Genomic DNA, 55426 nt, shown 5'->3' with positions numbered 1-55426 from the left:
CATTGAAGAAGGAAATTTCAGCACTCGCTGTTTTGATGACACAGCTCGGACCAGGGGTATTTTTTGTTGGCATGATAGGTGAAGATTCATCAGTGATAGGATTTAGTGTCACGGGGACAATTGTTAGTTTGGTAATCGGCATAAGAAAGCATCTCCTTCATTTGATACGTCTATCGTACCGGAGGTGCTTGAATGATTATATGCGTTATTTGATTACGGGCTTACGTTTAGTTCAATAAAAAAATGTTATAATATGGATATTTATAAAGGGAGATCGTTAAAAGGAGATGTATTTGTGTGTTTACAATTATGATTATAGCTTATTGTATATTTGCGGCAATCAATCTTATACACAAAAACAGAGAATCAATAAAACAATTAACGGCTAAACAATTAATTCTCGCTTCTTTTGCCTATCTTTCCACGGTTTTTTTGGGGGTTATTTGCATTTATTATGGAGGTAATTGGATTGCTGGACAATTTTCAAGTCGTTTTCTGCAATCATTTGTTTTCATTTTGATAATTATCATCACAATATCTTTATGCCAATGGCCATTAAGAAAAATATTAAAAAGAGTTACATCAGGTATTTTTCCTAAGACTTGAAGTAATAAATCATCTATTAACATAAAAAAACAGTCGCTTCTTGTGCTAACGTTTTTCAAGGAATGTCAGTCGGCTATAATCAAATCAACTCTTAAGATAAAAGGAGAGATGAAAGATGAAATTTTCGATTACGCAAGAAATAAATAACAAGGATAAACAGAAAATTGAAGAGGCGCTTTATCAATTTAATTTAAAGCATTTTCCGGAAGATTTAAGCGGCAGATACGAAGAAATTAATTTATTTCTTAAAGATGACAAGGGCATTGTCCGTGGTGGCATACTTGCTGAAGTATGTTGGAACTGGTTGGAAATTCATACGTTTATGATTGATGAAGAATTACGAAAATCAGGATTGGGAACGACATTATTAGTAGAGCTTGAGAACATCGCTGTAGAAAAAGACTGTGATTTCATAAAGGTGGATACGTTAAGTTTTCAAGCGTTAGGTTTTTATGAAAAACATGGCTATAAAGTGTTTGGCAGTTTAGATAATGTCGGTAGAGTTTTTCAGCATTACTATTTAAAAAAAGATTTGAAGATTTTTTAATTTTATCGAGCTATAGGGGATGGAGAGATGAACAATTTATTTACAATAGACTGAGGTGAAATATTACTGAGAGAGTTTAGTATGGAAGATGTTGATGCTCTTTATGAACTGACTTCACAACCGGAAGTTTATGAATTTTTGCCGGACTGGCGTTCCACGAGAGCACAACGATTAGACTGGGTGACAAATTATGAGATACCTGAAAATAAAGAGTTTTTGTCAGCCGTCCCTCATATCAGTGGTCACAATTATTTGAGGTTGGGCATGATCTTAAAGGATACGGGCGAATTCATAGGCTTTTGCAACACAGGTATGAAAGAAGAGCTAAGGGAACCAAACCGGGAAATTGCCTATGCAATATCAAAACATTACAGAAATCGTGGCTACACCACAAGAGCAGTAAAAGGCTTGCTGTAATATTTGTTTGACCAGACAGATGTAGAACACCTTAATGCAGTGGTTGTGCCCCGCAATGTAAGTTCAAATAAAGTGATTGAAAAATGCGGCTTTCGTTTAAATGGAGAAATTGAAATTGACGACCAAACACATTATCATTACACGTTTCACAAAGGAGAGTGGAGAAGGAAAAATAGCTACTATTACAAGTGTTGGGCTGTACTGAGACGGTAAGGACCATCTCCTTTTGAAACTAGAAAATGATCGATAACAAGGTTTTTGGGCATATTTGTAGAATTTATCATGTATGAAATTGCCTTGTTAAGAAAGGGCTCGTATTTGGACAGAAAGGGAGTCGATGGAAATGGGATATGTTCGTGAAAAATTAATGATAACGACAGAAAGACTGGTCCTTAGATTGTTTCAAACATCTGATGCCGAAGCGGTTGCGGCGCTATGCAATAACTATCAAATTTACAAAAATACTTTGTATTTACCTTATCCATATAGTTTAAACGATGCTTTATTATGGATGGAGCATCATTATGATAATTTTATGGCAGATAAATCATATGAGTTTGCGGTAACAGACAAAGACAGTGGTGAAGTATTGGGCGCTATTGCGTTATCGAACAATCCACGCTTTAACCAAGGAGAACTAGCCTATTGGATCGGCGAACAATATTGGGGCAATGGCTATGCAACTGAGGCAGCGCAGTCAATATTACAATTTGCTTTTGAAGAAAAGAAGCTGCACAAAGTGTTTGCACGTTATTTTGCATCGAACCCTGCTTCAGGAAAAGTAATGGAGAAGATTGGCATGGAAAAGGAAGGGACTTTAAAAGACCATGTTATGAAAGATGGTAAATATGAGGATTTGGTGTATTACGGCATTGTTAAAGAACTGGCTTAACATGTCAATATGTCGGCGATTTGCTTCATTTCGCTGAAAGCGTATTCGAATACTTTTTTCGAATAGGCTTTTTTTATTGGGAGAAAATCGACAATCCAAAATCACATAAATCGGTGTAGATGCCGCTCATTGCAAGGACAAACAAAAGGGTTCTTGGGAATTATAGGATGATTTTTACGTTAAAGCGATTGAAATAGCGGGTTTTTACTATAAAAAAGCGACCGAATAAAAAATTATAGTAAAAATATATTGAATTTTCTTTCTTTTTTAAATATAATTTACCTAATTCTAAATGGAACAGTGTTCCTATAATCGGAACAGAAGGGGATGAGGATTTGAAAATAGCAACAGATATTGGTGGAACTTTTACCGATTTAGTATTCACAGATGAACAGGGGAATCTTCATTTTGATAAGGGGCATACAACGCCAGGCCATTTTGAGGATGGGATTTTACATGTCTTACGTCGACATGTAACGGAACAATCGTTGGTCGAGTCATTTATTCATGGTTCGACCGTTATTATTAACACGTTAACGGAAAGAAAAGGGGGAGTAGTTGGGTTAATTACGACAAAAGGTTTCCGTGATGTCTTAGAAATTGCTCGGGGGAATCGACCAGATTTGTACAATTTTAAATATAACAAGCCGGTACCTTTTGTAGAGCGCTATTTAAGACAAGAAATCGATGAAAGAATCGATTTTAAAGGAAATATCATGAAAGCGCTTAACATTGATGACGTAGCTCCGTTAGTCAATAAATTTAAAGCCTTGGGTGTCGAAGCCATTGCCATTTCATTCATTCACGGCTATAAAAACCCAACGCATGAAAGACAACTAAAAGAAGAAATTTTAAAGATTTGGCCAGAGGTCTATATAACACTTTCGAGTGAAACCATTAAAGAATATCGAGAATATGAAAGAACCAATACAACCGTCTTAAATTCATATGTAAAACCAATTGCTCATGCTTATTTAAAAAGTTTACAAGAAAAATTAGGGACAATTGGTATTACAGAACATTTAAAAATTATGCAATCCAATGGGGGGACGACCAGTTTTGATAAAGCAATGGAGTTGCCAATCAACCTCGTTGAATCTGGCCCTGTTGCAGGCATGTTCGGCGCTGCTAAATTAGGTCAGCTGCTCAATGAATCCAATATTATCGCTTTTGATGTTGGCGGAACGACGGCGAAATGTTCGCTGATTACCGATGGCAAAGTGAATGTCACAACAGATTACTATATCGAAAAAAACGACAAGTTTGCAGGATATCCCATTAAAACACCTGTTGTCGATATTGTGGAGATTGGCAATGGTGGGGGTTCCATTGCAAGAGTCGACCAATTTGGCTCATTAAAAGTAGGTCCAGATTCTGCTGGAGCTAATCCGGGCCCTGTAGCGTATGGCTTAGGCAATACGCAACCAACCATTACAGATGCGAATGTCTATTTGGGAAGATTATCATTAGCAAATTTTGATCATCCAGTAGCTATGAACAAAATTGAAGAGGCGCTTATGCAATCGATTGCCAAACCATTTAATGTTACGGCTGAAGAGGCGGCCCAAGGAATTTTAGATATAGCCAATTCGAATATGTTAAATGCACTTAAGTTAATCTCTATTCGTAAAGGTTATGACCCAGCGGAGTTTACAATGGTGGCCTTTGGTGGCGGTGGTCCCCTACATGCTATTCATTTAGCACAAGAATTAGGCATGAAAAAAGTCATTATTCCATATGGTTCATCCGTTTTTTCAGCTTTAGGTATGATGATGACCGAATACCGACAAGATTATATCCAAACCAATTTATTGAACTTCCATAAAGATCATTTAGCGGAAATTCAACGAAATATGGCAGAAGTGATGCAAAAAGCTTATGCTGAAGCGCCATTCGCACAAGAGCATTATCATGTTGAAATGAATTACGATTTACGTTATAAAGGCCAGGAGCACACTGTAAAGTTAAACTCATCCAATGATTGTCTCGATGAGGCGGAACTACAGTGCTTAACAACAGCCTTCCATATTAAACATCAACAAGAATTTTCTTTTGAGTTACCTCAAACACCGATTGAGCTCGTGAATCTTCATCTCACGATTTATGGTAAAGATGAAGCGATTCAATTTAAGGAATTAGATTTCTCGCACATTGATAGTACCACTTGCATGAAATCGACACGTCGATTATATGTAAAACATACAGGTTGGGTAGATGTAAATGTTTATGATCAGCAAAAGTTAGTGCCCGGCTATGTGATTCAAGGCCCAGCCATTGTCGAAAGTCCTAGCTCTACGGTAGTCATCTATGACAAGCAATCCATTGCAATGGATAAATACGGCAACCTAATTGTAGAGATGGAGGGGAAGTAAAGCATGAATAAAGATGTTTTTGCGTTAGAAATTATTCAGGATTCGTTGCTGGCCATCGGAGATGAAATGTTTGTCGCTTTAGCCCGTTCTTCAATGAGTCCTGTTATCTATGAGGTTTTAGATTATGCATGTGGCTTAACAGATGCAAAAGGTAATTTGATTAGCCAAGGAAACGGTGTGACCAGCTTTATCGGTATGTTAAGTCCAATGGTCCAGCATGTTATTGACAAGTTTAATGGCGGTGAGGATTTACACGAAGGTGATGTCATTATTATTAATGACCCCTATGTTGGGGGTGGCTCGCATTTATCCGATGTTGGCTTAGTACTACCTATCTTCTACAAGGGAGAAATAATCGCTTATTCGGCCAATAAAGCGCACTGGACAGAAGTTGGCGGAATGGACCCAGGTTCATTTACTAGCAATTCAAATGAAATCTATCAAGAAGGCTTACAGTTACCAGGGGTTAAGCTCTATCAAAAAGGTGAACTGAGTGCAGCGGTCTATGAAATCATTGCGACCAATGTGCGTTTACCAGAACTATCCATCGGCGATATGTTGGCACAAGTTGCCGCATTGAAAACAGGCGAAAAACGCATACGTGAACTTTGTCAGAAATTCGGTGCGGATGCTGTAAAATTGTCCACCCAAAAGTTATTGGATAAGGGTGAAAAAATAGCACAACTCGAACTGCAACATTTACCAAAGGGTGAGTTTTATGCCGAAGACTTTATTGAGGGTGATCCATTAAAAGGTGGACCATATCCTATAAAAGTAAAGGTGACCATTAGTGACCAACAATTTATTTGTGACTTCAGAGGGTCACATCCGGCGGTGCATGTACCTGTCAACTGTTCACAATTTGGATTAATGGCCAGTGTGAGGGTGATGTTTTTAGCGTTACTGGGTGATATTGATGTCATCAATGAAGGGGTATTTCATCGTTTGAAAATCATAACAGATGAAAATTCAATCGTCTCTGCCAAACGACCACATCCCGTTTCTATGAACTTTGAGGCGCGTATTGGCGCAGCCGATTTAATATGGAAAGCACTTGCGCAGCACCTGCCAGACAGACTTTCAGCAGGCCATTTACAGTCAGTTTGTACATTTATTTTAACGGGCAAAAACCCACACAATGACGATTCATTCCTAATTGTTGAGCCTTCTGTTGGTGGTTGGGGTGCTTCCAATGATGTCGATGGGCAAAGCGGGCAATATTGTATGGGGGATGGGGAAACCTATAACCTCCCTGTAGAGATAGCGGAGACAAAATATGGTATCCATATCGATGAATATAGCTTAAACTGTGATGGTGCAGGAGCAGGGAAATTTAGAGGTGGTTTAGGGGTGCGTCGAGTTTATAGCATAAATAATGATGGGCAAAAGGTTTCAGTCAACTTAGGTAGACATCAATTTTCACCTTTTGGCTTAAATGGCGGACATGAAGGCTCACATAACTATCTGATTATTCATAAACAAGATGGCACAAAGGTTGGGCCAATTGGTGTACTCGCAAATTATGAACTGCACAAAGGAGATCAACTAGAGCTTGTTACGGCAACAGGGGGCGGTTATGGCAGCCCCGAGGAGAGAAGCATAGACGCAATCGAAAAGGACTTGTTAAATGAATACATTTCTTTGGACATGGCACACAAGTTCTATCGCTATAAAAACACATAGAGAAGGAGCAGGTAATGACTGTCAAGACGTTAAAAAACTCATTGGCTATACTAGAATGTTTTGCATCAACAGAAAACGCATTAGGAGTGCGTGAAATTTCACGCATGACAAACATGCATACAAGCGTTGTACAAAGAACAATCAATACATTTACAGAAGCAGGGTACCTAATACAAGATGAAAGTACTAAAAAATATAAAATGGGCTACAAAATGTTTATATTTTATGACGTCCTTTCGCATTCAAGTGACCCGCATTCGGCCATTTATGAATTGATGCAAAATCTCGCGAGTGAAATCAATGAATCAGTATTTCTAACTTATATGGATAATGAATATGGTGTCACAACCAAAATAGCTGAAAGTAGTAAGAATATAAAATATGCGGTGTCATTAGGAACGAAAACACCGCTTTATATCGGTGCTTCCTGTAAAGTAATGTTTGCCTATTTAGAGGAAGAACAACAGCTTGAATTGTTAGCGTATTTTCATGAAAAACAGTCTGAAGAAGAACATAAACAGCTTCTTGCGCACTTGAAAAATGAGCTGCAAACCATTCGACAACATAATTGGTGTATGACAGTAGGTGAGTACAATGAACATGCTTTTGGTATAAGTGTTCCATTATTCAATAACAAGAAAGAGATTATGGCGTCTCTTACGATTTCTGGTTTGATATATGACATGGATGAACAGAGAGAGAAATATATGCTTGAACAGCTATTACAAGTTTCTCATCAAATTCAATCTCACATTACTAAACTATAAAACAAGATAGGAGCTGATTTCATGAATAATAAAGTACTACATCCTAGAGCCTTAGAACCTATGACTCTACTGATGATCGTGTTTACATCTGTTGTTGGTGCCATCATTGGGATGCAACTGATTACTTCTTTAGGGATTTCTGCAAATACGTCGATTGTCGGTGCTATCTTCGCCATGATTTTAGGAAGAATTCCGATTGGAAAATTCATAGCGTTCAAATCAGTGCATAGACAAAATATTATTCAAACGGCGATATCCGCGGCAACGTTTAGTGCAGCGAGTAGTTTAATGTTGCCTATTGGAATTCCTTATGTTTTAGGTTATGAATCTTTAGTTCTACCATTATTTATTGGTGTGATTTTAGCGATGTTTGTGGATGCTTTATTATTATATAAATTTTTTGATACGAAGATTTTCCCGGCGGCTGGTACTTGGCCACCGGGGATTGCCACTGCTGAAGCGATCAAAGCTGGAGATAAGGGCGGTAAGAATGCAAAAGTTTTAATCGGTGGTGTGTTAGTCGGTATTGTGGGCTCCGTACTAAAAATTCCAATGTCAGCTTTTGGTGTCGCGTTTATCGGCAATATTTGGGCGCTGACCATGTTTGGAATCGGTCTTTTACTTAGAGGCTATTCGGTTCAATTATTTAATGTAGATTTAAATCAATACTATATTCCGCATGGCATTATGATTGGTGCAGGGATTGTGGCGCTGTTCCAAGTAGCTTTTGCATTATTAACAAAGAAGTCTGCTAAAAAGACAGAAGAATGGCAATATTCAAAAGATGAAAAAGAAATCAGACAGGCCTTTGGTGCCGGATTTATCGCATATTTAATGATTTCATTATTAATCGCATTATTAGGTGGAATCATTTCTCACATGTCTTTTGGTATGTTAATAGCCTTTATCGTGTTCGCAACCATTGCGGCTTTTGTACATGAGCTTATTGTGGGGATTGCCGCCATGCATGCTGGTTGGTTCCCAGCATTTGCTGTTGCGTTTATTACACTGATTGTCGGCATTTTGATTGGTTTTCCGCCGCCAGCCCTTGCGTTATTAGCTGGCTATAGTGCAGCAACAGGTGTGGCATTTGCGGATATGGGCTATGATTTGAAAACGGGTTATATTTTACGTGGACATGGTAGTGATCCAGCATTAGAAAAAGAAGGACGCAAACAGCAAATGATCGCTGGGATAGTAGCCTTTTCTATTTCTGCCATTGTAGTTTTACTATCGTACAAATCTTATTTTGCACAAGATTTAGTAGCGCCAGTCAACCATGTTTATGCGGCAACTATTCAATCGGGTGTTACAGGCGACGTGGCGAAACAGTTAATGATTTGGGCCATTCCAGGCGCCTTGATTCAACTTCTTGGTGGGTCAAAGAGACAAATGGGTATCTTGTTTGCGACAGGTTTATTGCTTGTTAATCCCCTTGCCGGCTGGGCAGTATTAATCGGTATTTTACTGCGTATTATTTTCACGAAAGTCACGAAAGGAAAGAAAGAGTCTGAAATGACGGTGTTTGCAGCGGGTGTCATTGCTGGAGATGCTTTATATAGTTTCTTCTCTTCCATTTTCAAAATGGGGAAATAGCAAGGGGGTATCTTGATGGTAAAAGTGTTAACGTATGAAGATGGTATTGCAGCTGTCTATGGCGGTACGATTCTAGGAGGCGGTGGGGGTGGCCTACTTGAGGAAGGCTTAAAGCTTGTGGAGGAAATTTTCGCGGTGGGGGCACCTCAGTTAATGGATATATCCGAATTGAGCGAGGATGATTTAATCGCTTGTGTGGCCATGGTGGGTGCTCCGTCAGCAGCCAATCAATATATATCAAATGAACAGCTATGCTGGAGCTTTAGTAAAATGAATAGCTATATGGCTAATCGACTAAAAGGCATCATTACGAACGAAAACGGGGCGATTACGACAATTAATGGCTGGCTGCAATCGGTGTTATTACATGTACCAGTCGTGGATGCCCCTTGTAATGGGCGAGCACATCCAACAGGCATCATGGGTTCCTTGAATTTACACGAACAACCACATTATCAATCCGTGCAATTTTATGCTGGTGGAAAAAATAAATGGGCATTACAAGGTTTTGTAGAAGGGGATTTGCAAAATACGGCCAAAAGCGTTCGTCATGCTTCGGTGTTAGCTGGTGGTATGGTGGGGGTAACGCGAAACCCAGTAACCATTGGCTATTTAAAAGAACATGGCGCACCATATGCCATTTCTGATGCCATTGCGCTAGGCTATAGCTACCTTAAGGGACAAACAATGGATGAAAAATTGCAAAATGTCTTGCGTCACTTGCATGGCGTACACATTGTCTCTGGAAAAGTAACAAACTATTCTCTAACAAAGGAAAATGGCTTTGACGTAGGCAAGTTAATGGTGGAGGACTTCTCCTTAACATTCTGGAACGAGTATATGACATTAGCAAAAGCAGGAACTATCCAATCTAAATTTCCCGACTTACTCATGACATTCGATACGGAAAGCATGATGCCTGTCCCAAGTGCAAGCTTGAAGGAGGGCATGCATGTAGCCGTTATGCAAGTCGATCAAAGCTACTTGAAATTAAGCACAACGATGAAAAATGCGGCACTACTTGCGGAAATTGATGAAGTCATTGGTGCTGTTCGCTAGTCATTTGACAGTGCGCTGGTGTCGTTGGGTATGCAGGCGTAAAACGCTTAGGACCGGGTGCAAATTGGGGATATTGCGGCAACACGGATAGGCAAAATATAAAAGCTGCCAACATCTATTATCAAGATGGGCAGCTTTTATTGTTCCTTCAGCGGGAAGGTATTACATAACATCACTTTAGTTCCTACTTCCTTCAAGCTTAGTGCTTCGTTATTACTGATGGCTTAAATGTTCCGTACTTCGGAAAAATCGTTGCCTAAAACGATCATTCTATTTGTTGTTAACGCGACTCAGATGAACAGCATTTCACAAATTGTAAGCAGTTACGAGGTGATTCATTTCCCATTAAAGGGAGGAGTTACGTTCACACATATCCAACACTCTGAATAGAAGAAGGTAACATCAATTAATGAAAAAATCCATCACACTGCTGCTAGCAATGGGTGTACGCCTACTTGGCCGTGAAAACAAAACTAACTGTGGGTTCACTTATTTTGTATTGTACATTCACTATGCGGGTTAACAAAATCTAATTTCTAAGGGAAAGTGTTCACTTTTATTTGTTTCTCTCACATGCTTATGTCAAAAGATAATCGGTGACGCGATACGCCCGTTAATCTTTCGAAAATTTTGTTCAAACAATATCAATATTCAATTGTAAGCCCGCTGAAGTCGTTTAAGTTTGTAAAAAACATAGCGCCTGTACATTACGCAAATAGTGAGATACAGAACAATAGAGGTTGTTCTGTACAATCATTATATTATATTCTGAAAAGTTAGTCAATTGAAACCCTGTTCTTGTTCTTGTGGTTTATCCCAACAGTTTCCTCAATGTGACATGGATTGATATAGTTGAAGCCTTGATCCGAGTTGATAAATGTACCTGTCGTTCGTTTGATACCATTCTTCTTCAGATTCCTTATTGTATTCAGGGTGATATCCAGCGATAGGTGTAGGGGCTCTATTTTAGTTGAGTGATGAAGAAATGCAAAAATAGAAGGTTTTATGTTACGAAAATCAAAAAAATGAAAAAGTGGGTTTGAATTTAAGTATTTCGTCCGATAAAAGCTTAGGGTGAAATTTAAACGATAAAATAAGGGAAGATTGTAAGAGTAGGGGGCGGCATTCTTTAAAAAGAAACTAACAACACATTTTAAAAACTAAATGAAGACAAAAGGAGAGCTGTTTTTGAAAAAATTATTTGGAACCTTTAAGGGTAAACTGTACACATTATTTGCTCTTATCTTACTAATCCCAGTTATTTCTGTAGGAAGCTTATCGTATCTTTCAGCAAAAAATTCGATAAAAGAAGAAATACTTTTTAGTGCAGATGTAAGTGTGGAAATTTTAAATTCGTTAATTGATAAAACCATTAGCGAAAAAATAAACGAAATCACTATTTTTAGCAATGAAATAACGTCTTCTCAGTACGATCAGAAGGAATCGACAATACTAGAAAATTTTCAACAATATATGAAGCTGAGTCCAGATGTTTTAAGTATTTATGTTGGAACAAATGAGGGAGCATTTATTCAAGAACCAAAAATAAATAGTGCAGATTATAATCCGTTGGAAAGGGATTGGTATAAAAAGGCCAATGAATTAAAGGGCGAAACTTTAATTACAAATCCTTACATTGATGCAGGTACTGGAGATATGGTCGTTACAGTTGCTCGTCAGGTAAAGGATCAATCTGGGGTAGTGGCAATTGATATAAAATTGACAGACATTCAAAAAGTCTCGGACTCTATTAGTATCGGAAAAAATGGATATCCTTCTATTTTTGGTGATAATAATTTGGTCATTTCACATCCTACTTTAGAAGCAGGTAAGAAATTAAACGAGAACTTCCTTAATCAAATGTACGACAGCAAATCTGGCACGTATGATTATGTCTTTGACGGCGATGACCGAATTTTGTTCTTTACAACGAATGAACTGACAAATTGGAAAATTACTGGAACAATTTTTGCGGAGGAAATTGACCAATCAGCATCCTCTATTTTGTATAAAACGTTTCTCGTACTAATCGCTGCAATTGTAATCAGTGCGATTGTATTCTTCTTTGTCATGAAGGCGATTATAAAACCGATTAAATCGCTCAAGGATAGTGCAGTAACCATAAGTAAGGGTGATTTAACTGAGAAAGTGGCGGTAAAATCTCATGATGAGATTGGACAGCTAGGGCAAGCCTTTAACGATATGCAAGACAGTTTAAGAACTCTTATTCAAAAAATTGAACAAAATGCTGAAGAGGTAGCCTCGTCGGCAGAAGAGCTAACAGCCAATGCCAATCAAACAAGCATTGCTACAGAAAAGGTGGCTATATCGATTCAAGATGTCGCTTCGAGTGCAGACACACAAACAACGAGTGCCAATAAGAATGCAGAATCGTTACAGGAGCTTTCTAAGGCTATTCTTCATATCGCAGAGATATCTTCTATTGTGACGGACCTTTCACAGCATGCAACGCTACAGGCTGATGAGGGTGGAAAGGCAGTCCAAAATACAAAAGATCAAATGCATTCTATCCATTTATCAGTAACAGATTCTAACACGAAAATTCAAACATTACATGAACGCTCTCAACAAATTACGTCCATTTTAGATGTCATTACAAGCATCGCAGATCAAACTAACTTACTGGCTCTCAATGCAGCAATTGAGGCAGCAAGAGCAGGGGAGCATGGAAAAGGCTTTGCGGTTGTTGCTGATGAAGTAAGAAAGCTGGCGGAGCAATCACAGGAATCTGCACAACAAATTTTCGAGCTAATCCATGGCATTCAGTTAGAAACAGAACAATCCGTAAATATCATGGCAAAAGTTACAGAGGATGTTCAAAATGGACTACATGTATCGGATGAAGCAATCGCGAAATTCCAAGTGATTAAAACAAGCATGGTTAAAATTACTCCTAAAATGGAAGAGGTATCATCTGCGTCTGAACAGATGTCAGCAAGTGTACAAGAGGTGACGGCTATTACGGAGAATTTGGCATTCTCCGCAAAAGGAAATGCAGCTGCTTCAGAGGACGTTGCAGCGTCTACAGAGGAACAATTAGCTTCGATGGAAGAGATTAATGCTTCTGCACAAGCTCTTGCGCATATGGCAGACGTATTAAAACAGCTCATTAGCCAATTTAAATATTAACAGAATCAGATATAACATTCTTTTTTACATTTTCTAATGTTTCGTATATCAAAAAAAGTACCCAATAAGTAAACTTTTTAGTGTCTATCTTATGGGGTACTCTTAATCAAAAATCGTGGGTGACAAAATTAGCGACCTGTTTCCAAAACTAAACGAAGGTATTCTTTGGTATGACATTACGTTTTTGTAGTATATCATTTTGTCAGTGCTGGTCATTTTTCTAGTTGCTTTGTTACTGGTATTTTATCAATGGCGATTTCAACGATCGTGTCTAACACGATTGGACTTATTGGGGGCAAGTTGTGACTACTTTTATTATGATAGCCGGTGTGACAATATTTTTGAGTGGGGAAATGGTGAGTGTTTGGCATCCAATTTGGTTTGTTCCTTTAGGATATTCATTGTTTTTTCGGAGTAGTGATTTTTTTAATGTTAACAATACCACCTGTTGCTGGAGTTCTTGCAGGAATAACCTTTGGTTCAACAGAAATCGAGCCAGTGCCTGTCTCCACTGGTGATCGTTTGTTACTGGTATTTTATATTTCATCAGTAATAAATCCTCCTGCACTAAATTTCGCAATTGAAGGTACTGCAAGTGCAGGAATTAATATTGAATAAAAGAATTCCTTCTACTTTTAAGATAACCATTAATAAGTGGTTTTATATAGTACGTTCTTAGCTCAAATAAAGTAAGAGAATACTAAACGAAAAAAGGCCAGGTACTCACTTAAAAATGAGCGCCTGGTCGATTGCTTACTATCAAAGTGTTTGGAACTTCTTCAAAATATTAATGATAACTTCTTGTTTCTACTAATTCATGTTTTGATGGATTTGTAACATCTAAAATATCTACATCTATTTTACTACCCATTATACCTTCGACTTTACCAGTTCCTTGTGCTTTTATTTTAACTCCACCAGTATTTGGATAGTAAATGAATTCGATTCCATTTAAATCCTTTTTCTGAGCATCAGTTAGTTCCTTCCAAAAAAGAGCAGTATATTTATTCCAAGTGTATTCTTTCCAAGCACCCATACCATTTGGAGCCCAATATGTTGCAGTTCCCTTTATTGTAGTCATCGGATTAATTCCTTCACCGGTAAACGAAACATCACCCCAAAAATTTAATTGTTCAAATACAACGACTGCTCTATATTTTTTACCCGGTGGCACTTTTATATTTTGTGAAGGTAATGTTATTGTTTTTGTCTCGGACGTTGTTTGTGTTTTTGTAGTAGAAGAATTAAATTCTGCATTTATTTTTATATTATCTAAGAGTAGTGGAACTTTTAATAATAAGTCACCAGCCCCTCCAAATTTAAAACCATTTTGCGTCGCTGTCGATACTGTTTCTTGTACACTCTTGGTATAACTAGATGTTGTAAGCGTCTGTTCCATAGGAGTTTTTGTATTATCAAGTTCACCTATTGTTACGTAGTCGACCGTTGTAGTATCATAGTTCAATTTATTTAAAGTACCCGTAATACTAAAGTCAAGCTTTGTCTCAACACTATCTGGTTTTGCCTTAAAAGTCAGTGTAGGCCATGACTCGATTTTTGTACCTGCAATTTCGTTAGTATAATAGTATGTTCCAATTTTATTCAATTCGGATTGAACATCTGTAATACCAACAGCATTTTTATTAATACTAGTTGGAGTATTTTCTTCTATTAGTATACCACTAGGTACTCCAGAAGTATTAATTTGATCCGCACTAGCCAAACTTGGTGATGCTAAAGCAAATGTTGTCCCCATAGATGCAATAGCAGCTATCGTTAGAGTTTTTTGTACTAATTTCCCTCTAATTCTCATCCTATATTCCCCTTTGAGTAAATTTTGTTACACCAAAAAGAATAGTTTTTTTCACATAATTAAGCAAATATAGTATAAAATACGTATAATTCAGTAATGAATCAGTATTTTATTACCGTATAATCTAAATTTATACATAATTATATAGGTAATTTATGGGGGATTATACGATTATTTTTCCACCTAAGAGATTATGAGACATATTATTTGTCACAAAAAAGTTATAAAGAAATATAAACATATTGATAAATGAGGAAGAGTGACCCCTTTAACAAGAGCTTTCGTTCGTGTTTTAGTAAAAATTGAGGTGTACCGGGACTTCTCTATTAAGCGTGTTCGTTCAGAATAATACTATCTGCTTTTACGTTGCTAAATTGTAATATACAAACCAATCACACGATCAGTTGTCATTGTTCCATACTGTAACTCCTTCAAGTGTGGAGCCCGATCAGAGATTTCTCATTTTTTAAATAAAGAGCATAGAGATTTTTTCTTCAAAATTTCGGAAGAACTATTTTTTTATAAAGTTGAACGGTAATATAGTAGTATATTGTGTAAATAGCTACAAATATATTAATTGGCAGCCAAACACGGAAATAAGGTTCAGCTAAAATTGTTGAAAATAGGTTCATGCCAACCAATACATGTAAAATACCAACTATCGCAGGGAATAGAAAAACTAAGAATATTTCTTTATAAATAGACTTTGTTAACACTTCATATCGGACACCGATTTTGAACAGCATTTGATATCAAATAATATCCTTTGAAGCGCCCGTTAGGATTTTAAACATTAAACAACTAGCCATCATTGCTAGGAAGAATCCCATAAATATAGTCCCACTAAGATGATTTGTAAAAGGAAATAAAAATAGGTACGCCCAGCAGTTATGACAGCGTTTCAATTTTTTACATATAACATAACGCTGTTTTTATTGTCTAAATTAGAAGGGAATCATTTCCTTTTTATAGAATATTGGGATAGATGGACGGTGGGGTTAGTTTGTCTCTGTTTGACATAGATGTTCGAGACATATTTATGATCATTAATACCCGATAATCAACACTTGTTTTTATAGACTTTACAATATAGCTGATTATCTCTCATTGTCATCAAAGACTAGCAAATGAGTCAATATCGACACACCTTAAAAGAACTTGGACTACACAAGATATGTCTCGCAAAGGAAACAGGTTACGGTAATGTTGTAATCGAGAGTTTTTATGGGATTATGCTGAATTGCTTTTCTACAGCTTTACGAACTTCATCAATAATGATTAGGAGGAAAACAATGTGAAAAAATTGGGTTCGTTATTAATAATGGTCACAATTATACTTTTTTCTACTTCAGATGTTTTTGCCTCAAATCTGATTGAACCTTATGGATTGAAGCCACCAGGTGAAAGCTATACCCCTGGAGAGTGGTTTCTAGGAGAAACTCCATCTAATGTTGATCCGAATAAACCACCTATTGTTTTCGTTCAAGGGAAAAACGGTAACGCTACAAGTTGGTATAGTCAAACAGAATATCACGGTCTTAATGACATGTATACAAAAGCTTATGAAGCAGGGTATCAAACTGTATTTCTTCAATTATACGATGCGGCAGGTAAAGGTTCTTATAGTCAATACGATAATGGAAAATTATTAGCCTCTATGTTAAAAGAAATCAGTCAACATTTTAACGGAAAAAAATTAAATATCATTGCCCATAGCAAGGGTGGGCCCGATACCCAAGCAGCATTAGTTCTTAATGATGCTCATTCGTACGTTGGTAGGGTCTTTACTTTAGGTTCCCCTCATTATGGATCAGAGTTAGCTGATCTTGCCTATAGCTGGTGGGCAGGTTGGCTAGCTACATTACTCGGTGAAAAAGATGATGGCACTTATTCACTTCAAGTTGGGGAAATGGAACACTTTCGCTCATTAATAGACAATCACCCCAACGTAAGCAAGAACCACTATTATACAATTGCTGGTACTAATACAGGACCATTTCTATCTGCACTCTGGATGGGGGGGCTATATCTTTCCGATCCAAACGATGGATTAGTCAAAGAGACAAGCACTAAATTATCTTACGGAACGCATTTATTTACCGATACCTCACTTGACCATGACCGTATTCGCATGGGATCTGCAGTATTTTCTAGATTGGAACAGTATTTACAGTCTGCTTCTACTGCTCATATCGTTGAAAACAATGAATACTTTTCTCAATCTGATACGTTTCAAGAGTTGGATGCTTCTCATTATTTTTATGGAGGAAAGTTACAACCGTCAAATGATGTGACACATTCTTTTTATGTGGATGCTACATTCGGTAATGTTAAATTATGGACAGGATTAACTAGTGATAAGATAGAGTTGTTATCTCCTTTAGGAAAAAAATATACCAACCAGACAATCAAATCAATGGAAGAAGCCTCCTTCTTTAATGGCGGAGTACCCCATACGTTTACTGACGTTATTTCTGAGAAGGGGGAATGGAAGCTAAATATTAGCACGCAGGCAGGAGATAATGCGTATTTACTGGCAGTTCAACACGGGGGTCCATCTTTGATTAAGGTGAGTATTCCAACAGTAGCATTAGAAACGAATAATATCATCACAATGCAAGCTAACCACCAGTTACAAAAACTTACTTTCGATTTACGTGTATTAGATCCAACAGGTAAAGATATTGCTTCCTCTCTACAAATACAAAAGGTTAATGAACAAAACTTTATGGTAAATTTTCCAGCGAATAAAAAGTCTGGTGTCTATAATATAACTTTAAATATTGCTGGTGAAACGATACAAGGTGAGCCATATAAAAGGACCATTGTTCGTTCTAAGTATATAAAATAGAATATAATTTTTAAAATAGTTTATAAGTGTAAATGACACTTATAAACTATTTTTGTACTTGTAAGGGCGAATTCTCTCTATTTATCAAACCAATTTAAAGCTTCCACAATGTATAAACGGGCACGTTATATCCTTCGAAAGCTCAAGAAAGCCCTCTTCAGTGAATAGCTCCTTCACAGTTTGTTTAAGATTTAGAATTAGTACAATATTACATTTGTATTAAATATTTACAAATTTGTTATTTTAGTATAAAATGTAAGGTGAAATAAAATTTAGGGGGTAGTATATTGAAAAAATTAATTAGTATTTTATCTATCTTTTCTATTTTTTCTTTACTTGTGTTATTAATCCCAACGCAAGCTGATGCTGCATCAACTGGTACGGGACCATACAGAAAGGTATTATCAAATTCAGGTTATTCGTGGATGTCTACAAATGTTTACATACCTGGTGGGAATGACGTAAGTTATGGTAATTCAACGGATACAGGTTATATTTATTTAGGTGGACATAGTGGTTCGGTAGAAGTAGATGCGGGATTACAACATAGTCCAACACTAGATAATTGGGCACCTTTTATTTCTGTGAATGGGACTCGCCCTTCCAGTGGTACGTCAACAACTCGTTTTAAAAGTGGACAAACTGTTTTTATGAAGTTTTATGTAACCTCTGATAATACTGTGGAGCTTAGTGTAAGTGGGATTGCTACAGATGGGGTCAAGCGTACAGTTGTGGTAAATGCTACTGCAAATGGATGGAAAAAAAGTGGAACAGGCAATTCATTAAAACGTGTAACGTCAATTGCTCAAGTTGGTGGCGATAATTTTGCTTCTAAATCTTATCTGAAAAATGTGTATTGGTCAGACGCTACAATAGGAACAAGTTCTACTTCAAATGCAGTTTGGTCTGGAGAACATACGAATGCGTTCACTAGCTACCAAGCACCTTATGTATCAGTTCAATATGTAAATCAAAGTACAGAAACTGTAAACATAAATTTAAATTAGAAAATTATTAATCAGGCTAATGAAATGGGTATTCCACATCACATGTAGGGTAGATTGACATCGTTAGAACTTCCAATGCGGACGCAACGCTATCATTAAAGACTATTAAGGCGTTTCAATCGAAAGACTTACAAAGTTGGAACCGGAACAATTTATCAATGCTTAAACGTGTTGGAACAAAACGATCAATGAACGAATTAAACTTCGTTTGTTGGTCGTTGTTTTATGCGTTGAAAGTGCGTAACCCCAAAGCCTCTATTCTGATAAGTGCTTTCTGGTGTTCGGAATTTGCGCACAACTTTTTTGTGGGTTTGATTTTCTAAAAGATTGTTACTAGTCAACTAACGGTAGGTTAGTACGTAAGAAAGTTATTAAAAAGTGTGAGGTTTATATTGGAAGTATCGCTTGATTTTAACCGGAAAAGGAAATGATTACATTCTTATGATAGTTTCATGTGTGAAACTTTGCTATAATAGACACAAGAATAGGAAGGGAGGAAATAGGACATTGTACCTCAAGAAAATTAGTCTTATGTTATGCATCTTACTCATATCAGCTTCTATATTTACCATACATAATGCAAGTGCAAGTGGTGGTTTTGAAGATATTGCTTCCAACCATGAAGCTTATGAACAAATCAATTATTTAGTTAATTTAGGTGTTATTAAAGGATATACAGAAAAAGGGAAAATATATTACAAGCCTAATAATAACGTAACGCGTGGGCAAGTTGCCAAGATGGTCGTTGTTGCTTCAGAGAACAAACCACTAGTCGTCAAAAAATCAAGCTTTTCAGATGTAACAGTCGGTACTGAGCTTTCGGGCTATGTAGAACGTGCCATACAGCTTGGTTACTTTGCGACAAATACTAAGGGGAAGTTCTTGCCGAATATGCCTTTAACTCGTGATGAAATGAGTTATGTATTAACAAAAGCATTTAAGCTTGATTCAAGTGCATATGAAAAAGTAGATTCACCTTTTGTTGATGTAGATGTGACACATCCTTATATGCAATATGTCAATACGATTTACTACAACGGTATTACAAGGGGAAGCGGTCAAACTTATAAACCAAATGGCCAAGTGACACGTGCGCAGTTCGCGTTATTTGTAGCGCGTGCAAAAAGTGAAAAGTATCGTTTAGAGTTACCTGTAAAAGATGTGGATGTACCTGATGCATCACAGATTATTGGGTCAGTTCAAGTAACGACTGACGGATTAAATATTCGTAATACTAAAGATTCTTCATCTAAAGCTAACATTGTGGGTACAGTGAATAAAGGTGATAGACTATCAGTCTATGCAGTCGAAGGAGACTGGTTAAAAGTCTCGTCAAAAGATGCCTATACTTATATTTACAAAACGTATGCTCAGTTTTTAGATGCAGATGGTAATACTTTAGGGAATGTTCAAAAGCAAGTAACAACAACACAAACTATTAATGTTTACGTTAAAGCAAGCTCCTCTTCAAAGATTATTTCGACTGTGAATAGTAAAGTGAAATTACCCGTTTATAAGACGGTTAATGGCTACTATTTAACAGAAGTGGACGATGTACCAGGCTATATCGTAGCGAATAGTACAGAGGATGTTGCAGTAGAACAGCCTGCTGCTCCAGATCCAGCCCAAAAGCCAGACCCAGATCCAATCACGCCACCAGTTACAGGTGACTTACTTGGTCGAGTGACAGTTGACAATTTAAATATCCGTAAAGAGGCTAACTCTACGTCTACGGTTTTAGGTAAGCTTAGTAAGGGTGAATATGTTCAAGTGAACAGTATTTATGATTACTGGGCACAAGTTACTTTTGAAGATCAAACGGGCTACGTGCATAAGTCTTACTTAAAGCTATTAAATCAAAGTGGTAATCCGTTAAAAGATCGAATTATTATTATTGATCCAGGTCATGGTGGCAAGGATCCAGGAACCTCTTTCGAATCTTTTTCCGAAAAAAACATTACATTAAAAGTTGGTACTCTTGTTAAGAATAAATTGGAGGCTGCAGGTGCAAAGGTATTGATGCCTCGAACAGGGGATACATTTCCTACACCACAAGATCGTGTTGACTTTACACATGCTAATTACGGTGAAATCTTCGTAAGTATCCATGTTAACTCAGCAGCGAATACTGCTGCACAAGGTACCGAAACATATTACGCAAAAACACCAGGTGATATGTATGAAGAAGACATTGATCTTGCGACATTTGTAAACAATCAAATAGTAAATAACTTAAATATGAAAAATCGTAAGGTCCAAGAAGAAAAACACATTGTGAGCGCTAATACGAATATTCCAGCCATCTTAGTTGAGCTAGGCTTCCTAACAAATAGTGAAGACCGTGCTAAAATGACAGATGATCAATATGTTGAGCAATTTGCTGAATCCATCTATAAAGGGATTTTGCAATATTACGAAAAACAATAAAAAAAGAACTACATTGGTGTCAATTGAACTGAACCCCGCATAGTGGATACTTTAAAAAAGTGAACCTATTCGGGGTTTTTCTATACTCAATTACATTAAATCCCGTTATACTCAATTTTTAATTTTACGTTAGTCATCACGCGCTTATTACAGGACAGACATTTTAGTTATTTACGTATACTGAATGACATGAAGCTGATCTTCGTATTGGTTCAACTCTTCGTTTAAAAATGGCCGGAGGATCCATTTAGCTGTACACAAACGCCGCTATGCTTTAATCGCATAGAATGGATATCCAGTTAATGAAGAAAGAAGTTAAGGAGTGAAATGGATTGAAGAAATCACTTTTAGTGTTTTTGTTAGTATTTTTTTAACTGCATGTAATTCATCAGCGTTAAGTATTAGTGAAATTGAGATTGTTCCAAATAAAGTACAAGGGGTAATTGATGACAACAATACACTTCAAATAATCAATGAAGGGAAGAATATTTCTTATATCGTTTTTCGGTCAAAAGGAATAGTTACAACAGACCTTGAAACGCAAGGTGACACATTAATAATCAAGTTAGATGTTACCAATCAACACGATAATGCAGTAAAACAGCATGTCTATAAATTAACGTTAGAACCTAACCTTGATACGATTGATATTCGTATTAATGGCAAATCTACAGTTATTGATAGTGTAACAGGTATATGAGGAGTAATTAGCCTCTTTTCTGAAACAATAACCATAAGGCTTGTGTAAAAATTCCACACAAGTCCTTTTTTATGCTCATAGAAAGCTCCTGTAGTTTTATAAATTCTTTGTAGCTACGATTAGTTAAGGGTACTGGTACTGAATATTAGAACGACAAGCTGATATTAATGGGAATTAGGAATGGAGAGTAGATTGGGGGCGGTATAGCGGAGGAAGGGAAAATTGGAAGTAATGTAGAATGTAAGGAATACTCAGAGTCAACAGTTTTGCCCCTGCAGGTATTGGGACACAATATTGAGGATGTTTTATATTGATTGGCAGAGATGAGCCACTTTTCTTAGACAGCACATTAACGTGTTGCCCTGCATTTATCCATCACTCCTGTATATTTCCTTTCATTCAAATGTTATGAAGCTAAAAACTAGCACAAATGTTCTCGTTTGGTTATAATTGTTTTATCTTAAAACAAAAGGAGTCTTGCCTAATGAGTCAAAGAGTTGCCTACTACGATGTTGCACCTGACGCTATGAAAATCATGATGGATATGGAAGCATACACGAAGAAATCTACGATTAATCGAGCAACTAGGGAACTTATTAAAATTAGAGTCTCTCAAATGAATGGGTGTGCGTTCTGCATAGACATGCACACATCTGATGCTCGTAAGATGGGGGAAACTGAACAGCGTATTTATTGTTTAAATGCTTGGCATGAATGTACTTTTTATACTCTTGAAGAGAAAGTGGCGCTAGAACTAGCTGAGCATATTACTTTCATTCCTACAAAAAGAGTGCCAGATGACCTCTATAAGCGAGTACGTGCATACTATGACGAGCAACAATATGTTGATCTTGTTCTAATTATCAATCAAATCAACAGTTGGAATAGAATTTCGATTGCAATGGGGAATACAGCAAGTGAAAAATAATAACAGGACTTTGTTTATGATTATTTTACAACTGCGGAAGTGGAAGCCTCGACACTACAAGAGGTGAGGTAACATTTGTTGGAAGACTGACAAGTAAACAGCTTAAACTTGCCGATGTGCCGACTGTGCATTTTAGTGAGGTTATGCGCGACTTAGACCTAGTTGTGAGCGTTGCTCATGCTGGAGAAGTGGATCCAGAGGCTTCCCATTCTACAGTGGAAATGCGCGCAGTCATTATCCAGGAACTCGTTATCTTATTTGGCTTGAAAAATGTGCGTGTCAAGGCTCCGCATATATTTGTAGTTGGTAAGTTCGGACAATATAGTATTCATCTTGGTAGTGGGAACGTGCATCAACTGGGAGGTACGATGATTCCAGTGCTCGCGGTGCCATCGCAGCATCGAGGTCGAGTATTCTTGCCGTTTGTGGATGAAGATCCAAAAACGGCGGAAATTAGTTCGAAAGTATTATTATTTGCAGATGATGAAAATATTACGGACCCACAAATCAGGCTGTATATTATGACTTGAAGCGCTTGAGGTGCAATGGAAAAAATAATGCTGAATATTGTGAATGAATGTCAGTTAATTTCTCCTATGCATAAAACAAAATGGCGTAAATTGACAGAGGGAATCGCTTCATTGCCTTTGCCACCTGCGTTCCAGATGAAGCTTCTAACGGAACCGGAACCCTTTCCGCCATAGTTTTATGAACACATAACATAGCATGGCGATTGGCAGCATTTAGAGAATGAATCATATAGTTTTTCACATAACGAGTGGTTAAAAATTCGACCGTATGATTATAAAAAGCAAGGTCAATTACTGTCTGCTCAAAAACTCGACTGTCATTTTGCGCTAGAGGGGTTGTTAAAAAATTCCAAAAAGAAAAGGAAGATTATATTGTACTTGGCTATGTAACGACTACGGAAGGATTTTTAAAGGGTGGATAGCATTTTACATTTGACAGTCAACTAGATGTCAATATCCTATAGTAATTGTGAGCAAAAAAGCCAGCTATCTGACAAAAATTTCAGATAGCTGGCTATTCGTCGTGCGTATCGTAAAGGTCGCTCTTTTTTTATGTTATCCTACGATATAGAAAGTTATCAGACTGCTCTACAATCATAGTAATCTTTTTCTTTGGCTCATTGCGCACATAGCACCCGGCCTTCTAATCACATTGCTTCCCATAGCTTTTGGCGGTTTTCCAATAGCTCAAGTAGCTCAGTCAAAGTCGGAGCTAAATCTTTTCGCATAGTGGCGATATTTTGGAATAAGGGAATCGCCTCACGCATTTGATATTCACTGTAAACATAGTAGCTCATAAAAGCACATTCTTCGTAGCCGCGTGGTTCCTCTTCTTCCCATTCCTCCTCATCTTCCTCTTCAACTTCTGGCCAAAGCCTTTTTTCCTGCAGCAGTTCATCCATATGTTGCACGGGGCTAGATGTCAATTCATCCCAAGTAAAAGCGCAAGCAACCACAAGATATACCTGTATTTCTTCCTTCTTTACACTTGTTACAGGTCGATTCGGCAATGTCTGTAAAAGCTGTTGAATAGCCCATGGTGTAACTTGCCATAGCGTGCCTTGATGTTCAATTAATTGTGCAAGCTTATCATATTGCTCCATTTCGATTAATGCTGGAATTTTTGTACCTCTTCCATAGGCGGTTGTTAAACGATGCCAAGGTATCGTTAACATTTCTTGATAGGCAATTTGCATGCAAATACTCCTTATATAAGTTCGTTAATAATTGGCTCAAAGCGTGTACGATATGGTTCTGGAATGCGCATAAATGCTGAACTAGTAAAGTCATTTAAATGGATGATGCCAAAGCATGTATATAAAAGCTGCGCTACAGCCATATCCTTATATTGCTCCATTTCTTCGTGTTGTTCCAGAGGAATATATGGACAAAGCTCTAGTAGTGGTGTCGTCATAAATTTTTCAAACCATTGCAAGTTGTCATCGGTGCTCATAGCTTGTTCAAAGAAAGCATCATACGGAACTTCTTGTACAGATAGTACCGTACATACAAAGACGGGCAATGTTTCCGGTGTTAGCCCAAATGTTTCAACATAGGCTTTCGCAAAGTATTCAGGCATTGGTGAATGGTCACCATCGCATTCATACATATAGTCGATGACAAGCTTGCCGTAGCTTTTATCGTATAGACCAAGACCAAAAACGGCGAATGTACTTGGCATCGCAGCCTGTTCGTCATCGACATCTTGATAAAAATGATATTGTGCCATTGCTTTATAGCTATACTCGACTAGTGCAGCATGTAGATTAGGGTAGCTGACAGCTGTCGCGAAGAAGTGATGTGATGATGTAACAGGTAAATGCTCGATTGGTAGCACTAAGTTACTCTTGCCTTCATAATGAATGCTATAGCTTTTAGGAAAATCTTCTTCTAATAAAGCATTTAAGTAGGCTAATGCTTGGCGATAAGCCTCTTCGCTTTCCTCTTTAATTTGAATCGTAATCTTTGCCAGTATATCATTTGCTTGGCAAAAAATTAGGTCGGATTCCAGTTGTTGTTTATGTGCTGGCAACGTGCCAGAGCCTATTGTAAGCAATGAGTTGTAAGTTTCTATATCTAATTTTTTAATGGTTGCTAATAATTCTTGCACTGTTAAATATTCAAAACTTGCACCATACTTACTTAAATTTATTGCATAGTAGCTCAGCAAGGGTAAGTAGGCTAATGATTGGTGCTTGTTAGTGAAACGAGAAAGACAGTAGCGCTGTGTCTCAAAGTTAAGCTCTTGTCGAAATGCATCTAACAATGCAAGCTGTTGATAGTGACAGAGTACTTCATGTAGCGTGATGTCGTCTAGTGAAAACGAAGGGGTGATGAATTTAGCCGGATAGTCGTCTGTTTCGATTTTATATTGTTTAGAAAATAGTTCTTGCTCAAGTTGGAGCCATAATGTTTCATTTTTGGTAAATTGCTCAGTTTTCATGGTAGTGCCTCCCACTGTAAATGTGAATATATTAATGCCTGATGAAACATCACGAATGAATGAAAGCCATTGAAATCGTCACGTACAAATAGTCAATAGCACTGTAAAATCGTCCATGCTTTATCGAATTTTTTATTTTTGCAGTCTTCCTTGCGAATCCAGAAGTATAGTTTACCGCTATCGCCCCACATATAGCCGAGATCTTCTTCCGAATCAAGCTGTAATAGGAGATGCCAATCTTTTCCGTGTGCTTCAAGCTCCTTGCGTAACGGGTGATTATAGGCTGTTGCATCGCCGCAATATAAACCATTTGTGACAAGCTGACATTGTAAATACATATCCCCTTGAATCATATCAGGATGTCCATCTATACGATGTGTCGTTTGTTCTGTTGTCTCCTTATCGCCCCAATCATATAAAAAGTCATTGTAGGTATCCTGTTGCTCCGCTGTTAAAATGTCTTCTAAATTTTCTGCATAGGGAGACTCCCAGGAGGGGAGTGTCCATTCATTTCTAAAGTGTAACACCGCGCTATCAATATGGTCATCCAATGCTGCGGGTTGCTGCATTCGATGGTAACGGTCAGGTGTTTGTGTGAAATGGAAAATGTGAAAGCCATCACCATCATTTGGATCATAGCCCCAGGGTTGTCCCACAGCATCATAGAAAAAGGATAACAACCCCTCATGTGGCAATAAATTGTCTGAATCATATGGCTGTACTTCCGTTAAATTGAGCTGACATAGGAAGTATAATGGTTGGTCATTATTGGTAGTGGGCCATACAAAATCTGTCGGTACATCGGGCATACCGCCAATTTTAGATTGTCCGATTTGAATGGCATCATCTGCTGTTGGTGTTGTCGTAGCACGAATTGAATTTTTTGCGAACTGCAAAATTTGCTCTGCTACCTGTCCAAGCTTAACAGCATGCAATGCAGCACGTAGGTTTTCCATGTGTATTCCTCCTCGTTTTTGTCTAATTTTAATTTATGTCAGTACCTGTGAAACTTTTCGCACGATTAATAATGGATTCAGGTAGACCAAGTCTGCTTGAAATTTCGAAGGCATTCGAGCGACCCGGGCCCCCTATAAGCAAGCGATAAGTCGGGCTCAGTGTTTCAATATCGAACTCTACACTTGCATTGGCAGCCCCAGGACGATTTTAGCCGTACGCTTTTAATTCAGGATAATGCGACCTTACCCGAGCGGTTTTGTTGAATCAATGCTCGCGTCAACTCTCGCTCATAAACATCAAATCATCACTCAGGTTTCTAGGATGTCAGAGGGTAAGCTTTTGTCATGACCTACAGTGAAATAGTTAGCATGTAATATCTATCTATCATCACTCGGTATAATAAAGTATAAATAAGTAAGACAAAAATTGGAAGGACAAAGCAAAGTAAAGGATTTGTTGAATCTTTATTTAAGTGTGATAAATGAATAAAAATCTTGTATTATTGAGTAAGTCACATAGCGGCTGTGGAGATAGTTTTGGTATCCATTTATGTGGGATTTGCAAAGAGAAAGGATTGAGTAGACTTGATGAATAATTTAATGGACAAGGTGCGTAGCATTTATGAGCAATTTGATGCGAGCCACGATTTTCAACATATTGAGCGCGTTTATCACAATGCGTTAGCGATATTACATACAGAGCCTGAGGCAGATGCAGAGGTTGTAAAAATTGCAGTGCTTTTGCATGATGTTAGCGATAAAAAGTATACCGATAGTAAAGAACAGGAAGAGCAGCTCATTACCGAACTGCCAATGAGTGAGGAAAAAAAGCAACATATTCGAGATTGCATTGCACAAGTATCGTTTAATGGTGGCAATGAATTGGAGGCCACTTCGATTGAAGCGAAAATTGTGCGTGATGCGGATCGACTAGATGCAATTGGTGCAATAGGGATTGCCCGTACATTTGCCTACGGTGGCGCGAAGGGGCGGAAGCTGTACGATAAGGCAGAAGAAGCGCGCACAGCAATGTCTGAGGAAGAATATCGCAGTAAAAATACCTCATCCGTGACACATTTCTACGAGAAGCTTTTATCGTTAAAGGATTTAATGACAACGGATAAAGGCAAGCAAATGGCTAAAGAACGCCATCAATTTATGGAAAGCTTTTTACAGCAATTACAAAATGAAATAGGGAAATAAAAACAAACATTCCTAAAAAGATACTGTGAGTAGCAGGGGGGAGGTACTCCTACAGTCTAATCGCAGTAAGCAGAGAGGTGGTCTTTTTGAAGACTACCTCTCTTTTTAATACCCGCACCGTTGACGTAAATTCATAATCGTCCTTTCGAGTAATGCGGTTTTGCAAGAGCTTGTCGTATTGGCTGTCAGAAGTCTAGGCAATGATGATGTATTTGTCGATGAAACCAAGCTTAACAACAACAGATAACCAGGACTTATAAGTAATGAGCACCTGGCTTTTTTGTGTGAAAAACCAAGGGGTTAATGTATATAAAACAATACTTTTTTATTGTTTTGCGATAAAAAAGTATTGACTTGTAGTTATTATCTATATTATAAAAATAGTACATGCTAAAAAGAAATAGGATTTGCACAAGGAAGGAGTAGCTGTCCGATGGTGACCCGCTCATACGCAGATACCAATTTTCTTCAAGCGTGCATTAGCTAGCATACAATTTTTAGTAGACACATTGTCATTTCGGAGGAAGTTTACATGGTTACAAAACGAAGCAGGGGTTTGTCGAGGGACAAAACGAAGCATGCTGAGGCAGATATGAAAATGAAAAAAATCAAAGATTTATTTTATTTTGCTTACCATCAATCTCTATCGTGCATTTTTCCAGTGGTGATTTTTATAACACTGGCGCTGTCAAAAACTATTAATATACCTGGGTTAGCACGTTACGACTTTATTCTAGTTATTTGTCTAATCGCTCAATTTTTAATGTATAAATTCAAATTTGAAACAAAAGATGAGATGAAAGTTATATTATTATTTCATATTATTGGACTTGTGTTAGAAATATATAAAGTTAATTTTAATTCATGGTCCTATCCAGAAGAAGCCATGACTAAAGTTTTTGGCGTGCCATTATATAGCGGTTTTATGTATGCCAGTGTTGCTAGTTATATATGTCAAGCATGGCGACGTTTTAACTTAAAGATGTATTGTTGGCCAACAAGTTATTTTACCATCCCACTAGGGTTAATGATTTATGGCAATTTTTTCACCCATCATTTTATTTATGACTTTCGCTGGGTGTTAACGATATTACTTTTCATTGTATTTGCTCGCACATATGTAAAATTTACAGTGCGCAAAACGACATATAGGATGCCAATTATTTTCTCATTTTTCTTGATTGGCTTTTTTATATGGATTGCCGAAAATATTGCGACATTCTTTGGCGCATGGCACTATCCAAATCAAGCTGTGACTTGGCAACTTGTGCATGTTAGTAAAATCAGTTCTTGGTTTTTACTTGTCGTCATCAGCATCATGATTGTTGCACAACTCAAACAAATATATCGCAACACGTAAGGCTTTTTTAGAACTATTACAATGGCTTGAGCGATGTAGAAAATGTCAGGAACAGGGATTTAACATGATAAAACAACATGGGAGTAAAACATAAAGGAAGGATATAGGATGAATAAACGTCAAACAAAGAAACAAATAAAAAAGCGCAGACTGAATTGGCTGAACATGTTCAAACTACAGGGCAGAAGGCACATGGACAGCAGAGGGGAAAGGGGATTAATGGCAGTGAATAAGGGGTAATCAGCCGATAAGGGGGAGTTCGGTATTCTACCGGACTTTTTTATTTTGCCTTAATTCGTTTGGCTAGTCTTCTTTGAGATAACCGACTTTTCTCTATCTTAGAATACTGCCATTCTTGGGTGACAATAGAAAGACAAAAATTTATATAAGGGAGTAAATCCAATGAAGGAAAAAATATTGAAGTATATAGATAGCAATTTCCCGAACCTAACTAGTGAATTGCATTTAAGGTTTGAACTAGGTGAGCCATATGAAAATGGAACTGAAGATAGAATAAATCAAGTTGTTACAAGAGTTACTGCATTGTTTGAAGAAGTATTCAAACCCGATGATTCTATTTATATTTATCTAAAAGATGGGGAAGTTACAGAAGATATTATGTTTGGCAATACTACTCCACAATATCTGTATGATTTATTAAGTGATCAAAATATAGAAGAGGAAACTTTATTCGATATACATGAAGATGATGATAAGGTAACGGGTCAAACGATAGAAGTTAAAAATGAATACAAAGTGAAATTAGTATACTCACAATTAATGTCTGTTCCCTACCAGAAAATACTTGAAGGTATAGGGAATTATGAACAAGGAAGAGAACCTGCCATTGGACAATCTGTGTACTTTATTAGTACGGATAAGGACATAATATTTCAAATGTATGATGATAGAGATTGTTTAATACATGCTAAGGATGTTGAGAAATTGCTGCCTTTGTATCATAGCTACAATAATTGGCTTGTTGATTATTGGCGTGATTACTTTGATGGCATTTTCAAAAAGGTATAATCTCTTTTATTCGATAAACGAAGTGCGATTGTTTTCAATTAGAGCAATCACTTCTTCAAGTATTACATTCTCACAGGGGAAAGGATCCCAAACAATATAGTTAGTTTAATAGCAAGAAAGACATATCCATTTCATAAGAGGTGGTCTTTTTTTATTACTTAGGTAATTCTTTGTTGAGTACATTCACCAGCAGTGGGTTGTGCCGGTGGATATAGTGGATGGTAACGAAAGATAGTAATACATTCCTATTAGTAATGATTTTAATCGGTACAATTCAGTTAGTCGGTCTGGTGAAGATTGGCGACAACAAAATCCTACTAAAAATCAATTCCTCTCATTTTTACATTAATTTCACTTTTACTCAGCTTTTTTCATAAGAGATATGCTCATATTATTCATCATCAAAAATTCAAAAAAATATAAAATGTATTTCGAATAATTGAAATAGATATTAAATTACAAATTTTCAAAATTATCTTTATTTTCCCTTGTGTTTCCAGTAAACTGTAAGAAGTAAACCAAAAGGAGGAATAGAATGAAAAAAAATACTTTTAAGTTTTTCTTTATGTTTATCTTTTTATTAGTTCCAATGCATGTTTTTGCGGAAGGGTCTTTAGGGAATTTTTCTTTTGATGCTAGTCAAGTGTCCCATCCGTATGACATGATAAACTCAAAAGGTGAGGTAATTAAGTACGAAGAATACAGTAACGATAATGCACAATTTAACAATGAAATACCAAGTGTTGAAGGTACAGGAGAAATTTCACCCGTTCAGATTGATTCCCTCATAGAAAATCATTCCTATATCGATATTACACCGCCACCAGTTATTATTAATGACGACTCTATTGCGAGTGCCCCAATATTAATCACACCGCGTATTGTCATTGGTGACGATAGTAGAGAAAAAGTAGAGAATACGAAAGAATTTCCGTATAGTGCAATTACGTATATTGAATTAGAGTGGCCTGATGGGACAAGTGGTTCTTGTACGGGTACTTTAATTGGCAAAAATAAGGTTCTAACAAATGGACATTGTGTAATAGATTCAAAAACAAAAGACAGTATAACTAGTGCAAAGGTTTACCCTGGCGTAAATAATAGTGTTGGATTGTTTGGTTCTTATAATGTCAATGATTATGCTGTAGCTGCGAATTGGGCCACTACTGGTTCGAGTTCCGAAGACTTCGCTGTTCTTGTTTTAGACGTCTCAAAAGACAATAAACAGGCGGGAGATGTTGCAGGTACTCTTGGCATCAGACAAGTAAATACTCTTCTTAATCAAAATATCGATATTTTTGGTTATCCGGGAGATTTAATGCAGGCGAGTGGTGAAATTTCCCAATTCGGTATGGGGGGTTATATTACGCGAGAGGATGCATCTGTAGCCTTTTATACAATTGATACTGCACCAGGACAATCTGGTTCAGCATTGATAAACAGGGACAATCAAATTGTAGGTGTTCATAGAGGTTCATTCGTTATTAATGGTAACCCTATGAATGGTGGTCCTAAGATGAACACTTATATGTTTAATTTTGTTACCAAAGCTTTGGAGTAAAAGGTAGCATTAATTTTATCTAAACTTATCTTATAGACAAACTGAAACTTTCGGTTTGTCTATAAAATTTTGTTGAAAATACCTACTATAATTATTGCAACAAATGGACTTTTGTTAGCACATTTTTTTAAGGGAGACTTACACATGAAAATTAAAACACTAGTAATATTAATGACATTATTGTTAGCATTTACATTCAAATTTGATGTAGCTGACGCAAACACTTTCAAAGAAGTTAAAAATATAAATTCTTCTACTAAGGTATATGAAAAACCAGATTCTAATTCAAACGTGTTAGGTACTGTAGAGAAAGGTACATTCGTTACTTTAATTAGCGAGAATCAAAACGTTTCATTTGCTCGTATAACATATTTAAATAGCGGTGATAAAATCGTAGATGGTTATATCTCTAATTCTGTACTAGAAGATGCTCAATATTCTATTAAAATAGCTAGCTCTAAAAGTGGTTTAGTTGTAAAAGAAACTCCTTCATTAAAAGGGAAAACAGTGGCCACATTGCAACATAAGATGGTCGTAAAAGACTTTGGATCAGTAAGAGACGGATTGTCATTAGTACAGTATGGAAATGTGATTGGGTATGCAGCTACTAATTTTATGAGTAATTCGAAACCAACAACTAAATACGTTGTTTCGAGTAACCTTGTTGTGAGAAATATTGCAAGTCCTTCAGGAATTAATGTAGGAGAGCTTTATAAAAATGAAGAAGTAGCAGTTCACTCTACAATCGCTGGGTGGTCATACGTTACCACTTCTTCTTCTGAGGGTTATGTCGTAGATTCAAATTTAAGTTCAAAAAATCCGAATGCGACAACAAGTAGTAAACCAGGCAGCTCGAATACGTCAAACGGAAGTAAATCAACATATAAAAATTGCACAGAACTTCGTAAGGATTATCCAAATGGAGTAGATTCTTCGCACCCAGCCTATGCTAAAAAACATGATCGTGATGGTGATGGTTGGGCATGTGAGAGATAAATGTGTCTGCTTATTGTGAAAAAATTTTTTATAGGGATGCTATTTAAAACGGTTTTGAAGTAAATCAGCATATAAAAATTGTACAGAAAAAAGGCTGGGACAAAACTTAAAATTTTAAGAAAGAGGAGCAAAGGTATTATTAAATTGTTGCTATCTAAAATGAAGAAAAATTTAGACGTTCTTCCTTTTGGCATCAATAAAATTTAGAAGAGTGCACTAGTTGATGGTAGCGAAGGCGGCGACTCCTGGGGGATTAGCGTGACGCCTGAGACTAACAGGTTCAGGCCACGCCCCCCCCCCGGAAAGCGTCCGCCGTAGCGGACATCAACGTTCACAGCAAAAAAAGTGTTAGATTGACTGATGTCGATCTAACACTTTTTCTCTTTTGTTCCAGCCTCTTTGAATTGAAATATTTCATTGAAGAAGTTGCAAGATTCCTTCTGGCTGTTTTAGCTTGAGCAAGCATTGATTGAGTAGTTTGTAATAGAATATTATTTTTAGTGTCATCGTTGAGGTTACTATAGCAAGAAGATTTCTAGTAGCAGCAATGAATTTATTACGATCATAGATGATTTCCTCAAAATCATGAGTCATCGTATTCATTCCACTATTTTGTTGTCCAATTTACACCATCGTGAGAAGTCAAAATTGTTGCCCTGTTTCCAAGGGCGGTGACTGAAGTCATACCCGTGAATAGGGATAATCAAAAATTAGTGCTTTAAAGTGACAAAGTATGTCAACGTAGGAACGAGGCGAAACAGGGATAATGGCTGTTTCTATGAATCCTCAACCTTTGAGGTCAAAGGGTTCTCTATTTAATAAAAATAGCGTAACGAAGAGCGTATATGCGTATATGCCTGAAGTCCATCTACTTTACACATGAGGAAAAGTTTGTTGTCCTTTGTTTACCTTTTGTTTGATGTTATGATAAACAAGGATATCAATAAAAATATAGATAGAGATGTTTACATGTAAAAGTAGTGTGGGCACTAACAACACTTAAAACGAAAGAGATGGAAAAACGGAATGAGTCATTTAATCGTACAAAATTTAACGAAAACGGTGGGCGATAAAACGCTCTTTCAAAATATTGAGTTTACCCTTTATGAAGGGGAGCGTGCAGGTTTAATCGGCATTAATGGTACGGGGAAATCGACATTGTTTTCTATTCTAGCTGGTCAAATCGAAGCGGATGCGATGGACATTGACCGACCAAATAAATACCGCGTAGCCTATTTACCACAGGAGCCGACTTTTAATAGCGGGGAAACAGTACTACAAGCAGTGTTTTCAGGAGATTCGCCTATCCTAAAACTCAACCGTGAATATGAAGAGACGGTTGCGGCACTTGCATTAAATCCAACATCTGAAAGTCTGCAAAAAACGTTGTTTAGCTTACAGCATCGTATGGATGAGGAGCAGGCATGGGATGTCAATGCGCTTGCCAAAACGGCGTTAACAAAGCTTGGCATTGAAATGTTTGATAAAGATGTATTGACACTATCAGGGGGTCAACAAAAACGTGTCGCGTTAGCGAAAGTATTAATAGAACCGGCTGACCTTTATTTACTGGACGAGCCGACCAACCATTTAGATGTACAGTCTACGGAATGGCTACAGGAAATGGTTTTACGTTTAAAGGGTGCTGTCATTTTCATTACCCATGATCGTTATTTCTTAGATGAACTGTCGACACATATTTATGAGTTAGCCAATCAGACCTTGTATCGTCATACTGGGAATTACGGTGACTTTTTAGAGGCCCGTGCTATTCGTGAAGAAATGGCTGCGGCATCTGCTCAAAAGGACCGCAACCGCTACCGTTCGGAATTAAAATGGATTCGTCGTGGGGCTAAGGCGCGCTCAACAAAGCAAAAGGCCCGTATTCAACGATTCGAACAGTTAGAGGATAATCTAGAACGTAAGACAGATGACGTGTCCCTTGAAATGGGCTTAGCAACGACTCGTCTGGGCCGTAAAGTATTAGAGGCTGAAAACATTTCAAAAGCGTATGGCGCACAAAAAATTCTAGAGAACTTCGCCTTTTTACTGCAACAGGGTGATCGTATCGGTATTATTGGGGCCAACGGTGTTGGTAAATCAACATTACTAAATATGCTGGCGGGTGAGATTACACCAGATGCTGGCGAGATTCACGTCGGCTCAACAGTGAAACTAGCACATTTCAAGCAAACTTTACCGAAAATGAATGAAAACGAGCGCATGATTGAATATATTCGTGAAGCTTCCAATGATATAACGGATGCAGAGGGGGTACGCTATTCGGCTGCCCAAATGCTTGAGCGCTTCTTATTCCCACTGCATGCGCATGGTACGCCAATCGGCAAGCTATCTGGTGGGGAACGAAAACGCCTGCATTTATTAAAGTTACTAATGGAACAACCTAACGTGTTGTTACTGGATGAGCCTACAAATGATTTAGATATTGAAACACTAGGGGTATTAGAGGATTTCATTGAGCATTTCCCTGGCGTTGTTATCACCATTTCCCATGATCGCTTCTTCCTTGATCGGATTGCTAAGAAATTATGGATTTTAGATGGCCAAGGTCATGTAGAAGAGTCACTCGATATTTATAGTGAATACTTACAGAAGCGTGAGCAGCAAGCCACGGTTAAGGTGGATGCTCCGAAAATCGAGAAACCGAAGGCCGAAAAGCCAAAGTCTGAGAAGAAAAAATTATCATTTAAAGAGCAAAAAGAATGGGAAACCATTGCAGTTGATATCGAAAAGACAGAGACCGCTATTATGGAAGCGGAGGAAGGTATCGCAAACGCAGGTGCTGATTTTACGAAACTACAGGATTTAACGGCTAAACTAGAGGAGTTAAATGCACACTATGAGCATCTGATTGAAAGATGGTCGTACTTAGATGAAATCGTAATAAGGAGCATAGTATATGAAGATTATAACAATTGAACCGACACCCAGTCCTAACTCTATGAAAATTATCGTGGATACGGAGTTACCGTTTGGTAAAAGCTATAACTTTACAAAAGACAATAAAGACCAAGCCACTGGCGAGGCGGCCGCGATTTTAGCGATTGAAGGCGTTAAAGGCGTTTATCATGTAGCTGATTTCTTTGCGGTCGAACGCAATGCGAAGTACGCCTGGGAAGGTATTTTATCGAGCATTCGCCAAGTGTTAGGTGAAGATGTACAGGAAACAAATGACATACAGGTCGCCAATGAGTTTTATGGAGAGGTTTACGTCCATGTACAGTTTTACAAACAAGTGCCATTGCAGGTGAAGGTCTTTGATAATCAGCGTGAACACCGTGCGAGCTGTGGAGAGCGTTTTGTCGAAACCTTTAATAAAATTAACGAAACGGATGTAGATGAAAATTATATTTTCCAACGTAAGTGGATTGACTATGGCGTGCGCTATGGGGAGCTTGAGGAAATTGCCGAAGCAGTGAAGCAGGAAATCGATGTGACCTATTCAGTGGAACGTTTAGCTGACATTGTGGCAACAGTGAATGATGCAGAGAAAACGAACCAAAAACCAGCTAAGTTAAAAATTTCTGTGGAGCAGTTCCAACAACCAGAATGGGAAAAGCGTTTCCAATTACTCGACCAAATGGCTGATCCAGAACTAGATGACTTACCACTTTTAGATGTAGCCTTACAAGATGAACAAATGTCCATTCGTCGCCTAGCAACGGTTTATTTAGGCATGATTGAAGATGTTGCGGTTGTACCGTATTTGGAAAAAGCTTTGCAGGATAAAAGTGCCGCGGTGCGTCGTACTGCAGGGGATTGTATGAGTGACCTAGGTTTAGTCGAATTTGAAGAGGCCATGCAACAAGCGTTACAGGACAAAAATAAGCTTGTTCGTTGGCGCGCAGCGATGTACTTATATGAAGTGGGCACTGAGAAATCGTTACAAGCATTAAAGGCAGCCCAAGACGATAAAGAGTTTGAAGTAAAACTCCAAGTGAAGATGGCCATTGCTCGTATAGAACAGGGTGAAGAAGCAAAAGGCTCTGTGTGGAAGCAAATGACAGAATCGCGTCAACAATAATTTTATTAAGCATCGAACGAAAGCATTGATGCTCCAAGTTTCGATAATACTGTGAAGTATGTACCAAGCGTTAATATTTATGGCTACCAACTTGATTAAGCAGAAAAGAGCATCTACACAGTAAAAGTAACTGCCAGATGCTCTTTTTACTGTCTTTTAGGATATTTCAAGGCTACAAGTAGCTTCCAAAGTGGACCGACAACACATTGAAGACATGACTAGATTGCTACACGATGACGAACCAGTGACACGTGCACAATTTATGAATCGAGCGTATTCAGTTCGAGTTATAAAATAAAAGAGGCATCTAGATGTAGTAATAGCCTCTAAATGCTCTTTTATTTTGCACTGTAAAAATTGCCTGTTCTATCGCTTAAATAGTCGGCGAAGCTGAACAATAAAAGTGAATAGGTGACAGTTCATGCGCAGTGTCTATTAAGTTGATTTTTCGGCTTATAGACACTGTTTTTTATGGCAGAGGCTATTGTTTATGATACTATTGAGTGATTATTTCTGAAATATTGTCTCTTGTGGAAAATTTTGTGAAACTTTTATCGTAATATTCCGTAAAGTATAGAAAGGACATTGTGAAGGGGGCTACGAGATGTTATCTAAACGAGTGACACTATTACTTGTTACAATCGTGCTACTTATCATCGCTATAATGATATTTGCTAAATTTAGCACAAAGAATTTTGTCGATGAATTTATTCCAAGTAATGATTTTGAAGGAATTTTGGAGAGAATTACTATTTGGGAAAAGAATGATAACTTAAATGAAAGTATCGCAATTTTAAATCAACAGGATGCACGTTTAGATGAAGTGCGTCTGGCTTTAAATAGTTGGCAGATAAAAAGAACGCTCTTTAAAGACATACCCTTTGAAGTTGACTATCAACTGGATATATTTTTTTATGACCATAATCTAGAAGTCAAAATTACGCAAGATGGATTTCTATTTATCAACGGCTATAGCTATGAACTGGTGAGTGGTTCGTTTGAAGAATTGCTTGAAATCGTGGAGTAAACGGATGTCCAACAGTAATGCGAGCGTGGCTTCAGTCTCCTTGTCACTATGCTCCTGCGGCCTCAACGCATGTTTTCGCTCTGTAGCGAAAGGCGAATGCCGTCAGCTACACCCGCCGCCTGCGCGCATAATTGGGGAGAGGTATTGCTGATAAAATTTTAAAAGGTATTCGGAGTGACCACGTTCCGAATACCTTTTGTCGTTTTATCTAATATTGAAAATACCTTTAACCTTTATGGGATCACTAAAACAAATATTAATTACACTAGGCTAGAAATGACCCTAAACAAACAAATTGGGAGATGCCAAGCTAAGCAAAATTAGCTTAACACTACTATTTATAATTGGATTACTTGGTTTGTATAGTTTATTGCAAAATAAAATACCCTTAAGGAACATTAGGAGGAAGTATCAGGTTCTCAAGGATTAATAGGTGGAACATCTAAAACATCTTGACAGAACACTTTCATTTTATGTATTAAAATAGAGAATTATGTTAGGCATTAAACCATTTTATTATTTAAAAAGCTACAGCGAGTGAAATCACTGCAGCCCCTAAATAGTGTAGGGACACTATAATCTTATTTTGTATGCTTTTTCTTTCTTTATACATCTAAAAGAGTCATAACCAAAAATGGACAATTTAATATTTATTGGTGGTGAGTATTTTGACAAAAGAAAAGCAAAAGAATGAATTAGAACAAGAAGAAGTAGGCATGGAAATTAGCCCAGAAGAATTAATTTCCTTACAATAATAAGCTCGGGTCACTTGTATGTATATTCTGAAAACAAGCGTTGGATACTACTAAATTGGTGGTCTCTTTTATGTTTTATTTTTATATTTATAACCATATAATACCAATAACACTTTGATTAGTGTAAGCGGAGGTGAGGAAGATGAATATAAATGCACAAATTAACTTTATTGATTTAGTAAAGAACACAATCAGTAATAACGGACAATCTATCGAAACACGTCTTGAAGAAAAGCACAAAGGCTTTGAGAACGGTTGGAAGATGGAAGGAAATGAAGTCGTGTTTTGGGTTAGTCCGACGCTGAGACTTAGTGATTACACAGGAAGCTTAATGAATGAATTTAGGTTCACTTTAAGCTTTGACGAAGAAAGCCACAAGTTTGCTGTATCTGGTAAAAATGTTAAGTCTCAAAATTTATTATAAATAATCAAGTCACATCCAAATAGTTAAATAGACTAAACTAATAAGAGGATATAATGTTCAATATAAGAGCATATATCCTCTTATTTTATTTATATTAGATTTATTAATTGGATATCAAAAAAATAGTTTAATATGTCTAATATATTATGGCGAACTTGTATTCCTCTTGAGTGGAAGACATAGTAAACAGCATAAAAGCTTCGTGGATTTTAACCAGCATTAATAAAATTATTGGGGGGAGTGCTTTGAGAGTACAAGAAATTCTCATAGAGAATAACAATAAAAGATACATATTACTGAATCAAGAAGGTTTTCCAGTGATGCCAGTCATGAAGTATATAAAGTATTTAGATAAAACAGGAAAAAGCCCAAATACTCAAAAAACATATTGTTATTCCTTAAAACATTTTTTCACCTATTTAGCTGAAACAAACAAAGACTATAAGTATATAAGGCTAGAAGATCTAGTGGAGTTTGTGGGATGGCTTAGAATGATAATTTATAAAAGTTTGATGAAAAATCCTGTTATATGCAGGATTTTTCCTTATTCAGCAATCGGGCCATTAAATGGAGTAAGGATCGTGGAATGAACGGGGACAATACATCAAATATAGATTACATGCACTATTTTATTTTCAAATTTCCCTCTTGAACCTATAGTTACTTGAGGTTTTATAATGAACTTATACTATTGATGGGAGGAATTTTGATGAATAAGAATAACAAATTCTCCATTGGGGAATTTTCAGAAAAGACAGGAATATCTATTCCTACGTTACATTACTATGATGAAATTGGTTTATTACGACCAGAAAAAAAACCATTTTCAGGCCACCGCATTTACAATTATCAAGATATAATAACCTTACAAAAAATCCTAAGTCTAAAATTTCTAGGGTATAGTCTAGATAAAATCGCTAATTTGCTACATGAATCGAGTTTTACCGTTGAATTAAATGAAGCTTTATCCCTTCACTTACAGGCATTAGAAAAAGAAAAAGAAAGCATTGAACAATCAATGACTGCTATCAAGAGAGTCATTAAGTTACTGGAGGAAGTAGGGGAAGTGGATAGCGCCATATTATTCAGCCTCATTCATGGCATACAAATGGAAAATATCCAAAAAGAATGGATGGAGCAGCCCATGCTGACAGAAGTAGTGGAAGGGTTGTCAAAGAAAACTGAAGAAGAAAAAGCCACATTGGATCAAACCTTTATTCAATTTGCTAAAGAAGTAAAACAACATTATGGTAAACCTGTAGAGGATTTAAAAGTACAAGAAATGATTAAATCGTATCTAGAAGCGTCTTTTATGTTTTTTGGTGAGGATTTGATGAAAAAGCTAGCTGAAGTTGACGTAAAAAAACTAGATATTCAAGATTTTGAAGATATGACACCTTCTCCATTTACAGAAGATGAACAGAAATGGCTTAATCAAGCGATGGAGTATTATATGAAACACACAGAATTGGAGTAGAAATAATAGATTTAACGAGCTATACTTTCTTAATCATATGTGGTTTATTACATCGCTGATTTTCCACAAAAGGGCGCGATTCTGTAACAAGGATCAGCGCTCGTTTTCATTAAAGGGCCAGATTGTTGAGGAACGTTTTCAATGGATGTTATTCTTGAAATATAGAGTTAGATAAAGTTTAACTCCATTTTGATCAATCTTTTTTCAAAATGGAGTTTTTGCATTTGCTGATAAATAAAGTCTGAAGGTAATTTTTTGATCAATCTGTATTCTAAAGCTACATTTACTTGTTTTTTATTTTTTATTTGTAAGTAAATCTTTATTTGGTTGGGAAAATGAAGCAAGGAGGTGAAATAATCCAGGTAAAACAATTAACATACCAACAATCGCATATATTTGACGCGTACTTAAATCTAAAAATGTTGAGGAAGCAAACAATATCCCTAATGGCATGGTAACTCGAATGAATAGTAGTCGAACTGCACTTAGTTGGGTTAAACGATCTCTAGGAGCTTCACGCTGAAAAATTGCTGCACTTTGGGCATTGAATAAAGGAAATACCATTCCCCCAAACAATTCACACACCCATGCAATAGGAACTGAATTTACAAAAAACAAGAGTACGAATGAAAGACCTCCTCCTATTAAACCGAGGTACATAGTTTGATAAGTTTTTGGTAACTTCGTAAGTAGTACCATACCTACAGCATAACCGACTGGGAAAGACCCAGAAAAGATCGCATATTCCCAAGAATGACCATTAAGGTCTCCTCGTATAAAAGGAATACTTAAAACCATCGTTGCTCCAACCGCAAATTGTACCGTGGAAGAAAGAATGGTAAGTCGAAAAAGATTTGGATATTTAAAGAATGTTCGATAGCCTTCCTTCATTTCTGCCCACCAAAATTTCTTTGTCCAAGTCGCCACTTTCTTCTTACTTGATTGAGGGATACGTGAAAGTGCGAGAAAGCTGACGAGGAACATAACAGATGAAAATCCATATATAAAATGTATAGGACTGACCAACAGCAATAATGAAGTTGCTCCAGGAGCGATAAAACTCATAAGTCGAATAGTTCCATCTAGTAATGCATTTGCTTCGACAAGTTCTTCTCTTTACAAATTTCGGGTAGAAGTGAAAAAGATAGACTGGCGTAAATTGGTTGCATCAAGCCTAACAAACATTGTAAAACGACTAATCCTAAAATGGTTCCCACGTCTGTACCAATTAAATAACCAACAAGTGGAAGGATGTAGGCTCCAGCACGAATCAATTGTATGTTTTGAAGCATTTTCTCCTTCACAACATGGTTTAGGAAAGGTGCACTAATGCCTTGCAAAATTAAAGAGGGGATAAAATATACAAGCCAAAGTACACCCATCCATTCCCTTGAACCTGTCAATTCATAAAGTAACAATCCATTAATGATTCCTCCAGCTGCTCCACCAAATTCTGATACAATTTCACCTATCCAAAGTGCTTTAAATGACTTAGAGAACTTGTTCATTTGTGAACCCCCAGGTACTGAGTGAGTCGTCCAGAAAAAGCGTTAATCTGCGTTAGATTTGCTGAATAGATACCTTTATCAACACGAATAAACTTTGCTGCTTTCAATATAGAAAGTTGGTGATGTAGTGTTGTTTTAGATGTATTAAACTGCACGCTCAACTCTTGAAGTGATAAAGGTCCCTTTAGAAGTTGATAAAGCAATTTCAATCGAAGTTCATCCCCTAAGGCCTTATGACCACGAATTAACTCATTCGATGGAACACCAGGCTCTATCAAATATTCTTCCTTTAAAGGATAAAAGAAAAGTTTAGTATCAGGTGTGCGTTTTTCTAAGATCCAAGGACGATAAGATACGTGTGGAATTAATTTGACATTCCAGACAGAAGGTTCAGGGAGATACTTGATTCCACCCGTAATTCGTTCGATTTCCTCAATAGGATTTGTTATATCCAATGATTTGTATTGTTTCTGTTCAAAAGCAAGCGCATGAGTCCATTTTTCCCATTCTTCTTGTCGGCTTACCCACCTGTACCACTCAACCAATGTATTGTTGAATAGGTCACAAATTTCTTGTGGTGAATAATGACTAAGATTACGAACATACCCACCTAAGTAATCATGGTCTTCAAAATATGTCGCATACTTCTCAAATAATTCACCTCGATGATGTTCAGTGGCTGTCGCTTTTCTTATTGGCTCTGTATTCCGATCTTTGTACGGCAAAAGCACGTCATAAAAGCAAGGAATTGGAATTTCTGAAAGTTGATTCGAAAAATCTTGAACAGATAATGCAGATAGTTTATCTTGAAGCATAATCAGTCCATACCAAAAATTGGTCTCCTCAATCACCTTCAAATGTTTTAATAATGATGATGGCATTGAATCTTGCTCTGATATCCACTTTTCATCTAAATCGAATGTATGTCGAAGTTGTCCGTGTGTGTACCCTGCAATACCAAGTATCACTTCCCAAACAGGTGAGGATTCTACTTGTAAGGAAATGCTTTCAGCTGGATACGGAGAATAAAGGTGTTTCATAAAAGAGCCTCCTTATTATGTATTCCCTATATTCTAATATATTAGAATTATTTATTCAATAAATTTAGAATTAAAATTTCTACTTGCTCCCTTGTAACAAAATACTCCTTTTATTGAAATCTTAAAAGGAGGATGTTTACAGTAATAAAAGCCCATATTTTAGTTATTTGAACTGAACCCCGAATAGTGGACACTTTAAAAAGTGACCCTATTCGGGTTTTTTTGTTCATTTCACTAAAAAACCCGTTATACTGAAATATACGAAATTAAGAACGGGAGAAATTATCATGAGTAAAATCATTTTTAACGAATATCAAATACGACAAATAGAAGCAAATCGATTTGTAGCATCTGTATCAGATCGTTCTATTCAATATACACCGGAATTTAAAATTTTTGCAATCAAAGAAAATCTAGCTGGAAAGGGACCAGTACAAATCTTTAAAGAAAACGGATTTGATTTAGAAGTGATTGGTGTGGAAAAAGCAAGATCATCGATTAAACGATGGAGAGCATCTTTTAAAACTCATGGAGAACAAGCATTTTCGGAGGAAAGACGCGGAAAAGGAGGTTCTGGTCGACCAAAGAAAGAAAACCTATCGGCTGAAAAGAAATTAGAAAAAGCAGAGGCACGTATTCGTTTCCTTGAAGCTGAATTAACACTGTTAAAAAAGCTAGACGAGATGGAAAGGCAGGCAAAGAAACGGCGATTTTAATACCAAGGGAAAAGTATCAAGCAATTAATGATACCATTCGACTGTATCAGTTGAAAAATATGACACGTTATTTATGTTATTTGGCAAATGTAAGCCCCAGTGGTTATTATAAATGGCTCCAAAATAGTGAGAAACAAGCGATACGTGAAGAAGCAGATTTTCAGGACTACGTCCTATTAAAAACAATTTATGATGCATCAAAAGGAAAAGCGGGTTATCGAGGACTTTACATGGCACTAGAAGAACTACTAGAAACCCCGATGAATCATAAAAAAATTCTACGATTAATGCGTAAATTCAATCTATATTCGAAAGTAAGACGTGCAAACCCTTATCGAAATCTTGCCAAAGCTACAAAAATCCATCGTCAAGTACCTAATCATCTAAATTGTAATTTTCATCAAACAGAGCCAGGCAGAGTGTTTTTAACAGATATTACGTATTTACAATACCGTGGCGGACAAACAGCGTATCTATCGTGTATAAAGGATGTTGCAACACGAGAAATCGTTGCATATGACGTATCGACAAGTTTACGCATGGAGTTTGTTTATCGTACGCTAAAGAAATTAGAAGAGCATATCAATGACAACTTACACCCAGAAGCGATGATTCATTCAGATTAAGGTTTCCATTATACACACCCAGCATTTCAAAAATGCGTCAAAGAAATGGGATTACTTCAGTCAATGTCTCGCCGTGGAAACTGCCTAGATAATTCGCCAATGGAGTCATTCTTTGGGCATTTTAAAGATGAAATAGACGATAAAGAAGCTGAAAGCTTAGCAGAATTAAAATATATGATAGATGATTATATGGAGCACTACAACAATACAAGAAAGCAATGGACATTAAAAAAAATGACTCCAGCAGCATACCGAAGTCATCTAATCGCTGTTTAATGTAGAGAATGGTCTTTTATTAAACTGTCTACTTTATAGGGTTCAGTTCAATTCCATGAAAGGGCGCTTTTCTGTAACAAGGAACAGCGCTTATTTCCATTAAATGGACATTTTGTAGAATGGTGTATAGAGGGATGAACGACGGAAAGACATTTCTAAATGAAGTTTTTGAAACTTTGTTTTATTATAAACGTATATAAATTATTTCTCTGTCTGTTTTACTACTTGGTTTCGTTGTAAGTTATATCTTAACATCCGCATTCGCTCATTACTGATTTCATTGTTTGAAAAGATTTTTCCTGGGAGATCAGAAGTAGCAAATTAATTACATAATCTAAGGGGGTAGTTATACGAAGAACTGTTCCCTAAGATTTGTTGCACAGTTTGACCACAGTCTTCCGCAATAGGACGCTTTAATGGAGGAAATATCATAGAAATGATCAAACTTTTTTATAAAAGAATGATTCAATAAAATATATTAAGAGCGTGTTTTGATTAATCTTTTTCAAAACACGCTCTTTCTTTTTTCTTGTTTATCAAGGCTATTAGTATTAATTTGATCCATCTTTATTCTAAAGCTACAATTGTAATAAGTATGTAAGTTTTTCACTGATAATACCACAACTTAAAAGTTATGGACTGAGTTCTTCTTCAACTAACGACGAAGGTTTTTTGATGAAGCTTTTTGAAAAATCTAAGGAATCTTTCTATTCCTACATATATTAATGTAAATCTTTAAAGGAAGTACATAAAAACTAGCTCTCATTGATATTCGAGAAACTAGTTTTTATTGTTTGTATTTAAAGAAACTGATTAATCTTTAAAGATGCATTCTTCTTTTACAAGATTTAATTTTTAAAACCAGTAGTCTTAGCTATTTATTTACAGGTTAAAACTATAGAAGATGAACTAAGCAATAACTAATCTTTACATAACTATGTTATTACCTACGATATTTTTGCAAACCTAATCCAGCTATTAGGGCAATAAGTATTGCCCCTGTAGCTGCAAGGAACGCATCTGAGTAGGACATAGCGTCCAATATATAAAATGGATTTATCGGCTCAGTAGTATCACGTCGAGCAGATAATAATGCTCCAATCATGCCTGCTCCAGTTCCTGCTCCAAGGTACAAAGCACCTTGGAAAACCCCCATTCCGACACCAACTTGGTCTGCCTCGAGTGCACTTACCGCGGCGTTATTTGCGGGTGAATTCGTGAATGCAAAAGCAATCCCTATTCCGAGGACCCCAAAAGAAACTAAAAGGGGTGAAGCACCAGATGCATAGGTGGACAAGAATAGGGTAGAAAGTCCCATCAGGGTCATCCCTGTAAGTATCAGACGCTTATCCCCAAATCGATCAGAAAGACGGCCAACAAAGGGTGATAAGATTGCTACAGCTACACCACCTGGCAACAATATCATTCCAGCTTGTCCAGAAGAGAGGCCATTCACCTCTACGACTAGCAATGGAACGAACACAAGAACAGCGAAATAAGCAAACATCGAAAAGAATGCAATAATGACCGTATTGACATAATCCTTATTATTGAACAGAACCGGTGGTACAAATGGATGTTTTGCGGTAACAATTCGCCAAATAAATCCCACCAAAGCTACAATAGAACCAATTAGGCTAGTTAACGATGAGAACGAAGAAAAACCAGAAGTCTCTCCTTGAGTGATGCCAAAAAGAAGTAATCCTACTGTGAGACCGAGCAATAAACCACCAATGAAATCAAAGTTCTTATTGCTTCCTACAGCTACCGCCGGTTTAATTGTCGGTAATGTAAAGTAGGAACCAATGACAATCATAATAGCTAACAAAAATGTGAACCAAAACAGTGCATTCCACCCTAAATATTGACCAACCACTCCGCCAAAAATTGGACCAGCAGCAGTTCCAACACCAATACTTCCTGCGATAATTCCCAAAGCTCCTCCACGTTTTCCTTGAGGGAAAATCTTCGAAATAGCAATGACTGATAGAACAGGAATTGCAGACATCCCAGCACCCTGAATCATTCTTCCCAAAACCAACAATGGAAGGTTCGGGGCAATTGCACATAAAAGACTACCACTTGCCAGAATCATAATGGCAAAGATATACAGCCTCCGCAACTCAAAAAAGTCGGAGATTCGACCATAAATCGGAACTCCAATCGCAAGAACAAGTGCAATACCACTAACTACCCAACTCACTTGAGATTTCGAAGCTTTTAAATCTTTGCTAATAAGTGGAAGTACTGGATTGACTAAATCAACAGTAATTGCAGCTACAAGTACAGACAGGGAGAGTACCATCATTAATAGCTTAGTAGAACCCTTTTTTTCAGATTGAATCATTTCTTTAGATTTACTATCCATTTTCATTTTATTTCCTCCTAAAATATATTGTAATTTTAGGAGGCTAAATCCACTGCTATCACCATAAACCTCACCTCATAATCATTTATATTGTAAAACCAAATCAACGAACTCACCATTTTTTGTATAGCAGGTTTAAAGATTCGGTTCTCCAATCTAACTAACTGATCGAACACAAAAAGGCACCGGTTTAACAACCGGTGCCTAATCATTCGTATGCATTTTTACGAATGTAATAGATTCATAAGTTTTTACCAATTATATAAGGTGGCAAAAAGTCTTCCGGTAGTAATTTTCATTTTCTGTTTTTGTAAAAAAGGGCATACTGGTCCCGTTGTACCTAAATCTTCTGAAACTTTTACATGCTTTCTAAACTCTACTTTGATGAAATCAGTTCCCATTACTTTTTGCCTCCTTTCTCATATTGTGAAAGTAACACAATAATAATTGATGACGAAGCAATAATCAACCCTGCTTTTTGAAAACTAATTTAAAACTTAACTACTTTTGTAATAGTATTCATATACAACACATGTTTAAATCATAATATATCAATAATGAACTAAATTAAAGACAGTCTCGCTTTGGATTCTGTTGAATCATTAATTCAGCTTTTTAATTAATTTATAAGTTATTTATTTTTTTGTTTATAAATGATATTAAATACTTCATTAAATAGTTGTTCATTATTTGATTTAGAAGAGGATAGTATTTTTAATTGTCGAATAGCTCCTTCACAAACACCCCATCTTACATATGAGTTTTGAGTTTCATCCAAAATAAAACTAATTATTTCTTTTTCTTCATCTGGAAATTCATAATCATTTATTGCTTTTTTAAGTAATTTTTGTATTTTATTGGTAGACATTTCTTGATTTTCTACTGAACTAGGCGATTTATATGGAAAGAGAATTTGATTAGATTGTTTTGTTATTTCAATGTTTTTCTCCAAACGTAGAATATTGTAATCTAAAATATCAGAACTATTAAGATTCAGCTTCATTTGATCAGAATATCTAAATTGATAACCTAATCCTCCAATAAAATGGGTGGATAAATCCATTGCGCTTTCTTCTATTTCATTGCCATAAACCTCTATTAAGCGTTTTGCTAGCCAATTCAACTCTTTATAATGGTTCTCCGTCATATATTTCTGTAATGCCTCATCATTTTCCCCCAAAGAAATATTATATAACTCTGAAATTTTCTCGGTGCTATAGAGGGAGTGTTTTACTCGAAGCTGAGAATAAAAAATTTGCTTATCATAAGGATTTCCTTCAATTAGCAACAAGTTTTGCTGTTCTTCGACTTTTGCATCGACTTTTTGAATAATATTAAGAATTAATTGTGATTTCGTAGAGAAGTAATTATAAAATGTGCCTTTGGAAACTCTGGAATGTTCCAAGATATCTTGGATTGCAGTATCGTGATAGCCTTTTGTTCGAAACAACTGTTTTGCTACTTCAATGATTTTCTCTTTTTTACTCATGCATTGTTATCTCCTCAAAATAATTATTGACATCTTTATTATACCATATTATCATAAAAATGAACTTGGGTACAAAAAAATATACATCAGTTTATTTTGTGAGAGGGATGAGAGTAATATGAAAAAAAATCAAACGCAACCAGTTGATATAAATGGAAATCACTTTAAACGAACTGGATTTGTACTTGTTTTAATGGTTGGAACTTTTTTAACTATTATTAATCAAACCTTATTGGTTACCGCTTTACCAAAAATAATGAGTGATTTAGATATCAATGCTATTAATGCACAATGGCTTATCACAGCATTTATGTTAATCAGTGGCATAATGATTCCTACTTCAGCATTTTTGTTAAATACAATAACCAATAGAACCTTATTTTTTGTGGCAATGTGTAGTTTTGCAATAGGTACTGTAATTTGTGCATTAAGTACAACATTTAACACACTACTTTTAGGACGTATCATTCAAGCTGTTGGCTCAGGATTAATGATTCCTTTAATGCAAACGCTAATGTTTTTGGTATATCCAGCTGAACGGCGAGGGGAAGCCATGGGGTTAGTAGGAATTGTTATAGCATTTTCTCCTGCAATCGGTCCAACTCTATCTGGTTGGATTGTTGATTATTATGATTGGCGTTACTTATTTTATATAATTCTTCCAATCGTCGGGGTTAATATATTGCTAGCATTCTTCTATATGAAAAACATAATTAATTTAACTAAACCGAAGGTTGATTTCTTTTCTATTTTCCTTAGTAGCATAGGTTTAGGTTCACTGCTCTATGGGATAAGTGTTGCAGGAAATATAGGGTGGCAAAATATGACTACGTGGATTTATTGCGTAATAGGTATTGTAGTCATAGTAATATTTTCCCGTCGTCAATTTAAATTAGCACAACCATTTTTGGAGTTAAGGGTATTTAAAAGTAGAACTTTTACTTTGTCTACAATTATTGTCGCTATTATTTTTATGACAATGATTGGATCAGAAATTCTCTTACCAATCTATACACAATCAATAAAGGGATTTTCAGCACTTCAATCAGGGCTAATATTACTTCCTGGTGCAATTGTTTTAGGTGTGATTTCACCAATTGCGGGGAAACTATTTGATAAGTATGGTGTCAAAAAAATATCAATGATTGGCATGTTTATTCTAACTGTAGCAACATTTCCTTTCTTATTGCTCACTAAGGATACAGCTACTTGGTGGATTGTTTGTCTTTATTCATTAAGGATGTTAGGTATGGGATTTGTAATGATGCCGTTAGCCACAGCAGGGATAAATGCATTGTCTAATGATTTAATAAGTCACGGTTCTGCAATTAATAATACTGTTCGTCAAGTGTTTGCTTCACTTGGAGCTGCAATAATGGTAGGGGTTATGTCGGCTACAGTTACTAGATATTCAAATAATTATGGGGACATTTCTTTATCCCCATTATTGAAGGGACTTAATAATGGCTTTATGTCTGCTTTCATTCTAATAGTCATAGCATTTATATTGTGTTTTTTTATAAAATCGCAAATAAATACAAAAAAGAATAAATAATACTAAAACACTAGTTTTGATGGAGAATTTATATGTAGAATCAGAGTTCAAAGTTAGATTGAGGCATTCCTAAAAATTATATAATATATGGGGTAAAATATAGTTCTGCCTTCTATGAATCTTTTAGATCAGTTCTCACCTACCTAGATATTATTCTAGATATTAAAAAATATAATTAATTTACCTATTATCGCTTATCAAGTTAGCGGTGAATATTCAATGGTAAAGAAGGCCGCTTTGATCTCTTTAGGTCACAAACCCTATTTAAAGCCGAATGTACAGGAGTGATTTCAAATGGAAAAACAAACAATTCAAGCGTTTTTAACGGTCGCTAACTATCATTTACTTGAACAGCAAATGAATAAAATATTGCAAACACTTGCAACGACAAAAGATAAAAACGTCATCCTTGCCGTACGTGGCATTGTTGATAGTGAAATTACAGCAAAATTAGCGCTGTCTGCTGAGGAAGCCCAGCTAATCGAACAGCTTTTTAATGTTACAGATCGGGCACAGGGTGAAGAGTATTTAGAGCAATTAAAATCATATGTCCTTCCTTTCAAAGCAGTCACTACAAGCACACTGAAGAACCTATTTAAAAAGGAAAAAAAGCTAAAGCTACCGAAGCTTGAAGAAATAGACTTTCAGCAGATTTGTTATTTAGCTTGGGATGATCCTGGAACACATCGGAAATATGTCGTAATTGAGCAAAATGAACAGCTAAAAGCGATTAAAGGTACTTTCTCAAATGAAACAATTAAAGGAATATGTGCTATTTGTAACCGTCTTTCCGATGTTGCCTTATTTACTACTTCTGTAAAAGGGCAAGTCGTTGGAACGTTCACGAATTATAGTAATTACATTTGCGCAGATAGCCAAAAATGCAATAAACATGTAACTGATTTAGAAAAAACAAAAGCCTTTTTCGAGCGCATTACTCAATAAAAATAAGGGACTGTCTAAAAAGCCCCTGAACATATTTAACATCAATGCATTAGTCACTGGATACGAATGATAAAGGTTGGTTAAAAGTAGTTAGGTAAAGAAAAAGCACAACTATGCTGTATACATTCATGAAAATGGTAAGTTATAGTAACCATTGGTATACAATAATGTTAAAGGTTTTAATTATATATAATTTAGTAAGGAGTATCTAATAAATGGATATAAGGAAGAGTATGTTGTTTTTTATATCACCACTATTTTTTTTAGTTTCTTGTAGTGATGATGAACAAATAAATATATCATCAATTCAAAAAAAGGAAATATATGAAATTAAACAACCTGCAAAATCTAATATCTCAAGAGGACTGATACTTAGTAATATAAACAATTCATTAAATGTCAATGAAATTGAAAAAGGACTAATGGATTTATCCGTAAATCACTTTTCTACAAAGAAGTTTTATATGCAGGAAGGTCAATATTTAGATAAAAAGATTATTAATCAATGGTTAGATAGAAAATCAAAAGAAGGTGTTGGTTTAAACCCATCTATAAAAAATAATACAGGAGATGTTTTAGAGGATGAAAAAAATAATCCTAAGATATTATCCCATGTATTAGAACAAAATTTTATTAACAAAGAAAGTGGAAAAATAGAAGGAATGTCTTTAGCTATATCCTTAAATGAATTTTATGACATTAGGGTATCTGATGATAAAGGTCTAGTTTATACAGATCAAGTTAAAGTCGATACTAACGAAGATAACGTTAATGATGTGGAAAATTACGGTAAGGAAATAGCCGGAACTATAATAAAAGATATTAGAAATAACGAAAAAATACCTAATGTCCCTATTTATGTAACTTTGTATCAAGAATCAAATAAAAATGATATAATTCCAGGAATATTTTTAGCTGAAACTTTTATACCTGAAGGAGAGGATAAAATAGATAAATGGATTGATATAGATAGGGAGAATTATACATTCCCTTCAGATTCATTATATAGTTTAGACAAAGATACCTATAATAATAAGTTATTAATTTTCAAAGAAGATATTCAAGAAAGCTTTAAACATTTAAATCTTAAAATAATCGGTAAACTTCGATATGAAAACGGTAAATTAACCGATTTAAAAATAGATATTAATGTACCTTTAATAAAGGATACTGAATTGATTGGTCTTTTACAGTTAACTAGTACTAAATTAAATACTATTTTATTAACTAGTACTAAATTAAATACTATTTCATTTGATTATATACCCGTTACTATTCGTATTATAGATCAAAAACAAGATGTTGGGATTATCATTTGGGATCCAACAGAAAATCAGATTTATGCAACTCCAATTTAATTATAAAATCCTCTTACATTTGTAAGAGGTTTCAGACTGTAGACAAAGTCGATTTTTTCGACTTTGTCTATTATTTTCTAATTAAATTGAGTTTATATAAACTGTTTCATCCTTTATTATTTAAATGTTAGGTGACAATAAAGTTGTTTACTAATGCCGTGATAACTCAGATTCCAGTCGGAGTGAATCCGTTCAGAATAGGGGTCAATCCAAATACTAATCTTATTTAAATATCAAATTTCACTAGTAACACTGTTTCCTTGATTGATGGAGCAACCAATACAGTGATTGCTACTGTTCCTGTCGGGACTACTGCAGGTGAAGTGGCAGTTAATATAGCTATGAATAATATTTACGTACCAAAATCGTGATAGTGATAATGTTTCCGAAATTAGTGGATTAACAAATACTGTGTTTGCTAATATACCTGTTGGAGATAATCCCAATGGTATAGGAGTCATTCCATTAACCAATTTAATTTATGTTACAAACCAAAATGATAATGTATCTTTGTAAAAAAGATTGATCATTAATAATAAAGTCCGATAAAAATTTTTTAATTCCAATAAAGTCCCCCATTTTAAATAATCTTTTTTTTCAAAATACAAGAGTATATACCTATAGTAAATTTTTAATCAGACCAAGTTGCCCGCCATTTAGTATAAATTCTTCAATTAATCCTCTAAACGCTTTGATTAGCTAGCAGACAATGTATCCCATATGCTCATCAATTGAGTTATGGCAGCATCAATTATCTCGTATGGAGCACCGTCCTGAGCTTGTGTTGAAATTCCTTGAAGAAATGTTTCAAATAAGGTTACCAGCATGTGAATATCTGTAGAATCAGGCAACTCTCCATTTGCTACTGCTCGTTCTATACAATCCTTAATCCAATTGCGAACCCTTTCTCGCTCTTTGGCGAGCATATCTCGAATGTGTTTTTGCTCAGGAGAACAGTTTACAGCGGACAAAACCAATAGACAGCCTTGAGGGTGTGACCTCTCTGTCTGCATCCGTGCCGATCGCCGTAAACCCTGCTCGATGGCTGCTTTCGATGTCATCGTCGTATCGCAAAAGCTTTCCGAAACCTGTCCATAAGTAGAGATATACTGTTGCACCACTTCGCGGAATAGTCCTTCCTTGGACTCGAACGCAGCGTAAAAACTTGCGGGAGATATACCTCCCATCGCAGCGCGCAACTGAGCAAGTGAAGTGGATTCAAAGCCGTGTTCCCAGAATAGAAGCATTGCGGCAACAACAGCCTCGTCACGGTTGAATCCGCGGGGGCGTCCAGTTCGTGGCATTAGATGACCTCCTTTATTAATTATATAATAATCGTTCCAGAAGTCCTTGACAAGTGATGTGGTTGAAACTAATATATGGAATGACCGGTCCATAATTAGTTAATCTAAAGGAGGAAATAAATTTGTCCCACTTTTCATCATCTAAGGGTATGGTTCAATCAGCTAACATACCTATACCTGCACGACTTCCCTGGCTTGCACTACTAGCGCTTGCAATGACAGGATTTATCTGTATTCTTACAGAAACGATCCCAGCTGGATTACTACCGTTAATCGGAGAAGGGCTGCATGTTACCAAAGCGATGGCTGGGCAACTAGTTACCCTTTATGCTATTGGCTCACTTGTAGCAGCAATTCCATTCGCAATGTTTACTAGCGGGTATAGACGACGTCTGCTGCTTATCTCCATTATTGTGGGATTCTTAGTATTCAACACAATTACAGCCTTGGCGACCAGCTATGCTTTAACACTTATCGCGCGATTTTTTGCCGGTGTGGCTGCTGGCGCTGCTTGGGGAATGATCGCCGGTTACGCACGGCGTATGGTACCGGATGCCTTAAGAGGCCGTGCTTTAGCTGTCGCAATGGTAGGAACGCCGATTGCTCTTACATTCGGAGTGCCGGTCGGTACCTTGCTCGGTGACTTAATCGGTTGGCGTGCCGTATTCGGACTCATGTCTCTTCTGACTCTTGTTTTAATTGTATGGGTGTTCTGGAAGGTGCCGGATTATCCTAGGCAATCTGCAAAGCAAAGAATGACAGTTGGTCAGGTGTTTGTTTTGCCTGGCATACGTCCGATTCTCATGGTAGTGCTCACTTGGATGTTGGCACACAATATTTTATATACGTATATTTCACCGTTTCTTGAGCCTTACGGACTCGCTGGAAATGTCGACCTAGTCTTGCTGGTTTTTGGATTAACTGCGCTTGTCTCCATCTGGATTGTTGGTCTGTTGGTAGACCGCATGTTGCGACTGCTTGTATTGATCAGTCTGCTCGGCTTTGCGCTGGTAGCCGCAGTACTATGGGTGGGAGCCGAATCGGAATCCATTGTTTATTTTGCAGTGGCTTTATGGGGACTTACTTTCGGAGGTGCAGCCACCCTGTTGCAAACCGCGCTTGCTGATGCAAGCGGTGAAGAAGGTGTTGATGTCGTAATGCCTATCAATACCACTGTATGGAATTTGGCAATTGCTGGCGGAGGCATTGTTGGTGGTGCTTTGCTAGAGATTGTAGGTGTACAGTCATTTCCTGGAGTGCTGTTGATGTTGCAGCTTGTTGCTTTGATTATAGCGTGGAGTGCAAAGAGACACGGTTTTCCACGAAAGTAGTGAAAATCCATTAAAACTATCTCTTCTTCAACGAAACCAGCTCATAGAATGTCAAGAAAAACATTTTTAATCGAAAAACACTTCATATTATACTAAAAATGCGCAAGACAAATAACCCTCCTTATTCAGTGTGGAAGGTTTTTGTTTTATTTGAAAATGCTATTACTAAATAGTTTCTTGGAATGGTGTTTTCGTTTTTAAAATCGCATAAATCCAGTGTAAAAGCTTATTAGCACAAGCAATAATGGCTACTTTATATGGCTTTCCTTCCTCACGTTTTAAATCGTAG

The 55426-nt window shown here is 36.6% G+C and carries 43 protein-coding genes and 7 pseudogenes; 36 read left to right on the top strand and 14 right to left on the bottom strand.

Annotation, left to right across the window (positions count from 1 at the left end):
- Nucleotides 1-297 precede the first annotated feature (297 nt).
- The 11 genes and pseudogenes from C9J35_RS18280 (at nt 298) to C9J35_RS18230 (ending at nt 13707) form a co-directional block, all read left to right on the top strand.
- On the top strand, nt 298-606 hold the full coding sequence (locus tag C9J35_RS18280) for a hypothetical protein (RefSeq protein WP_054768692.1): 309 nt from the start codon (nt 298-300) through the stop codon (nt 604-606).
- 115 nt (nt 607-721) lie between these two features.
- Nucleotides 722-1153, top strand: a complete 432-nt coding sequence (locus C9J35_RS18275) for a GNAT family N-acetyltransferase (protein WP_107925766.1) — start codon at nt 722-724, stop codon at nt 1151-1153.
- Nucleotides 1154-1213: 60 nt separating this feature from the next.
- Nucleotides 1214-1783, top strand: a pseudogene (locus C9J35_RS18270) (GNAT family N-acetyltransferase).
- Between the two features lie 130 nt (nt 1784-1913).
- Nucleotides 1914-2462: a GNAT family N-acetyltransferase gene (locus C9J35_RS18265; RefSeq protein ID WP_054768705.1), complete on the top strand. Its 549-nt coding sequence runs from the start codon at nt 1914-1916 to the stop codon at nt 2460-2462.
- A gap of 335 nt (nt 2463-2797) precedes the next feature.
- Nucleotides 2798-4834 (top strand): hydantoinase/oxoprolinase family protein, encoded by a 2037-nt coding sequence (locus C9J35_RS18260; protein WP_107925764.1) that lies wholly within the window; start codon nt 2798-2800, stop codon nt 4832-4834.
- Between the two features lie 3 nt (nt 4835-4837).
- Entirely contained in the window at nt 4838-6517 is a 1680-nt protein-coding gene (locus tag C9J35_RS18255; RefSeq protein WP_107925762.1) for a hydantoinase B/oxoprolinase family protein, read from the top strand.
- 14 nt (nt 6518-6531) lie between these two features.
- A complete protein-coding gene (locus C9J35_RS18250) occupies nt 6532-7284 on the top strand; it encodes an IclR family transcriptional regulator (RefSeq protein ID WP_107925760.1) in 753 nt (250 codons plus the stop codon).
- A 21-nt stretch (nt 7285-7305) separates the two neighbouring features.
- Complete coding sequence (locus C9J35_RS18245; protein WP_107925758.1) at nt 7306-8880, top strand: OPT/YSL family transporter; 1575 nt, start codon at nt 7306-7308, stop codon at nt 8878-8880.
- Nucleotides 8881-8895: 15 nt separating this feature from the next.
- Entirely contained in the window at nt 8896-9939 is a 1044-nt protein-coding gene (locus C9J35_RS18240; protein ID WP_054768693.1) for an S-methyl thiohydantoin desulfurase domain-containing protein, read from the top strand.
- Nucleotides 9940-11127: 1188 nt separating this feature from the next.
- On the top strand, nt 11128-13089 hold the full coding sequence (locus tag C9J35_RS18235; protein WP_107925756.1) for a methyl-accepting chemotaxis protein: 1962 nt from the start codon (nt 11128-11130) through the stop codon (nt 13087-13089).
- 429 nt (nt 13090-13518) lie between these two features.
- On the top strand, nt 13519-13707 hold the full coding sequence (locus C9J35_RS18230) for a hypothetical protein (RefSeq protein WP_054768694.1): 189 nt from the start codon (nt 13519-13521) through the stop codon (nt 13705-13707).
- Nucleotides 13708-13876: 169 nt separating this feature from the next.
- Here the strand turns inward: C9J35_RS18230 and C9J35_RS18225 are convergent, their stop codons facing one another.
- Together C9J35_RS18225 and C9J35_RS18220 are read right to left on the bottom strand one after the other, a co-directional pair.
- The gene (locus tag C9J35_RS18225; protein WP_167396008.1) at nt 13877-14902 is read right to left on the bottom strand and encodes an ETX/MTX2 family pore-forming toxin; all 1026 of its coding nucleotides are present in this window, start codon (nt 14900-14902) and stop codon (nt 13877-13879) included.
- A gap of 494 nt (nt 14903-15396) precedes the next feature.
- Nucleotides 15397-15756, bottom strand: a pseudogene (locus tag C9J35_RS18220) (ABC transporter permease); the annotation flags it as partial.
- Between the two features lie 467 nt (nt 15757-16223).
- On the opposite strand from C9J35_RS18220, the gene C9J35_RS18215 reads away from it, so the two are divergent.
- From C9J35_RS18215 to C9J35_RS24925, 7 genes are all read left to right on the top strand, one after another.
- The gene (locus tag C9J35_RS18215; protein WP_107925772.1) at nt 16224-17753 is read left to right on the top strand and encodes an esterase/lipase family protein; all 1530 of its coding nucleotides are present in this window, start codon (nt 16224-16226) and stop codon (nt 17751-17753) included.
- Nucleotides 17754-18040: 287 nt separating this feature from the next.
- A complete protein-coding gene (locus tag C9J35_RS18210) occupies nt 18041-18760 on the top strand; it encodes a YrpD family protein (protein ID WP_107925754.1) in 720 nt (239 codons plus the stop codon).
- Between the two features lie 507 nt (nt 18761-19267).
- Nucleotides 19268-21187: an N-acetylmuramoyl-L-alanine amidase gene (locus C9J35_RS18205; protein WP_107925752.1), complete on the top strand. Its 1920-nt coding sequence runs from the start codon at nt 19268-19270 to the stop codon at nt 21185-21187.
- Between the two features lie 322 nt (nt 21188-21509).
- A complete protein-coding gene (locus C9J35_RS18200; RefSeq protein ID WP_054768702.1) occupies nt 21510-21887 on the top strand; it encodes a hypothetical protein in 378 nt (125 codons plus the stop codon).
- Between the two features lie 484 nt (nt 21888-22371).
- Entirely contained in the window at nt 22372-22815 is a 444-nt protein-coding gene (locus tag C9J35_RS18195; RefSeq protein ID WP_054768703.1) for a carboxymuconolactone decarboxylase family protein, read from the top strand.
- Nucleotides 22816-22958: 143 nt separating this feature from the next.
- Nucleotides 22959-23345 (top strand): DUF7737 domain-containing protein, encoded by a 387-nt coding sequence (locus C9J35_RS18190; protein WP_153062971.1) that lies wholly within the window; start codon nt 22959-22961, stop codon nt 23343-23345.
- Nucleotides 23346-23360: 15 nt separating this feature from the next.
- Nucleotides 23361-23519 (top strand): DUF6678 family protein, encoded by a 159-nt coding sequence (locus C9J35_RS24925; protein WP_369122300.1) that lies wholly within the window; start codon nt 23361-23363, stop codon nt 23517-23519.
- A 473-nt stretch (nt 23520-23992) separates the two neighbouring features.
- On the opposite strand, the gene C9J35_RS18185 is transcribed toward C9J35_RS24925, so the two are convergent.
- The 4 genes and pseudogenes from C9J35_RS18185 to C9J35_RS24330 all read right to left on the bottom strand — a co-directional run.
- Nucleotides 23993-24541 (bottom strand): hypothetical protein, encoded by a 549-nt coding sequence (locus C9J35_RS18185; RefSeq protein WP_054769942.1) that lies wholly within the window; start codon nt 24539-24541, stop codon nt 23993-23995.
- An 11-nt stretch (nt 24542-24552) separates the two neighbouring features.
- Nucleotides 24553-25788, bottom strand: coding sequence for a DUF6138 family protein (locus C9J35_RS18180; RefSeq protein ID WP_107925749.1), 1236 nt, complete (start codon nt 25786-25788; stop codon nt 24553-24555).
- Between the two features lie 92 nt (nt 25789-25880).
- Nucleotides 25881-26744 (bottom strand): YwqG family protein, encoded by an 864-nt coding sequence (locus C9J35_RS18175; RefSeq protein ID WP_107925747.1) that lies wholly within the window; start codon nt 26742-26744, stop codon nt 25881-25883.
- A gap of 37 nt (nt 26745-26781) precedes the next feature.
- Nucleotides 26782-26985, bottom strand: a pseudogene (locus C9J35_RS24330) (hypothetical protein); the annotation flags it as partial.
- Nucleotides 26986-27332: 347 nt separating this feature from the next.
- On the opposite strand from C9J35_RS24330, the gene C9J35_RS18165 reads away from it, so the two are divergent.
- The 11 genes and pseudogenes from C9J35_RS18165 to C9J35_RS18110 all read left to right on the top strand — a co-directional run bounded on the left by C9J35_RS18165 (nt 27333) and on the right by C9J35_RS18110 (nt 40621).
- The gene (locus C9J35_RS18165) at nt 27333-27947 is read left to right on the top strand and encodes an HD domain-containing protein (protein ID WP_107925745.1); all 615 of its coding nucleotides are present in this window, start codon (nt 27333-27335) and stop codon (nt 27945-27947) included.
- 598 nt (nt 27948-28545) lie between these two features.
- Nucleotides 28546-29307 carry a DUF817 domain-containing protein gene (locus C9J35_RS18160; protein ID WP_107925770.1) on the top strand — a complete coding sequence of 254 codons (762 nt, stop codon included), beginning with the start codon at nt 28546-28548 and terminating at the stop codon, nt 29305-29307.
- A gap of 402 nt (nt 29308-29709) precedes the next feature.
- Entirely contained in the window at nt 29710-30336 is a 627-nt protein-coding gene (locus tag C9J35_RS18155; protein WP_107925743.1) for a DUF3885 domain-containing protein, read from the top strand.
- 535 nt (nt 30337-30871) lie between these two features.
- Entirely contained in the window at nt 30872-31897 is a 1026-nt protein-coding gene (locus C9J35_RS18150) for a trypsin-like serine peptidase (protein WP_107925741.1), read from the top strand.
- Between the two features lie 144 nt (nt 31898-32041).
- Nucleotides 32042-32893, top strand: a complete 852-nt coding sequence (locus C9J35_RS24765) for an SH3 domain-containing protein (protein WP_054769950.1) — start codon at nt 32042-32044, stop codon at nt 32891-32893.
- Between the two features lie 1026 nt (nt 32894-33919).
- A complete protein-coding gene (locus C9J35_RS18135) occupies nt 33920-35833 on the top strand; it encodes an ABC-F family ATP-binding cassette domain-containing protein (RefSeq protein WP_107925739.1) in 1914 nt (637 codons plus the stop codon).
- On the top strand, nt 35814-36938 hold the full coding sequence (locus tag C9J35_RS18130) for a conserved virulence factor C family protein (RefSeq protein ID WP_054769952.1): 1125 nt from the start codon (nt 35814-35816) through the stop codon (nt 36936-36938). Before C9J35_RS18135 ends, C9J35_RS18130 begins: the two co-directional genes overlap by 20 nt.
- A 604-nt stretch (nt 36939-37542) precedes the next feature.
- Nucleotides 37543-37965: a hypothetical protein gene (locus tag C9J35_RS18125; RefSeq protein ID WP_107925737.1), complete on the top strand. Its 423-nt coding sequence runs from the start codon at nt 37543-37545 to the stop codon at nt 37963-37965.
- Nucleotides 37966-38862: 897 nt separating this feature from the next.
- Nucleotides 38863-39144: a hypothetical protein gene (locus C9J35_RS18120; RefSeq protein WP_054769954.1), complete on the top strand. Its 282-nt coding sequence runs from the start codon at nt 38863-38865 to the stop codon at nt 39142-39144.
- Nucleotides 39145-39389: 245 nt separating this feature from the next.
- A pseudogene (locus tag C9J35_RS18115) lies at nt 39390-39635 on the top strand (site-specific integrase); the annotation flags it as partial.
- A gap of 218 nt (nt 39636-39853) precedes the next feature.
- Nucleotides 39854-40621, top strand: coding sequence for a MerR family transcriptional regulator (locus C9J35_RS18110; protein ID WP_107925735.1), 768 nt, complete (start codon nt 39854-39856; stop codon nt 40619-40621).
- A 294-nt stretch (nt 40622-40915) separates the two neighbouring features.
- Here the strand turns inward: C9J35_RS18110 and C9J35_RS24315 are convergent, their stop codons facing one another.
- The 3 genes from C9J35_RS24315 to C9J35_RS18100 are packed head-to-tail and all read right to left on the bottom strand — an operon-like array spanning nt 40916 to nt 43169.
- Nucleotides 40916-41686, bottom strand: coding sequence for an MFS transporter (locus C9J35_RS24315; RefSeq protein ID WP_235616361.1), 771 nt, complete (start codon nt 41684-41686; stop codon nt 40916-40918).
- Between the two features lie 17 nt (nt 41687-41703).
- Complete coding sequence (locus C9J35_RS24310; protein ID WP_235616360.1) at nt 41704-42129, bottom strand: MFS transporter; 426 nt, start codon at nt 42127-42129, stop codon at nt 41704-41706.
- The gene (locus C9J35_RS18100) at nt 42126-43169 is read right to left on the bottom strand and encodes an ArsR family transcriptional regulator (protein ID WP_054769956.1); all 1044 of its coding nucleotides are present in this window, start codon (nt 43167-43169) and stop codon (nt 42126-42128) included. Before C9J35_RS18100 ends, C9J35_RS24310 begins: the two co-directional genes overlap by 4 nt.
- A 287-nt stretch (nt 43170-43456) precedes the next feature.
- On the opposite strand from C9J35_RS18100, the pseudogene C9J35_RS18095 reads away from it, so the two are divergent.
- Nucleotides 43457-44787: pseudogene (locus C9J35_RS18095) on the top strand (IS3 family transposase).
- 943 nt (nt 44788-45730) lie between these two features.
- Here C9J35_RS18095 and fexA read toward each other — a convergent pair.
- From fexA to C9J35_RS18085, 3 genes are all read right to left on the bottom strand, one after another.
- Entirely contained in the window at nt 45731-47161 is a 1431-nt protein-coding gene (gene fexA / locus C9J35_RS18090) for a chloramphenicol/florfenicol efflux MFS transporter FexA (RefSeq protein ID WP_107925733.1), read from the bottom strand.
- 245 nt (nt 47162-47406) lie between these two features.
- Nucleotides 47407-47556: a hypothetical protein gene (locus tag C9J35_RS23745; protein WP_167396007.1), complete on the bottom strand. Its 150-nt coding sequence runs from the start codon at nt 47554-47556 to the stop codon at nt 47407-47409.
- Nucleotides 47557-47786: 230 nt separating this feature from the next.
- On the bottom strand, nt 47787-48644 hold the full coding sequence (locus C9J35_RS18085) for a TetR/AcrR family transcriptional regulator (protein WP_107925731.1): 858 nt from the start codon (nt 48642-48644) through the stop codon (nt 47787-47789).
- 118 nt (nt 48645-48762) lie between these two features.
- On the opposite strand from C9J35_RS18085, the gene C9J35_RS18080 reads away from it, so the two are divergent.
- From C9J35_RS18080 to C9J35_RS24920, 5 genes and pseudogenes are all read left to right on the top strand, one after another.
- A complete protein-coding gene (locus tag C9J35_RS18080) occupies nt 48763-50199 on the top strand; it encodes an MDR family MFS transporter (RefSeq protein ID WP_107925729.1) in 1437 nt (478 codons plus the stop codon).
- 86 nt (nt 50200-50285) lie between these two features.
- Nucleotides 50286-50436, top strand: a pseudogene (locus tag C9J35_RS18075) (porphobilinogen synthase); the annotation flags it as partial.
- 57 nt (nt 50437-50493) lie between these two features.
- Nucleotides 50494-51144, top strand: coding sequence for a FusB/FusC family EF-G-binding protein (locus tag C9J35_RS18070; RefSeq protein ID WP_107925727.1), 651 nt, complete (start codon nt 50494-50496; stop codon nt 51142-51144).
- A gap of 215 nt (nt 51145-51359) precedes the next feature.
- Nucleotides 51360-52502: a CamS family sex pheromone protein gene (locus C9J35_RS18065; protein ID WP_107925725.1), complete on the top strand. Its 1143-nt coding sequence runs from the start codon at nt 51360-51362 to the stop codon at nt 52500-52502.
- Nucleotides 52503-52732: 230 nt separating this feature from the next.
- Nucleotides 52733-52873, top strand: coding sequence for a hypothetical protein (locus tag C9J35_RS24920; RefSeq protein WP_107925723.1), 141 nt, complete (start codon nt 52733-52735; stop codon nt 52871-52873).
- A 324-nt stretch (nt 52874-53197) separates the two neighbouring features.
- Here C9J35_RS24920 and C9J35_RS18055 read toward each other — a convergent pair whose 3' ends face one another.
- On the bottom strand, nt 53198-53806 hold the full coding sequence (locus C9J35_RS18055) for a TetR/AcrR family transcriptional regulator (protein WP_054770022.1): 609 nt from the start codon (nt 53804-53806) through the stop codon (nt 53198-53200).
- A gap of 122 nt (nt 53807-53928) precedes the next feature.
- Between C9J35_RS18055 and C9J35_RS18050 the strand changes: the two genes are divergently transcribed.
- Nucleotides 53929-55137 carry an MFS transporter gene (locus C9J35_RS18050; RefSeq protein WP_054770023.1) on the top strand — a complete coding sequence of 403 codons (1209 nt, stop codon included), beginning with the start codon at nt 53929-53931 and terminating at the stop codon, nt 55135-55137.
- A 165-nt stretch (nt 55138-55302) separates the two neighbouring features.
- Here C9J35_RS18050 and C9J35_RS18045 read toward each other — a convergent pair.
- Nucleotides 55303-55426 (bottom strand): annotated as a pseudogene (locus C9J35_RS18045) (IS110 family transposase); the annotation flags it as partial.

Source organism: Lysinibacillus parviboronicapiens (assembly GCF_003049575.1).
Lineage (GTDB): Bacteria > Bacillota > Bacilli > Bacillales_A > Planococcaceae > Lysinibacillus > Lysinibacillus parviboronicapiens.
The sequence above is the reverse complement of the archived record's forward strand: the minus strand, read 5'-3'. Positions and strand labels throughout refer to the sequence as shown.

Coding starts and splice junctions, on each gene's coding strand:
- C9J35_RS18275 (WP_107925766.1), top strand. CDS start 722: ATGAAATTTTCGATTACGCAAGAAATAAATAACAAGGATAAACAGAAA.
- C9J35_RS18265 (WP_054768705.1), top strand. CDS start 1,914: ATGGGATATGTTCGTGAAAAATTAATGATAACGACAGAAAGACTGGTC.
- C9J35_RS18255 (WP_107925762.1), top strand. CDS start 4,838: ATGAATAAAGATGTTTTTGCGTTAGAAATTATTCAGGATTCGTTGCTG.
- C9J35_RS18250 (WP_107925760.1), top strand. CDS start 6,532: ATGACTGTCAAGACGTTAAAAAACTCATTGGCTATACTAGAATGTTTT.
- C9J35_RS18245 (WP_107925758.1), top strand. CDS start 7,306: ATGAATAATAAAGTACTACATCCTAGAGCCTTAGAACCTATGACTCTA.
- C9J35_RS18240 (WP_054768693.1), top strand. CDS start 8,896: ATGGTAAAAGTGTTAACGTATGAAGATGGTATTGCAGCTGTCTATGGC.
- C9J35_RS18230 (WP_054768694.1), top strand. CDS start 13,519: ATGTTAACAATACCACCTGTTGCTGGAGTTCTTGCAGGAATAACCTTT.
- C9J35_RS18225 (WP_167396008.1), bottom strand. CDS start 14,902: ATGAGAATTAGAGGGAAATTAGTACAAAAAACTCTAACGATAGCTGCT.
- C9J35_RS18215 (WP_107925772.1), top strand. CDS start 16,224: ATGGTCACAATTATACTTTTTTCTACTTCAGATGTTTTTGCCTCAAAT.
- C9J35_RS18195 (WP_054768703.1), top strand. CDS start 22,372: ATGAGTCAAAGAGTTGCCTACTACGATGTTGCACCTGACGCTATGAAA.
- C9J35_RS18190 (WP_153062971.1), top strand. CDS start 22,959: ATGCGCGACTTAGACCTAGTTGTGAGCGTTGCTCATGCTGGAGAAGTG.
- C9J35_RS24925 (WP_369122300.1), top strand. CDS start 23,361: ATGGAAAAAATAATGCTGAATATTGTGAATGAATGTCAGTTAATTTCT.
- C9J35_RS18185 (WP_054769942.1), bottom strand. CDS start 24,541: ATGCAAATTGCCTATCAAGAAATGTTAACGATACCTTGGCATCGTTTA.
- C9J35_RS18180 (WP_107925749.1), bottom strand. CDS start 25,788: ATGAAAACTGAGCAATTTACCAAAAATGAAACATTATGGCTCCAACTT.
- C9J35_RS18175 (WP_107925747.1), bottom strand. CDS start 26,744: ATGGAAAACCTACGTGCTGCATTGCATGCTGTTAAGCTTGGACAGGTA.
- C9J35_RS18165 (WP_107925745.1), top strand. CDS start 27,333: ATGAATAATTTAATGGACAAGGTGCGTAGCATTTATGAGCAATTTGAT.
- C9J35_RS18160 (WP_107925770.1), top strand. CDS start 28,546: ATGAAAAAAATCAAAGATTTATTTTATTTTGCTTACCATCAATCTCTA.
- C9J35_RS18155 (WP_107925743.1), top strand. CDS start 29,710: ATGAAGGAAAAAATATTGAAGTATATAGATAGCAATTTCCCGAACCTA.
- C9J35_RS18150 (WP_107925741.1), top strand. CDS start 30,872: ATGAAAAAAAATACTTTTAAGTTTTTCTTTATGTTTATCTTTTTATTA.
- C9J35_RS24765 (WP_054769950.1), top strand. CDS start 32,042: ATGAAAATTAAAACACTAGTAATATTAATGACATTATTGTTAGCATTT.
- C9J35_RS18135 (WP_107925739.1), top strand. CDS start 33,920: ATGAGTCATTTAATCGTACAAAATTTAACGAAAACGGTGGGCGATAAA.
- C9J35_RS18130 (WP_054769952.1), top strand. CDS start 35,814: ATGAAGATTATAACAATTGAACCGACACCCAGTCCTAACTCTATGAAA.
- C9J35_RS18125 (WP_107925737.1), top strand. CDS start 37,543: ATGTTATCTAAACGAGTGACACTATTACTTGTTACAATCGTGCTACTT.
- C9J35_RS18120 (WP_054769954.1), top strand. CDS start 38,863: ATGAATATAAATGCACAAATTAACTTTATTGATTTAGTAAAGAACACA.
- C9J35_RS18110 (WP_107925735.1), top strand. CDS start 39,854: ATGAATAAGAATAACAAATTCTCCATTGGGGAATTTTCAGAAAAGACA.
- C9J35_RS24315 (WP_235616361.1), bottom strand. CDS start 41,686: ATGAGTTTTATCGCTCCTGGAGCAACTTCATTATTGCTGTTGGTCAGT.
- C9J35_RS24310 (WP_235616360.1), bottom strand. CDS start 42,129: ATGAACAAGTTCTCTAAGTCATTTAAAGCACTTTGGATAGGTGAAATT.
- C9J35_RS18100 (WP_054769956.1), bottom strand. CDS start 43,169: ATGAAACACCTTTATTCTCCGTATCCAGCTGAAAGCATTTCCTTACAA.
- fexA (WP_107925733.1), bottom strand. CDS start 47,161: ATGAAAATGGATAGTAAATCTAAAGAAATGATTCAATCTGAAAAAAAG.
- C9J35_RS23745 (WP_167396007.1), bottom strand. CDS start 47,556: ATGGGAACTGATTTCATCAAAGTAGAGTTTAGAAAGCATGTAAAAGTT.
- C9J35_RS18085 (WP_107925731.1), bottom strand. CDS start 48,644: ATGAGTAAAAAAGAGAAAATCATTGAAGTAGCAAAACAGTTGTTTCGA.
- C9J35_RS18080 (WP_107925729.1), top strand. CDS start 48,763: ATGAAAAAAAATCAAACGCAACCAGTTGATATAAATGGAAATCACTTT.
- C9J35_RS18070 (WP_107925727.1), top strand. CDS start 50,494: ATGGAAAAACAAACAATTCAAGCGTTTTTAACGGTCGCTAACTATCAT.
- C9J35_RS18065 (WP_107925725.1), top strand. CDS start 51,360: ATGGATATAAGGAAGAGTATGTTGTTTTTTATATCACCACTATTTTTT.
- C9J35_RS18055 (WP_054770022.1), bottom strand. CDS start 53,806: ATGCCACGAACTGGACGCCCCCGCGGATTCAACCGTGACGAGGCTGTT.